This window comes from Agrobacterium sp. LY4, from assembly GCF_001526585.1.
In the GTDB taxonomy this organism is placed as follows: domain Bacteria; phylum Pseudomonadota; class Alphaproteobacteria; order Rhizobiales; family Rhizobiaceae; genus Agrobacterium; species Agrobacterium leguminum.
This window is the reverse complement of sequence record NZ_ASYA01000006.1, coordinates 52,829-109,471: the sequence shown is the minus strand read 5'-3', so window position 1 is coordinate 109,471 and position 56,643 is coordinate 52,829. Positions and strand designations below refer to the sequence as shown.

Sequence of the window (56,643 nt, the reverse complement as noted above, 5' to 3'; positions counted from 1 at the left end):
CACGCCTGGAACCTGATCACCAAGGAATTCGGCATCGATCGCAACCGTCTGCTGGTCACGGTCTATCACACCGACGACGAGGCCTTTAACCTCTGGAAGAAGATCGCCGGTTTCTCCGACGACCGCATCATCCGCATTCCGACCAGCGACAATTTCTGGGCGATGGGCGATACCGGCCCCTGCGGTCCCTGTTCGGAAATCTTCTACGATCATGGCGATCATATCTGGGGCGGCCCGCCCGGCTCGCCGGAAGAAGATGGCGACCGTTTCATCGAGATCTGGAACCTCGTCTTCATGCAATATGAGCAGTTGACGAAGGAAGAGCGCATCGACCTGCCGCGTCCGTCGATCGACACCGGCATGGGCCTTGAGCGTATTTCGGCGCTGCTGCAGGGCAAGCATGACAATTACGATACGGACCTCTTCCGTGCGCTTATTGCCGCTTCCGTGGAAGCGACCGGCGTTCCGGCCGAAGGCGAAAAGCGCGCCAGCCACCGCGTCATCGCCGACCATCTGCGTTCGTCCGCCTTCCTGATCGCTGATGGCGTTCTGCCGTCGAACGAAGGTCGCGGTTATGTTCTGCGCCGCATCATGCGCCGCGCCATGCGCCATGCCGAACTTCTCGGCGCGCGCGAGCCGCTGATCTACAAGCTGCTGCCGGCGCTGGTGCAGCAGATGGGCCGCGCCTATCCGGAACTGGTCCGTGCCGAGGCGCTGATTTCCGAGACGCTGAAGCTTGAGGAAACCCGTTTCCGCAAGACGCTGGAACGCGGGCTGTCGCTGCTCTCCGACGCCACTTCGACGCTGCACAAGGGCGACATGCTGGATGGCGAGACCGCCTTCAAGCTTTACGACACCTATGGCTTCCCGCTGGATCTGACGCAGGACGCGCTGCGCGCCCGCGAAATCGGCGTCGATATTTCCGGCTTCACCGATGCGATGGAGCGCCAGAAGGCCGAAGCCCGCTCGCACTGGGCCGGTTCCGGCGACAAGGCGACCGAAACCGTGTGGTTCGAGCTCAAGGAAAAGCTCGGCGCGAGCGAATTCCTCGGTTACGACACCGAAACCGCCGAAGGCGTCATCCAGGCAATCGTCAAGGACGGCAAGGCTGTGGAAAGCGCTGCCGATGGCGAGACGGTGCAGGTCGTCGTCAACCAGACGCCGTTTTATGGTGAGTCCGGCGGCCAGATGGGCGATACCGGCGTGATCTCCGGCGACAATGGCGCCTTTACCGTTTCCGATACCCAGAAGAAGGGCGAAGGCCTCTTCGTGCATTTGGGCACGGTCTCCAAGGGCGGCCTCAAGGTGGGCGATGCCGTGCAGCTGACGGTCGATCATGACCGCCGTTCGCGCCTGCGCGCCAACCATTCCGCCACCCACCTGTTGCACGAGGCGCTGCGCGAAGTGCTCGGCACACACGTTGCCCAGAAGGGTTCGCTGGTTGCGCCCGAGCGCCTGCGTTTCGACGTTTCGCATCCGAAGCCGATGTCGGCCGAGGAGCTGAAGGTCGTCGAAGAAATGGCGAACGAAATCGTGCTGCAGAACTCGCCGGTCGTGACCCGCCTGATGAGCGTCGACGACGCCATTGCCGAGGGCGCCATGGCGCTGTTCGGTGAAAAATACGGCGACGAAGTTCGCGTCGTCTCCATGGGCACCGGCCTGCATGGCGCAAAAGCCAACCGTCCCTATTCCGTCGAGCTTTGCGGCGGCACGCATGTGGCGGCCACCGGCCAGATCGGCCTCATCCGCATTCTTGGCGAAAGCGCCGTCGGTGCGGGCGTGCGCCGTCTCGAAGCCGTGACCGGACCGGGCGCGCTTGCCTATCTGGCCGAACAGGATGAGCGGGTGAAGGCGCTCGCTTCTTCGCTGAAGGTTCAGCCGGGCGATGTGCTGTCTCGTGTCGAAGGTCTGCTCGATGAGCGCAAGAAGCTGGAGCGCGAGCTTGCCGATGCCCGCCGGAAGCTTGCCATGGGCGGCGGTTCGGCGGATGCCGGCGCAAGCGACGTCAAGCAGGTTGCGGGCGTCAACTTCCTGGCAAAATCCATGTCCGGCATCGATGCCAAGGATCTCAAGGGTCTTGCCGATGAGGCCAAGGCCAATCTCGGCTCGGGCGTCGTGCTGTTGATCGCCGTTTCCGAGGACGGCAAGGCAAGCGCTGTCGCAGCCGTTACCGAAGATCTGACGGCCCGTTTCAGCGCTGTCGATATCGTCCGCACCGCTTCCGCCGCACTTGGCGGCAAGGGCGGCGGCGGCCGTCCCGATATGGCGCAGGCCGGCGGCCCGGATGGCGCCAGGGCGCAGGATGCCATCGAAGCGGTGGCGGCGGCGCTGGCTGCCTGATCGGCGTGAATTGAAGAGGGCGGGGTTTTACCCCGCCTTTTTTGTTTCCGCCTTCAAAGACAAGATGGTTGCGCGCCGAGGACGCGACGGAGGGAAGCGATGCGCTTTGTAAATCCTATTCCTTTCGTGCGCGATATCGGCCGTTCGAAGGCGTTTTATCGTGACAGGCTCGGCCTGAAGATTGTCGAGGATTGTGGAAACTTCGTCCTCTTTGAAACTGGCTTTGCAATTCATGAGGGGCGGTCGCTCGCGGAGACGGTCTGGGGCACATCGTCGGGCGCGGAAGAGCCCTATGGCAGACGGAATATGCTGCTTTATTTCGAACATGCGGATGTCGATGCAGCTTTTCGAAATATCGCGCCGCATGTGGAGCTTATCCATCCACTCGAGCGACAGGCCTGGGGGCAGAGGGTGTTTCGTTTTTACGATCCGGACGGGCACGCGATAGAGGTCGGGGAGCCGCTCGGCCAGTCCGGTACATAACCCGCCGCGATGATCGATAGGATATTCGATTTTCGGGCGGGCTATTGTTTATCGGTAGCGGCGTGGCTGGCCGGTCTTATCCGGTTGCCTGCAAGTCCTTCGCTGCTTCCTCGTCGAGCTGGGCGGCCCGCTTGTAGGCCGGGCGGTCGGTGAGGTGGGCCATGTAATCGAGAAAGGCCGGGCGTTTTTCGACGGTGCCGAAATGCAGGCCCCAGCCGATATGCGCGCCGACATAGACATCCGCCGCCGTGAAGAGATCGCCGGCGATGAAGCGGTTTTCGCTGACGGCCCGCTCAAGCGTATTCATCACATCCGCATAGCTGCCGCAGCCGGCCATGCGCAGCTTCTCCTTGGGCACTTCGAAACCCATCGCCTTCATGCTCGCCGCCATTTCCAGCGGGCCTGCGGCAAAGAACATCCAGCGATAATAAAGCCCGCGCGCCTTGGGTGTGGGCGCAAGGTTCGCGCCGGGAAAGGCATCGGCGAGATAGGCGCAGATCGCCGCCGCCTCGGTGACGATGGTATCGCCGTGTTTGATGGCGGGCACCTTCGCCATCGGATTTATCAGCCGGTAGGCGGGCGATTTCATCGAGGTCTCGAAGCCCAGTATTTCCGTTCGGTAAGGAACGCCCACTTCCTCAAGCATCCATCGCGCGATGCGTCCGCGCGACATGGGGTTGGTGTAGAAGATCAATTCACTCATGCTTTTGCCTCCCCAAGCAAAATCGCCGAAGCATCATGGGAAAACCGATGAGGATTTCGCGCCTGCGCTTCGCATTTTTAAAGTTCGCAACATCCTTCGCGTGTTCCCTAAGATCGCGCCGATGCTCCGATGAACGTTTGACTGTGCCGGGCAAGTTATGTGCAAGTAGATGCTGTTTAAGCTTTGTCTTATTGTTGTACTGGCCGCAGCACGCGGAATCGAAGTCTGCGCCTAGTACAACGGCTAATCAAGATACTGTGAACAAAAAAGAAAACCCGGCGCTGAGGCCGGGTTTTGAAGTCGCTGGGAAGGCCGGCTTAAGCCGCCATTGCCTTCTTGAGGTTTTCGTCGATCTTGTCGAGGAAGGCGGTGGTGGAAAGCCAGGGCTGGTCCGGTCCGATGAGGAGCGCCAGATCCTTGGTCATGTAGCCGCTTTCGACGGTGTCGACGCAGACGGTTTCGAGCGTTGCCGCGAACTTTGCCAGTTCCGCATTGTCGTCCAGCTTGGCGCGGTGGGCGAGGCCACGGGTCCAGGCGAAGATCGAAGCGATCGAGTTGGTCGAGGTTTCCTGACCCTTCTGGTGCTGGCGGTAGTGGCGCGTCACCGTACCATGTGCGGCTTCGGCTTCGACCGTGCGGCCATCGGGAGACAGGAGAACGGAGGTCATCAGGCCGAGCGAGCCGAAGCCCTGCGCAACCGTGTCGGACTGCACGTCGCCGTCATAGTTCTTGCAGGCCCAGATGTAGCCGCCGGACCACTTCAGCGCGGAAGCGACCATGTCGTCGATCAGGCGGTGCTCGTAGGTGATGCCGATTTCGTCGAACTGCTTCTTGAATTCGTTCTGGTAGACTTCTTCGAAGATATCCTTGAAGCGGCCGTCATAGGCCTTGAGGATGGTGTTCTTCGTGGAGAGGTAAACCGGCCACTTGCGCATCAGGCCATAGTTCATGGAGGCGCGGGCGAATTCGCGGATCGATTCATCGAGGTTGTACATGGCAAGTGCCACGCCGGCGCTCGGGGCGTCGAAGACGTCCTTCTCGATGACCTGGCCGTCTTCACCGACGAACTTGATGGTCAGCTTGCCCTTGCCTGGGAACTTGAAATCGGTTGCCTTGTACTGGTCGCCGAAAGCGTGACGGCCGACGACGATCGGCTTGGTCCAGCCGGGAACGAGGCGCGGAACGTTCTTGCAGATGATCGGCTCGCGGAAGATGACGCCGCCCAGAATGTTGCGGATCGTACCGTTCGGGCTCTTCCACATCTGCTTCAGGCCGAATTCCTCGACGCGGGCTTCATCCGGGGTGATGGTTGCGCACTTGATGCCGACGCCATGCTTCTTGATGGCGTGCGCCGCATCGACCGTGACCTGGTCGTTGGTGGCATCGCGGTTTTCAACCGAGAGGTCGTAATATTCGATGTCGAGATCGAGGTATGGCAGGATCAGCTTGTCCTTGATGAGCTGCCAGATGATACGGGTCATTTCGTCGCCGTCGAGATCGACGACCGGATTGGCTACCTTGATCTTTGCCATGAATTCCTCACCTTCGAAGCTGTGGCGCCGGATGGCGCCGGTATCCGGAAAAATATCCGGTGCGGCTATAGCATCGCGCGCGCCTGAGGCAAAGCCATGGGGGGCGCTTTTTTGGCGCAGCGCAATAACGCTTTGCGCATTGCCAAACCATAATGCCGGAATACAGTCAGGCGAATCGCTTCGCCCGCCTGTCGGGCCTATCCCGGGATCACATCATGCGGAATATTCTGCTTCTGACTGCCGCCGTCCTCTTTTCGCATAGCGCGCTCGCCGCCGGGCCTGCCGATCCCGTCCAGAAGGTGATGGATATCACCGTCAAGAACTGGTCGGGCGAGGCGGAAAACTGGAAATACGTTTTCGACGAGGACATGCTGACCAGCCTGTTCAGCAAGGATTTCGTCGCGCAATATCGCGAAGCCTCCAAGAAGCCGGCTTATGAGGCCGAAAGCGGCGAGACCGGCGATCCCTTCGGTTACGATGTCGTGACGAACTCGCAGGATGGCTGCCCGCTGGCCGATGTTTCCGTGACGCCGGGCGCGGTGAAGGACGGCGTGACGGACGTGACCGCAAAGTTCAAGCTCTGGGCCTGCATGGACGAGGCGGAGATGAAGGCGACGGTTGACGAAGTGCATTTCGACGTCGTCGAGGAAGACGGCCGGCCAGTCATCAGCGATATTCACCGGGTCGGCGATGAGGGCAGGGATTCGCTGCGCGAAGAGATGGCGACGATCATCAAGGGCGAGCAATAAGGGGCGTCTTGCCAGCGGGGTGAAGCCAGGCTTTCTCCGCGCCGGCTTTGATTTTGGCGCCGATCTGTGCCAGTGAAGCGCGCTTTAGCGCGTCGGGCTGAAAATCGATGCGACGCTTCAACACACGGACAAAAGACGATGGCAGGCACAAACAGCGATCTCGAACTTGTGGCGGAAGGCCCCGCGATCATTCTCGTCGAACCGCAGCTCGGCGAAAATATCGGCATGGTGGCGCGGGCCATGGCCAATTTCGGCCTGGCCGAATTGCGTCTGGTCAATCCGCGTGATGGCTGGCCGAGCGAGAAGGCGCGCGCCGCGGCCTCCAAGGCCGATCACGTCATTGACGCCACGAAGGTATTCGAGACGCTGGAAGAGGCGATCAAGGACCTGAACTTCGTCTATGCCACGACCGCGCGCGAGCGTTACGGTTTCAAGCCGGTGCGTGCGCCCGTCACCGCCGCCGATACCCTCAGGGCAAAATTCAAGGCTGGCGAAAAGACCGGTATCCTCTTCGGCCGCGAGCGCTGGGGGCTGACCAATGAGGAAGTGGCGCTGGCCGACGAGATCGTGACATTTCCGGTCAATCCCGCTTTTGCCTCGCTCAATATCGCACAGGCCGTGCTTTTGATGTCCTATGAATGGATGAAATCCGGCATGGACGATCTGGGAGAGACGCTTTTCCAGTCCGTCGAGCAACGTCCTTCGACCAAGGAACAGGTTTTCGGCCTGTTCGAACATATCGAGGAAGCGCTGGATGCGCGGGGTTATTTTCATCCCGCTGAAAAAAAGCCGAAAATGGTCGACAATCTGCGCGCCGTGCTGTCGCGACGCGGGTTTTCCGAGCAGGAAATCAGCGTTTTCCGTGGCGTGATCAATTCGCTCGACCGCTTTCCACGGCAGTGGCCGAAGCAGGCGGGAAGGGCAGCGGGGCCGTCGGCCGAGGGAGCAGGGGAGAATGCTGAAGACGAGTGAGGCGGCGGCCGATGTGCTGAAACCGGTACTGGTGTTCGATTCCGGCATTGGCGGGCTGACCGTGCTGCGTGAGGCGCGGGTGCTGATGCCCGAGCGCGGCTTCATCTATGTGGCCGACGATGCGGGTTTCCCCTATGGCGGCTGGGAGGAGGAGGCGCTGAAGGCGCGCATTCTCTCGCTCTTCGACAAGCTGCTGGACGAATATAGCCCGGAAGTCTGCATCATCGCCTGCAACACCGCCTTCACGCTCGCTGGCGCAGATCTTCGCGCCCGCTTTCCGCAGATGACCTTCGTTGGCACTGTGCCCGCCATCAAGCCGGCGGCGGAGCGCACCCGCTCGGGCCTCGTTTCGGTGCTGGCGACACCGGGCACCGTCAAGCGCGCCTATACGCGCGATCTCATCCAGTCCTTCGCCAGCCAATGCCATGTCCGCCTCGTCGGCTCTGAAAACCTGGCGCGCATGGCGGAAAGCTGGATCAGGGGCGAGCCGGTTTCGGATGAGGCTGTGCTTGCCGAAATCGAACCCTGCTTCATCGACAGCGAGGGAAAACGCACGGATATCGTCGTTCTTGCCTGCACCCATTACCCCTTCATGGCCAATCTGTTTCGCAGGCTGGCGCCATGGCCGGTGGATTGGCTCGACCCCGCCGAGGCGATTGCGCGGCGCGCGCGCCACCTCGTGCCGCTGCCGCAGGATGCGGAGCATCCGGATGGTTTCGATTTTGCCGTCTTCACCTCCGGCAAGCCGGATTTCGCCACCCGGCGGCTGATGCAGGGTTTCGGTCTCAGCGTTTCGGCGGCCTGAGCGCCTGTTGTATTTTTGCATCTGTTTTATCCGTCTTTTGCAATTCGAGATTGCGACCACTTGTCGCGCCGGATTTCTTGTGTAAGATGCCTCTTGTCTGTAACCGCTATAAATGGAGGCGTGGAATGACCAATGACATCAATATGCGCCTTAACGGCATGTCGGGCCTTTCCGGCATGATTATCGGCGGTTATGTGACCCGAGGCATCTCCCTCCGATAAGGCTTAAAGCCTGATTTTCCTGCCGTTTGGCATTTTCACTTCGTTCGACATGTGATCGTGCGTCCGCGTGGCCCTGCTGCTGCGTCCGCGCTTCCGGCATGTCGTTTTCCATCGATAAAGGACCTGGCCGCTTTGCCGCGCCGGGATGGATTTCCCATGCAGAAAAATCAACCATTGGTAGCATATGCGCTGCCGGATGCGGTCGATCGCTTGTTCGTCACATTCGGTGTCTGGAAAACCCTGAAGGCGGTTCTCATTGCCGCAGTGGTGCCGCGCGCACCGCCGACCGATCCTGCCGATCTGCCAGAGCGCCTTCTGGTCGATATCGGCCTTGAGCCGTCGCGGGTGAAGCGGCGACGGGATTGGGAGGTTCCTTACTGGGCGCCCCGGTTTTGATTGGCAAAGGCCTCTCCGGCGAAAACGTCGGGGCGGCCGCCGCATCTCTGCCGTTACGTATTGTATAGCGATGCGATACGGGATACGGTGTTCCTATGATCGTCAGTTTCCGACACAAAGGGCTAGAAGCTTTTTATCGTTCCGGGACGACGAAGGGTATTCAGCCTGCCCATGCCGCCAAGCTTGGCCGAATACTAACCTTGCTTGAGGTTGCGGCAGGCGCTCCCGATCTTAATCTTCCTGGTCTCAAACTTCATCCGTTAAAGGGTGATATGAGGGGCCACTGGTCCATATGGGTGAATGGAAACTGGCGTGTGACGTTTCGATTTCTGGATAGCGACGTCGAACTTGTCGACTATCAGGACTATCACTGAAGGGAATTGTTCCAATGATGAAATTTCCTGTTCATCCCGGTGAATTGTTGCGGGAGGAGGTTATTGCCGCACTTCAGCTTTCCGTAACAGACGCTGCTGAAAGGCTTGGAATGTCGCGCGTGGCGCTTTCGCGGGTCTTGAACGGACGGGCAGGAGTCAGCCCAGACCTTGCCTTACGGTTGGAGCGGGCAGGGGTCAGCACCGCGCGGGCATGGCTTGCCATGCAGTCGAATTACGATCTCGCACAGGCGATGAAACGTGAGCAGCCGCCCGTTCGTCCGTTGGATGACAGGGCGGCATAATCTTCGAAGATTTGGCTTGATACCTTCTGGTTTTGGTGGCTTGCTCCTAAAAATCAGATAGGGAGATTCATCATGCCGCTGGAGAACTGGCTGGCCTTCGTGGCCGCATCCGCCATCATGCTTGCCATTCCGGGACCGACGATCCTGCTGGTGATTTCTTATGCGCTCGGCCATGGCCGCAAGGCCAGCACGGCGACGGTGACGGGCGTGGCGCTTGGTGATTTCACCGCGATGACGGCTTCCATGCTGGGGCTCGGCGCGCTGCTTGCCACATCGGCGGCGCTTTTCACCGGGCTTAAATGGATCGGTGCGGCTTACCTCATCTATCTCGGTATCAAGCTGTGGCGTTCGCCGGTCGGCGGCGAGGGTGCGGAAGGGACGGGCGTGACCGGCCGCGAAAGGCCGCTCAAAATCTTCCTGCATGCCTATATCGTCACCGCGCTGAACCCGAAGAGCATCGTGTTCTTCGTGGCCTTCCTGCCGCAGTTTCTGGTGCCGACATTGCCCTTCTGGCCGCAGGTGCTGATTTTCGAAGTCACATTCCTGGTGCTTGCCACGGTGAATGCGGCGCTTTATGGACTTCTGGCAAGTGCCGCCCGCAATACGATCCGCAAACCGAAGGTTCAGCGCATCGTCAACCGCACGGGCGGCGGTCTCCTGATCGGCGCCGGTCTCGTTGCCTTCGGCTGGAAGAGGGCGGTTTCGGCGTAAAGCCCCTCAAACATCTGAGGTGTCGATCGCCTGAAATTCGGACATAACAAAATGGCATTGCCGCATATTCTTCTCGCCCTGATCACCGTGTTTTTGTGGGGCTTCAACTTCGTTGCCATCAAGATCGGGGTCGCGGACATGCCGCCCCTGTTTCTGACGGCGCTGCGTTATCTCTGTGCGGCCGTGCCTCTGGTATTCTTCCTGCCGAAACCGAATGTGCCGTGGCGGCATATGATCGTTTACGGCATGGCCATGGGTTTCGTGCAGTTCGGCCTGCTTTATCCGGCCATCAAGCTCGGTCTGCCCGCCGGGCTTGCGTCGCTGGTCATGCAGTCTCAGGCCTTTTTCACGCTGGCGCTTGCCGTGCTGTTTCTCGGCGAGCGGCCTTTGCCTTCGCAGGTCGTCGGCGCGGTCATCGCTTTCAGCGGGCTTGCGGTGATCGGCGTGGAGCGCATGACGGCTGCGGCTCTCGTACCGCTTCTGATGGGTATCGGCTCGGCGATTGCCTGGGCCTGCGGCAATATCGTCAACAGGCGTATCGGCCAGGTGAACGCCGTTTCCTTTGTTGCCTGGACTAGCTTGGTGCCGGTCCTGCCGCTGGCGGCGCTTTCGCTGGTGGTGGAAGGGCCGGGTGCGATTGCCGAAGGACTTGCCAACGCAACGGCAATGACGGCTTTCGTGGTGGTCTATATGGCCTATGGCGCTACCATTGTGGGCGCGGGCATCTGGAGTTATCTGCTTCTGCGTTATCCGGCCGGAACCGTGGCGCCCTTTTCGCTGCTGGTGCCGGTGGTCGGTTTCGTCAGTGCCTATTTCGCTTTTGCGGAGCACATCACCGTCTTCGAGGTGGTGGGCGCGGCGCTGGTGATTCTGGGGTTGATGCTCAACGTCTTCGGGCGGCGTATCGCCTTTTCCTGGTTTCGGGGTCGGCCCGCATAGGCGGAATATTGAATTGCCTGTGCATTATCGGGATGCGGCAGACGCAACCGGCGATTTTTTGGTAAAGAGCATGTTCGGCCGCCGCCACGGGAATCGGCCGGATGACATGCAGCACGAGGAACGAAACATTGCAGGTCGGCATCGACATGGGAACCCTATCGGGCGGGCAGCAGGCCAAGCTCGATATCGAGGAATTGCTTGCAACGCGTTTGCTGGTGCAGGGCAATTCCGGTTCCGGCAAGTCGCATTTGCTGCGTCGGCTGCTCGAGCAATCGGCGCAATGGGTGCAGCAGGTCATCATCGATCCCGAAGGCGATTTCGTCACGCTTTCCGACAAGTTCGGTCATGTGGTGGTGGATGGCGAGCGTACCGAAGCGGAGCTTGCCGGCATTGCCAACCGCATTCGCCAGCACCGCGTCTCCTGTGTGCTGACGCTTGAAGGCCTCGATATCGAACAGCAGATGCGGGCCGCCGCCGCGTTCCTCAACGGCATGTTCGATGCGGATCGTGAATTCTGGTATCCGGTGCTTGTCGTGGTGGATGAGGCGCAGATGTTTGCGCCCTCCGTCGGCGGCGAGGTGACCGAGGATGCCCGCAAGGCCTCGCTCGGCGCCATGACCAATCTGATGTGCCGTGGGCGTAAGCGCGGGCTGGCCGGCGTCATCGCACGCAGCGTCTTGCGAAGCTTGCCAAGAATGTCGCGGCGGAAGCCTCGAACTTCCTGATGGGCCGCACCTTCCTCGATATCGACATGGCGCGCGCGGCCGACCTGCTCGGCATGGACCGGCGGCAGGCGGAAATGTTCCGCGATCTGCAGCGCGGCAATTTCGTGGCGCTCGGCCCGGCGCTGTCGCGCCGGCCGCTTCCCATCGTCATCGGCCCGGTGGAAACCTCGGCGCGTTCCTCTTCGCCGAAGCTGATGCCGCTGCCGGATGCACTGCCAGATGTCGAAGACCTTATTTTCACGCCGGATCCGGAAGAGTTTACACGGCCTGCCGTGCGCCGCACACCGCCAGCACCACGCCCGACCACGGATATTCTGGCCGAACTCTCCCGTTCCACGCCTGCTGCCGTCGGTCCTTCACCCGAGCAGCCGCGAAGCGGCCAGCCGGAGATGACGCCGGAGGAGCGTGAGGAGAAAATCGCGACGGTTCTCGTCGAAATTCTCGACGATCCGCAATCGGCCTATCGAACCGATGCCGTGCTTTATCAGGATTTTCTGGTGCGCGCCCGCATGCGCCGTATTCCCGGCACGCCGATGACGCTGCCGGAATTCCGCCGACAGGTGGCGATTGCCCGCTCAGGCGTGGATGCGGCGATGGCCGCCAGCGAAGGCTGGGAAAAGGCGCTGGAACTGTCGACGTCGGTTTCCGACGACCTGCAGGGTGTTTTCCTGCTGCTGGTCAAGGCCGCTCTTGGGGAGGAGCGTTGTCCGTCGGATGCCCGCATCGCCCGCGCCTACGGCACCCATTCCGCCCGCCGCGCGCGGCGGCTGCTCGGTTATTTCGAGGAGAAGGAGCTTGTGGTGGTGCATGCCGATTTCTCCGGCAAGCGGATCGTGGCGTTTCCCGATCTCGACGCGAAAACCGCACCGGGTGACGCGGATGCGGCAGAGGACGATGCGCGGCTCGCGGCGGAGTAATCGCTATTCCGCCAAAACCCGCACTGCGAAGCGGATCGTCGTGTAGAGGCCGACGAGGCTTAAAGCCAGCACGCAAACAATAACGGCTATGACAAGTGCCGAGGCCAATCGGTGCGGCCGTTGATAGGGGCGGGTGCTGACATCCGTTTTTACGGGAGCGACCCGGGAGAGCTGCGCCGCTGTCCATCCGCTGCGTTCGAATTCCGGCGAGGCGATAAATTCCGCCAGATGCCGTTGCCGTCTTATGGAAGAGGGCAATTGCGCCAGAAAGCGCTGCGGTTCACGCCGGTTGTTTCTCGACAGGAATATATCGATCGCTTCCCTGAAACGTTCTTTGCGCGCGCCGGAGCAGAACAACATGCGCCCCGCTTCAACGAGATCGTTCATCTCGAGCAGTACTTCGCCGTATTTTTGAAAGAGCGCCAGATCGACTTCAGGATGGCTGAGCCTGCCTTGAAGGATTTCCTTCGCTCGCCAGAGTTTCTGTTCGGAAATGGCTTGGTCAACGGGTTCAAAGGTCATTTTAAAGCAATGAATTGGAAGTCTGTTTCAAAACTTGGGAAGTATATTCTAGGGTCGTATCAATAATACGGATTATATATTTTCGTCGTCAAAAAAGAAAGAGGAGGCGATGACGCCTCCTCCTTGCTTTTCATTACTCGATGGCCTTTTCTTCTTTCCGCGTCGCGATCAGCGAACCGATGATGCCGGTTGCGAGGATGGCGACCGTGACACCCAGCGAGACGGCGGGCGGGATCTTGGCGATGCCGAGCATATCCGCGACGAAAATCTTCGAACCGACGAAAACCAGAACCGCAGCCAGCGCGTATTTCAGATAGGCGAAGCGGTGGATCAGGGCGGCAAGCGCAAAATAGAGGGCGCGCAGGCCGAGGATCGCGAAGATGTTCGAGGTGTAGACGATAAACGGATCGGTGGTGATCGCGAAGATTGCCGGGATCGAATCGACTGCGAAGATCAGGTCGGCGATTTCGACCATGATGAGCGCCAGGAAGAGCGGCGTCACGAAGGTCTTGAGTTTGCCGGTGGCCTCATCGGTTTCCTTGACGAAGAATTTCTCGCCATGCAGCCTGCTTGTCACCGGAAGGTGACTGCGCAGGAACTTCAGGATGCGGTTATTGCCGATATCCGATTCATCATGGTCGGACGAGAACAGCATCTTGAGGCCGGTGAAAACGAGGAAGGCCGCGAAGAGATAAAGCACCCAGTGGAAGTTTTCGACGATGGCCGCGCCGCCGGCGATCATGATGCCGCGCAGGACGATGACGCCGAGGATGCCCCAGAGCAGCACGCGGTGCTGATATTGGCGGGGGATGGCGAAATAGGAGAAAATCATGGCGATGATGAAGATATTATCCATCGCCAGGCTTTTTTCGACCACGAAGCCGGTGACATATTCCATCGCCGACTGTTCGCCGGACTGGTACCAGATCCAGCCGCCGAAGGCCAAGCCGATGGCGATGTAAAAGCCGGACATCAGCAGGCTTTCACGAACGCCGATTTCCTTGGAGTTCTTGTGCAGCACACCGAGATCGAGCGCGAGCAGGCCAAGGACGAGAGAAATGAAGACAGCCCACATCCATGTGGGGGTGCCGAGAAAATCGTTGAGGAGGAACTCCATCAGTCAACCTTTAGCCGGACGAGGTTGGCTTTGCGGATGGGGAACGTGTGTCAAGAATATACGTGGGCCCCAACCTAAAGAAACTCGACATCACGTGTTGTCCGGTAACACGTCAGAGGGGCCCGAGTTCTGATCACGATGGGTAAATGGGTGGCCCCTCGATGTTTTCAAGGGCAAACTCGAGAAAAAATTGGCAGGCGCTGTTTGACAAATTTGTAAAACGACTATAGAAGCCGCCCCAACGCCGGGCAGTGATGTCCGGTGTGTTTTGTTGACTGCCTTGCAGTTTAAAGGCTGACGTTCGGCGGTCAATATCACCGACATGTCCCGTGGTTTCTCCATTTGCATGTGAGAAGCCTGTCAGAGGCCCTGAAACGGGCTTCAGAGGAGGGCGTGTTTCCTTGAACCGGTTTGGCAACAAACCGGCATAACCTTTTGAGAAGGAAATACGATGAGCAAGCGCGAATCGGCTAAGTATAAAATTGACCGCCGCATGGGCGAAAACATCTGGGGCCGTCCGAAGTCCCCGGTTAACCGCCGCGAATACGGCCCGGGCCAGCACGGCCAGCGCCGCAAGGGCAAGATGAGCGACTTCGGCACGCAGCTGCGCGCCAAGCAGAAGCTCAAGGGCTACTACGGCGAGCTGCGCGAAAAGCAGTTCCGCGCCACCTTCGACGAAGCAAACCGTCGCAAGGGTGACACTTCCGAAAACCTCATCGGCCTGCTCGAGTCGCGTCTGGACGCCATCGTCTACCGCGCCAAGTTCGTTCCGACCGTTTTTGCATCGCGCCAGTTCATCAACCATGGCCACGTCACGGTTAACGGCGTTCGCGTCAACATCGGTTCCTACCGCTGCAAGCCGGGCGACGTTATCGAAGTTCGCCAGAAGTCCAAGCAGCTCGTAACCGTTCTGGAAGCCGTTCAGCTCGCTGAGCGCGACGTTCCGGACTACATCGAAGTTGACCACAACAAGATGGTTGCGACCTACGCCCGCGTTCCGGCTCTCTCCGACGTGCCGTACCCGGTCGTCATGGAACCGCATCTGGTCGTCGAATTCTACTCGCGTTAATCGACGCGTTTCAGTATTCAGGAAGCCGCCCTTCGGGGCGGCTTTTTTGTTTGTGGGGAAGGCTTTGCATGCAGGACATTCAGGCGATCGTCGATTCCATTTACGACAGCATGGCGCCGAGGCTCGGCGAGGGGAAGGTTGCGGATTACATTCCCGAACTTGCCAAGGTCGATCCCAACCAGTTCGGCATCGCCATCACCACCGTCGATGGAACCACCTATACGGCCGGCAATGCGCTCACGCCGTTTTCGATCCAGAGCATCTCCAAGGTCTTCATGTTGACGCTGGCGCTCGGCAAGGCCGGTGAAACGGTATGGAACCGGGTAGGGCGCGAGCCTTCAGGCTCTTCCTTCAATTCCATCGTCCAGCTTGAGCATGAGCACGGAATCCCGCGCAATCCCTTCGTCAATGCCGGGGCTATCGTCGTGACCGATATCGTGCTTGCCGGCCACCAGCCGCGTGAGGCAATCGGTGAGCTTCTGCGTTTCGTGCGTTATCTCGCGGATGACGATACGATCAGCATTGACGATACGGTGGCGAAATCCGAGCAGGCGACGGGGTTCCGCAATTTCGCGCTCGCCAATTTCATGCGCTCCTTCGGCAATCTGCATCATCCCGTGGAATATACGCTCGGCGTTTATTTCCACCAGTGCGCGCTTTCCATGACCTGCGCTCAGCTTTCCCGCGCCGGGCTGTTTCTTGCCAATCGCGGCCGCAATCCGCTGACGGGGCATACGGTTGTGTCGGACCGTCGGGCGCGGCGCATCAATGCGCTGATGCTGACCTGCGGCCATTATGACGGATCGGGCGATTTCGCCTATCATGTCGGCCTGCCGGGCAAGAGCGGCGTTGGCGGCGGCATCATGGCGGTGGCGCCCGGCAACGCGTCGATTGCGGTCTGGTCGCCGGGGCTCAACAAGGTCGGAAACTCGGCGCTCGGGTCACAGGCGCTGGAAATGCTGGCGACGAAAACAGGCTGGTCGGTATTCGGGGCTTGATATTGCCGGCGGATGGGGGCATTGCCTGCATGAAGAACGGCAGTCGTGCCGGAGCGAGCTGATGATGAACATTCTCACCAAGATTGATGATTTTGTAGATCAGGCTGGGGCCGACCGGATCGGGGCGGATCAGGACGCGTCCGAAGAAAACGGCAGCTCGCATCCCCTGTTCGACAATGCACCACGCTCGGTTTCCTTCAACAAGCTGCGCAAGCGGCTGTTGCGCAACGTTCGCCAGGCCTTCGAGGATTTCGGCATGCTGAAGGGCCAGAAGCGCTGGCTGGTCGGCCTTTCCGGCGGCAAGGACAGCTATGGGCTGCTGGCGCTGCTGCTCGATCTGAAGTGGCGTGGCCTTTTGCCGGTGGAACTGGTGGCCTGCAATCTCGATCAGGGCCAGCCGAATTTTCCCAAACACGTACTGCCGGAGTATCTGGCGAAGATCGGTGTGCCCCACCGCATCGAATATCGCGATACCTATTCCGTGGTGAAAGAAAAGGTGCCTTCCGGCGGCACTTACTGTTCGCTCTGTTCGCGGCTTCGGCGCGGCAATCTCTACCGCATCGCGCGGGAGGAGGGTTGCGACGCGCTGCTGCTCGGCCATCATCGCGAGGATATTCTCGAAACCTTCTTCATGAACTTCTTCCACGGCGGCCGGCTGGCCGGAATGCCGGCGAAGCTTTTGAACGACGAGGGCGACCTGATGGTCATGCGCCCGCTTGCCTATTGCGCCGAAGAGGATATGGCGAAATTTGCGGCGGCGATGGAATTCCCGATCATTCCCTGCGACCTCTGCGGCTCGCAGGACGGGCTTCAGCGCAATGCCATGAAGGAGATGCTGGCGGATATCGAGCGGCGTATGCCCGGCCGCAAGGACGTGATGCTGAGGGCGCTTGCCCATGTCAATCCGTCGCATCTGCTCGATCCCAAGCTTTTTGATTTTTCGGCGCTTTCTGTCACCGGGGCGTCACCTGAAGAGCGTAGGGAGGCCAACTCCCCCTTATGAAGAAGTGCCCCGCCCGATGACCCTTTCCGACAAAGATATCGACTTCCTCGTTTCCACCGTTGCCGCTGCCGGCGCGAATGAAATTCTTCCCCGCTTCCGAAACCTGAGCGCCGGTGCGATCTCCGAAAAGACCTCGGCCGTCGATCTCGTCACCGAGGCCGATGTTCTGGCGGAAAAGGCGATCACCGCTGCTCTCCTTCAGCGATTTCCGAAGGCCCATATCGTCGGCGAAGAGGCCTATGAGGCGGACCAATCCGTCATTCCCGCACTTGCCGATGCGCCGCTTGCCTTCGTGATCGACCCCATCGACGGCACTTTCAATTATGCTTCCGGTTTTCCCGCTTTCGGCACGCTGCTTGCGGTCACCGTCAAGGGCGAGACGGTGGCGGGCATCATCCACGATCCGGTGATGGGCGATACCATCGTTGCCCTGAAAGGCGAGGGTGCGTTTCTCAACCGCAGGAACGGTTCGCAGGCGAAGCTAAGGGTTGCCGATCCCGCGCCATTGTCCGACATGGTCGGCATCTTTTCCTGGGGCCACAGCCATCAGGATCGCCGGCCGGTGATTGCCGCCAATATGGCGAAGATCAAGATGGCGCTGTCGCTCAACTGCTCGGCACATGAATATTGGCTCGCCTCGGCCGGCAAGCTGCATTTCATCGGCCATGAAAAGCTGATGCCGTGGGATCATCTCGCCGGCGTGCTCATTCATCAGGAGGCGGGCGGTTACACGGCTCGTTTCGACAATACGCCCTATCGGCCGGGGCAAACGGAGGGCGGCATCCTGTCCGCTCCCGACAAGGAAAGCTGGAAGATGCTGCGACGGGAAATCGTCGCCTTATAAGATCGCGCTCAAATAGAAGGATATCGCCCATGGCTCTCGAACTCGACATCGCCTCTCTCGCCAATGCGCTTCAGGAGGCGGCGGCAGTGGAAATCCTGCCGCGGTTCCGCAATCTGGGCGAAGGCGATGTGCGGATCAAGAGCGAGGCGATCGATCTCGTCACCGAGGCTGACGAGGCCGCCGAGCGGCTGATCCGTGCGCGTGTGCAGGACATCATGCCTGATGCGCTGTTCATCGGCGAAGAGGCGGTGGCGGCGGATGCGTCGCTGCTCGGCAAGCTTGCCGATGCCGATCTTGCCGTGGTGGTCGATCCGATCGACGGCACCTATAATTTCGCTTCCGGCCTGCCGCTCTTCGGCGTGATGATGAGCGTCATCTCCAAGGGCGAGACCGTTGCCGGCCTCATCTTCGATCCCATGGGCAATGACTGGGCGATTGCCGAAAAGGGTTCCGGCGCGTGGCTTTGCAGCGCCGACGGTTCGCAGACCGAGATGTCGGTCGTGCCGGCGCCGGAATTGTCGCAGATGGTCGGCATCGCCAATACCGGCTATTTCGACGTGGAGACACGGCGCAAAATCCTGACGAACCTCGCCGATGTGCGGCTCTTCACCAGCTATCGCTGCGCGGCGCATGAATACCGCCTGTTCTGCGGCGGCCACATGCATTTCCTGATGTATAACAAGCTGATGCCCTGGGACCATCTGGCCGGCACGCTGCTGTCGCAGGAAGCGGGCGCCTATGCGGCGCGCCTCGACGGCTCGCCCTATCTGCCGAGCCATTTGGATGGCGGGCTGCTGCTCGCGCCGGATCAGGAGACGTGGGAACTGCTGCGGGAGAAGATTTTTACGGTTTGAGTCCGGAGTGACATTGGATAAATTGAACCGTCAATCAATAAAAAGGGCGCGGAACAGAATTCCGCGCCCTTTCATTTTTCTATCGCCCCTCAGCGGGTCGGCTTGTTATGCGCCTGAAACAGCACGCCCTTTTCACCGATCAGCACGAAGATGAGGCCGACGATGGAGACGGCGAAGAAGCCCGCCACCATGGGCAGCGCCGTGCCGTCGAAAGACTGGCCGATGGCCGCGCCGATCAGCGAGCCGCCGACGGTTCCCATGAAGCCCATGACGGAGGATGCCGTGCCGGCGACGTGGCCGAGCGGCTCCATGGCGAGCGAGTTGAAGTTCGAGCCGATCCAGCCGAACTGGAACATGGCGAGCGCAAAGAACACGATGAAGATGGCGAAAGGCATCGGTTCCGGCCCCAGCACCTGCACCAGCAGCCAGACGAAGGTGATGGCGATGAAGCCAAGTAGCGAGCCATGCGACAGCTTGCGCATGCCGAACCGGCCGACCAGCCTTGCATTGACGAAGGAGGAGAAGGCCATGAACAGCGCCACGCCCGCAAAGGCCGCCGCAAACCATGCGCCGAGCCCGTAAATGCCCTTATAGACCTGTTCGACCGAGTTGATGAAGCCGAACAGCGCCCCGAAGATGAAGGTGCTGGAGAGCGTATAGCAGAGCGCGATACGGTTGGTGAGCACGATCTTGAAACCGCCGAGGATCGAGCTTGCGGTCAGGGGGCGGATATCGTCCGGATGCAGGGTTTCCGGCAGGCGGAAATACATCCAGGCCGTCACCACGGCGGCAATGGCCGCCATGAAAGCGAAGATCAGGTGCCAGTCACCGAAAAACAGCACGATCTGGCCGGTGCCGGGCGCAATGACCGGCACGACCATGAAGACCATCATGATCAGCGACATGACTTCCGCCATCTGCCGTCCGCCATAGATATCGCGCACGATGGAGACCGTGATGACACGCGTGGCCGCCGAACCGATGCCCTGAATGAAGCGCAGCATCAGAAGCCCGGAGAAGGACGGTACGAAGACCACGGCGATGGCTGAAACGATGTAGATGGCAAGCCCGACGAACATCGGCTTGCGGCGTCCGAAACGGTCCGAAATCGGTCCGTACAGAAGCTGGGCGATGCCGAAGCCGAGAAGATAGCTGGAAATCACATATTGGCGGTGGTTTTCGTTCTCGACGCCGAGCGAAGCGCCGATTTCCTGAAGACCGGGCAGCATGATGTCGATAGCAAGCGCGTTCAGCGCCATCAGCATCGCGGCAAGCGCGATGAATTCCGTGCGCCCCATCGAGCCTGCGCGCGAAGCGGTGGATTGTGAAAGATTTGTCACAGGATTGCCCCAAAAAGAACGGCAAAGGCGTTGCATGAAGCAACGCCTGGCATAAATTTCTGACAATCAGGGTGGGCCGGATGAACCGGCCGAAATCAGGCCGCGCCGCGGACGCTGATACCCTGTTCTTGGAAGTGGTTTTGAAGTTCGCCGGACTGGAACATCTCTCTTACGATGTCACAGCCGCCGACGAATTCGCCCTTGACGTAGAGCTGCGGGATGGTCGGCCAGTTGGAGTAGTCCTTGATGCCCTGGCGGATATCTGCATCGGCAAGCACGTTGATGCCCTTGTAGTCGACGCCGAGATAATCGAGGATCTGTACCACCTGGCCGGAAAAACCGCACTGCGGAAATTGCGGGGTGCCCTTCATGAAAAGAACGATGTCGTTGCTCTTCACTTCGCTGTCGATCATGTCGTGAATGCCGCTCATAGGCCTATTCCTTTCACATGCGGTTCAAGGCCGCTGCTTTCTGTTTGTTCCTAAATAACATGTCGCGGCGCGATTTCCACCCGGGAAGCGTAAAAAATGCACGGGCGTGGCATCGCTGATTGCGGGTCGAAACTCCGGCTACCAGCGCATCGTTCTCTTCGGGTAAGAAAAGTCGAGAACGATTTTTCCTATCCGCTCCCACCGTCTGAAGACTGATTGTATCAATACACCTGTTTCGCCTTCCCAAATATCGAATTCGCGAGTGTTATCGAACGTTATGGCTCGCCTGCCGCTCGGCAACGAGCAATCGTCCTCACAGTCAATCTCCATTTCGCTATAGAAACTGTTCACTTCAATATCGAGAATTAACTTTGGACTTTTCTGGTCCACCAGGCGGCAGGTGTTGCCGGTTTTGCAGAAGGCTGTGCCGGATATCCGATCAGCACCATCAAGCTCCACGACGAAGCCGATCTTGATCTCTTTGCTGCTCTTAACCTCTGCGGCACCTTGTAACGGCCCCGAAATCGCCAGTAGTAAAAAGGCGGGAAGCAGGGGGAGGCGATACATCATCGATATCGTTGTCTGCTGCGGGCAGCGGCTGTGCGCCTTTTGCTCACCTGCTTCTTGGCCGGCTTGGGTTTGACTGCGGCATTGATCGCGGCTTCCAGAACCGAGCCGACGATGCCGCCGGCCAGCGAGCCGGTGCTTTTCGTCCGGCGCGCGCGGCGGGTCTTGCGGATGCCGGTCTTGGTGAGGATTTCAGACAGTGCGCCCTTGACGACGCCGTTGAGCACTTGATCGACGATGCCAGACAAATTTCCATCACCGATAAATAAATCACATTTCCGTCGCGATTTTTACTATACGTGCATCGCCCGCTGTATCAAGCGATCCTTTCGGGTGTCTCTAGCGCGGTTTTGCTTTTCTCCGAAACGCAAAAGCGCACTATCTCTTTGTTTTTACGCATTGTCTTAACGTAAAAGCGATTGCGCTTTTACTGGAAATGCTCCGGCCGAAGGTTCATGCATGCCAGCCGTCAAGTCACGACTTGTTCTTTATTTCCCCGGTTTCGATCCGCTCGATGCGGCCGCCCATCATCTGCGTTACCAGCGGGCGGCGGCGCTGGCCGGCAAGACATGGGATGTCGATTATGCCGTGGGGCCGCTGGAGAATGCGCCCGGGGGCGAAACATTCACGGTGGAGGCTTCGGCGGGCGACTGGCGGACGCGCTCCGACATTTTCGTTTACGACCATAATGCGGTGATATCGCAATTGCGGGATGCGCCCGTCTGGCGGCAGATCTGGCTCGGTTTCAAGGCCGGAGCCGGTATCATCGCCGAGGGCGGTGCGGCGCGTTACTTCCGTCACGCCTGGCGTTTTGGGCTGTTCTTCATCTTTCCGTTCCTGCTGATGCTTGTCGGCGGTGCGCTTGCGGCGGCTATTGCCCTGTCGCCCTTAATTTTCGCTCTACCTCTCTGGCTCTTGGCGATCAGCTTTCCCGTCGCCGCCCTGTTTTTCGTGAAGGCTTTCCTGCCGTTTGCGGAGCGGTTTCACACCCTGCATCTTTATGCGGACTGGCGGTTCGCGCTCGCGGTCGGCCGCGATGAGCCGATTGCCCGCGACTGGATCGAAGAGAGGGCAGCGCTCGTTCTGACGGCGCTGGAGCAGCCCGCGGATGAGGTTCTGGTGGTGTCGCACAGCATGGGCGCCAGCCTTGCGCTCGCCGTGATCGGCCGCGTGCTGGAGCTGAAGCCGGATGCGCTGGATGGCCGGAAACTGTCCTTTGCGACCTTGGGCGGGGCGGCGCTGCAATGTGCGTTCCTGACGAGTGCGGACAGGCTTCGCCAAAGCGTCGGCTCGATCGCTCGTCACCCGGAGGTGACATGGTTCGATATCCAGTGCCTGACCGATCCGATTCATCTCTACCGGTGCAATACCGTGGGCCTGACCGGTCACAGGGATGCGCCGCAGCCGAAGATCGTGCCGATCCGTTTCAAGCATTCGCTCTCGCCGGACCGCTATAAGAAGAACAAGCGCAACTTCCTGCGCATGCACCGGCAATATGTTCTGGGGCCGGACCGCAGATCCGGTTACGATTTTACCCTGCTGACGGCAGGACCCTTGCCTGCCGCCTCCTTCGCCGCTCTGGATTCGCAGACGCCGCCCGCCTTGTAAGCGGCACCAACCCATTCGGCCGGACATGAAAAAGGCCCGCGTGAGAGTATCACGCGGGCCTTGATTTATTCCGCAGGTTTCACGCTCTGCCGCAGGCGGGACAGAGACGGTCTGTTGCCGGAACCGCTTTCACGGGTGCAATCATTCGGGAGCCGAGGTCTGCAGGGCAAGCGCATGCAGAACGCCGCCCATATTGCCCTTCAGCGCGTCATAGACCATCTGGTGCTGCTGCACGCGGGTCTTGCCCTTGAATGCTTCCGCAACGACTTCCGCCGCGTAATGATCGCCATCACCGGCCAGATCGCGGATCGTGACCTTTGCCCCGGGAATTCCCGCCTTAATCATGTCTTCAATGTCGCCGGGTTTCATGGGCATGGTGTTTCTCCTTAATTCATTCTGCGGCGAGCAAAGTTTCGCCGTCCATGAATTGAGGGAACCACGATTCATAGGCCAAGTGCAATTCTTTAATCTCGACAGCCCGCGCCGTGCCCAGCTTTACGGTGGAACCGCCGGTAACGCCGATGACCGGGCAGGAAACGCCCGCCGCCTTCGCCGCTGTCTGCACCTCGTCGAGATCGGCCTTTTTGACCGTCAGAACGTAACGGCCCTGATCTTCGCCGTAGAAGGTGAGGACCGGGTTGTGGCCTTCGACCGCGTCGATGGTCGCGCCGATGCCCGACGAAATCGCCATTTCGGCAACCGCAAGCGCGAGACCGCCCGAGGAGCAATCGTGAACGGCGGTGGCAAGACCGTCGGTGATGAGGCTGCGGACGAAATCGCCGTTGTTCTTTTCGGCAGTGAGATCGACATGCGGCGCGGGACCATCGATGCGGCCATGAATGTCACGCATGTAAACCGACTGGGCGATATGCGTGCCGAGACCGGCAGGTGCGCCGACGAGCAGCACCACTTCGTCAGCGGCGGCGAAACGGATGCGCGCCATGCGGCCCCAATCCTTCAGGAGGCCGACGCCGCCGATGGTGGGGGTGGGCAGGATCGCCTGACCGTTGGTCTCGTTATAAAGCGAGACGTTGCCGGAAACGATGGGGAATTCCAGCACGCGGCAGGCTTCGCCGATGCCCTTGATGGCATGGACCAGCTGGCTCATGATCTCGGGCTTTTCCGGATTGCCGAAATTGAGGTTGTCGGTTGCGGCAAGCGGCAAAGCGCCGGTTGCGGTGATGTTGCGCCAGCATTCGGCTACGGCCTGCTTGCCGCCTTCGAAGGGATCGGCCTCGACATAACGCGGTGTGACGTCGGAGGAGAAGGCGAGCGCCTTCTTGTCATGGCCTTCGACGCGAACCACGCCGGCATCGCCGCCGGGAAGCTGCAGCGAATTGCCCTGGATCAGCGTGTCATACTGTTCGTAGACCCAGCGGCGCGAGGAGTTGTTGGCCGAACCGACCAGCGACACCAGCGCATCGGCGATATCGGCGGCGGGGACGTCGTTTTCCGCCAGCGGCGCGGGCACCTTGGCGGATGTCCACGGGCGGTCATATTCCGGAGCCTGATCGCCCAGTTCCTTGATCGGCAGGTTGGCGACTTCCTCGCCATTGTGCAGCACGCGGAAGCGCAGATCATCGGTGGTCTTGCCGACGATGGCGAAGTCCAGACCCCACTTGACGAAGATCGCCTTGGCGACTTCTTCCTTGGAGGGCTCGAGAACCATGAGCATGCGCTCCTGGCTTTCCGACAGCATCATTTCGTAAGCCGTCATGCGCTCTTCGCGCACCGGTACGGCGTTCAAGTCAAGCTCGATGCCGAGATCGCCCTTGGCGCCCATTTCAACGGCCGAGCAGGTGAGGCCGGCCGCACCCATGTCCTGAATGGCGATGACCGCGCCGGTCTTCATCAGCTCAAGGCAGGCTTCCAGCAGGCACTTTTCGGTGAAGGGGTCGCCGACCTGAACGGTCGGGCGCTTTTCTTCGATGGATTCGTCGAATTCGGCGGATGCCATGGTCGCGCCGCCGACGCCATCGCGGCCGGTCTTCGCACCGAGATAAACGACCGGCAGGCCGACGCCCTTGGCTTCCGAGAGGAAGATCGCGTTGGACTTGGCAAGACCGGCGGCAAAGGCGTTGACGAGGATGTTGCCGTTATAACGGGGATCGAATTCCACTTCGCCGCCGACAGTCGGCACGCCGAAGGAATTGCCGTAACCGCCGACACCGGCGACGACGCCGGCCACGAGGTGGCGGGTCTTCGGGTGGTCAGGCGCACCGAAACGCAGGGCGTTCATGGCCGCGATCGGGCGTGCGCCCATGGTGAAGACGTCACGCAGGATGCCGCCGACGCCCGTTGCCGCACCCTGATAGGGCTCGATATAGGACGGGTGGTTGTGGCTCTCCATCTTGAAGACGACGCAGTCGCCGTCGTCGATATCGACCACGCCGGCGTTCTCGCCGGGGCCCTGAATGACGCGCGGACCCTTGGTCGGCAGGGTCTTCAGCCACTTCTTGGAGGATTTGTAGGAGCAGTGCTCGTTCCACATGGCCGAGAAAATGCCAAGCTCGGTAAAGCTCGGCTCCCGTCCGATCAGGTCGAGGATACGCTGGTATTCGTCGGGCTTCAGCCCGTGGGATGCAACGAGTTCCGGGGTGATCTTGATGGAGTTTGGAATCGACATAGGTCTCACGCGGTTCGAGCCGAGGAAAGTTTCCGGTTCTTTAGCGCAAGAGGCTCCATGGCGCGACAGGAAAATGCGCCGCTTTGCCGGCTAATTGGCGGTTTATGCGGTTATTCACCCGTTGCGACCCGTATCACGCCACGCTTTCATAGCCGGCGGAGCCGTTATCCAGCAGGTGGCGGAGGATGCCGAAGGCATGGGTCAGCTCCTCGCGGGTGGAAGGCCCGGAAAAGCTGATGCGGACGCGGTGGAAAACCTTGTCCGTCCGTCCGGCCTTGAACTCGTCCTCGTCGTCGATCAACACGCCTTCCTTCATCGCCGCATTGCGGAAGGTGCCGGAAAGCCATGGTTCGGGCAGTCTCAGCCACAGGAAGGCGATGTCGGGCAGCGAATTGAAGTCCAGCCCGGTAAAGACGCGCCGGGCAATCGCCTCGCGCTCATTCAGTTCGGCGATGCAATCCTTGCGGATATCGTGGGCGTCGCCGCTATTGACGAGGCGCGCATTCAGTTCGGCCAGCATGAAGGGCAGGCCGCCCGTCATCATCGAGTGGGAAATACGGATGCGCGAGGAATATTGCGCGGGGCAGGCGACCCAGCCGCCGCGCACGCCGGCGGCGACGGATTTCGACAGGCCGCCGACGACGAAGGTAATGTCGGGCGCAAATTCGGCGATCAGCGGGATCGCATCGCGCGTCATCGCGCCATAAAGATTGTCCTCGACGATCCACACGCCGTAACGGCGGGCGATATCGGCAATCGCGCGGCGGCGCTCTTCCGGCAGGGTGGCGCAGGTCGGGTTCTGGCCGGCCGACATCAGGAAGATCATCTTGGGGTGCTGCTGGGCGCAGACGCGTTCGAAATCGTCAGGGACAATGCCGTTCTCATCCGCTTCCACCAGCGTCACCCGCCGGCCGGCAAGGGCGGCGCTGCGGCTGATGTGGGAATAGGTGACGGGTTCGAAGACGATGCGGTCGCCCGGCGCGGTCATCGCGGACATCACGCTCATCACCGCCGCATGGGCGCCAAGCGTCGAAACGATGTTTTCCGGCTTCGGCGACCAGCCGTTCTGGGAAAGCCAGCGAACGCCCGCCATGCACCAGTTGTCGGGAAAAGAGCGGGCATAGTTGGTAATGTCCTGCGGATGCTCTCTGGTCACCGCCTCGATGTGCCTGGCGATCAGCACGCTCTGGCCGACATCCGGCGCAGCGGTGGTGTTCAACCGGAATTCGGCGCTGGTGTCGACGGCATGGCGCGTGCTGCCGAAGGCGGCCGTTGCCGGCTCCATGGGCAATGACGGGGCAGGGGTCTTGCGCTCATTGACATAGGTTCCGCGTCCGACCTCACCGCTGACGAGGCCGCGCTCATGGATGAGCGCATAGGCCCGGCTGATTGTGCCGATTGTCACACCGAGATCGTAAGCAAGATTGCGCTGCGGCGGCAATTTCGAGCCGGCCTGCAGGATGCCGTCGGAAATCGCGCCTTCGATACTGTCGGCGAGGCGCAGGTAAATCGGGCCGTCGCCCTCGGTAATGTCAGGAAGCCAATTTGTCATGGTGACAATTTATGCATTGTATCCATCCCCAAGTCAATTGTATTTATTGTCTGCATTGAATGAGGCTAAACGCACGGAGACAATAGGTGCAATATGCGCAAGATGGATCAATACCTTTCGACAGCGGATACACTCTATCCTGATGGCTACGAACGGGAACGCGTGTTCCGCGATGCCGGCGACATGGTCGCACCGGCGCCCTTTCCGGCCAAGATCGCCCGCACGCTTATTGGTCGCCTGATTGCGGGCGTATCCTCATGGCAGCGGAAACGCCAGGGACGTTTCGCCCTGCGGGAACTTTCGGACGATCTGCTGGACGATATCGGCGTTACGCGGGATGAAGCCTTGAAGGAGGCGGCGAAATCCCGGCTGTTTTCCTGGCCGCCGCGGCCGCTTTGATTTTTTGTCGGAGAGCGGCGCCTTCTTTCCCCGGCGCCAAGCAGCCATTCGGCAACCCGCCACGCCAATCCCAACCGGCGCTGGCGGGTTTTTTTATGCCGACCGCGTTCTCACGGGTGCCGGTGCCTGTCGATCAGCAGCCCTTGCCGCCATTCGCCCAGCGTTTGACATCCGTTGCGATGCGGCCTGAAAGGGTTTCGTTCATCACGGGGCCGAAAGCATCGAGCTTTGCCGGGTTGCCTTCGGCCTGAACCACCAGCATGGGGCGCGATTCCGGGCTGTTGCGCGGCACGAGCAGGATGCGCGGACGGCCGGAGAAGGAGTTGAGTTCTGGCGCCAGACGATAGGCCTTGAACGCCGCGTCGCCCGATTTGAACCAGCAGGCATTCGCGCCAAGCGCGATCCGTTCCATGGTCGGCAGGGCCGCGCGGGAGACGGAGGAGGAAGGCTGCGGTTTCGGCTGGCAGGCGGCAAGCGCCGCGGCCGCAAGGATCAGTCCGGCGGCCTTGTAGGCATTGTGTCGAAGAAGACGGGGCATCAGGTCATCCAGAAGAGAGGCCAAAACGGCGCCGAAAGCCGGCATCAAAAAAGGCGGGCTCGAGGCCCGCCCGGTCTATCAGGCTGCGACGACGCCGAGCGCCGAAGCGAAGAGGCCACGACCGTCATTGCCGCCATGGGCGGCTTCGATCAGGTTTTCCGGATGCGGCATCATGCCGAGGACATTGCCCCTGGCGTTGATGACGCCAGCGATGTCGTTCAGCGAACCGTTGGGGTTGGTGCCGCCGGCATAGCGGAACACCACCTGGCCGTTGTCTTCCATCGCCTTCAGCTCGTCGGCTTCGACGAAGTAGTTGCCGTCGTGATGGGCGACGGGGCAGCGCAGAATCTGGCCCTTGTCGTAAGCGCGGGTGAAGTCCGTGTCGTTGTTGGCGACTTCGAGCTTCACTTCGCGGCAGACGAATTTCAGCGAGGCGTTGCGCATCAGCGCGCCTGGCAGCATGCCCGCCTCGACCAGAATCTGGAAGCCGTTGCAGACGCCGAGAACCTTGACGCCCTTTTCGGCCTTTTCGCGAATGGCCTGCATGACCGGCATGCGGGCAGCGATGGCGCCGCAACGCAGATAGTCACCATAGGAGAAGCCGCCCGGGATGACGATCAGGTCGACGTCGGGAATATCCGTTTCCGTCTGCCAGATGGTGACGGGCGCGCTTCCGGAGATTTTCGTCAGCGCCGCGATCATGTCGCGGTCACGGTTGAGGCCGGGAAGTTGGACGACAGCGGATTTCATCGGAGCGGCTCCTGGGCTTCAGAGGATGGCGATGGCGTAGTTTTCGATGACCGTATTGGCCAGAAGCTTTTCGCACATTGCCTTCAGGTCGGTCTCGGCCTTGGCCTTGTCGGCGCCTTCCAGCTCCAGGTCGAAGACCTTGCCCTGACGGACATGGCCGACGCCACCGAAACCGAGGCTGCTGAGCGCGCCTTCGATTGCCTTGCCCTGCGGATCGAGAACGCCGTTCTTCAGCGTAACAGTCACCCGTGCCTTGATCACCTGATCTTCTCCTGATTTTACCTTGTTAGGCCAATATTACTTCACGAGGCCGATATTACTTTACCAGGACTGGACCGGTGCCGCGGATCGGTTCGTTTTCATTGATGATGCCGAGACGGCGCGCGACTTCGGAATAGGCTTCGAGAAGCCCGCCCATGTCGCGGCGGAACAGGTCCTTGTCCATCTTTTTCTGGGTCTCGATGTCCCACAGGCGGCAGCTATCGGGCGAAATCTCGTCGGCGAGGATGATGCGCATCATGTCGCCTTCGAAAAGACGGCCGCATTCGATCTTGAAATCGACGAGCTGGATGCCGACGCCGAGGAACAGGCCGGAGAGGAAGTCGTTGACGCGGATGGCGAGCGCCATGATGTCGTCGAGCTCGGCGGGGTTGGCCCAGCCGAAAGCCGTGATATGCTCTTCGGAGACCATCGGGTCTTCGAGCTCGTCGGACTTGTAATAGAACTCGATGATGGAGCGCGGCAGAACCACGCCTTCCTCGATGCCGAGGCGCTTCGACAGCGAGCCGGCAGCGACATTGCGCACGACGACTTCGAGCGGGATCATCTCCACTTCCTTGATCAACTGCTCGCGCATGTTGAGGCGGCGGATGAAGTGCGTGGGAATGCCGATCTTGTTCAGATGCGTGAAGACGTATTCGCAGATACGGTTGTTCAGCACGCCCTTGCCGTCAATGACTTCATGCTTCTTCTTGTTGAAGGCGGTCGCATCGTCCTTGAAGAACTGGATAAGCGTGCCTGGCTCCGGACCCTCGTAGAGGATCTTGGCCTTGCCTTCGTAAATACGGCGGCGACGGTTCATAATTGCAGGTCTCTTGGTTGACGCCGATTCTGGTGGCGTTGCGTTTGGTCTTTGAAGCGGTCCCATAAAGGAAAAGAGTGCATTCTACAATGCGGCTCGCATATTTCCCTTCAATTCTTGTGACAGGCCGGGGAAACCGCTGCGCCTTGAAATGAGGCTTCCGGGGCTGATCGAAGGGGAGGCGGTCCGCCGGGCCGGCGCCGTCAGGGCTCGACAGCCTTCAGCCGGCTCAAAAACTGCGCGAAGACCATACCGCCTTCCGGCCACGGACCATGGCCTGACTCGGTGTTGATATGGCCGGACATGCCGGCGTCGATCAAAAGCGAGCCCCAGGCGGCGGCGATGTCATCGGCATGTTCATAGGAGCCGAAAGGATCGTTGCGGCTGGCGATGGTGATCGCCGGGAAAGGCAGCGGATCGCGCGGGTAAGGCCCGAAGGTCATCAGGTGCTTCGGCCGGATATCGGGATTGGCGACATCGGGCGGCGCGACGAACAGCGCGCCGGACACCTTCTTGCCGATTTCCGGCAAGGCATGGATGACGGTCGGCACACCGAGCGAATGGGCGACGAGGACGATGGGTCTGGTGGAGGCATTGACCTCTTCCACCAGCCGGGCGACCCAGTCTTCCTTCACGGGTTTGGACCATTCGGCCTGCTCGACGCGGCGGGCGGTGGAAAGCTTGCGCTCCCAGCGGCTCTGCCAGTGGTCGGGGCCGGAATTGGTATAACCGGGGACGATCAGGATATCTGCTTCTGAAACTTTCATGCGCCCATATCTGTGTTGTGATGCCGCCGCGATCAAGGCCGCGGCGGCATTAACTTCAAGGTCTCAAACTCAGCTCAAGTCTCAGGCGTTGCCGAAGACGCGGGTGAAGATCGTGTCGACATGCTTGGTGTGGTAGCCGAGATCGAACTTTTCGCGGATCACCTCTTCGGGAAGTGCGGCGCGCACTTCCTCGTCGCCCAGCAGTTCCTCAAGGAAGTCAGCGCCCTGTTCCCAGACCTTCATGGCGTTGCGCTGTACCAGACGGTAAGCGTCTTCACGCGATACGCCGGCCTGCGTCAGCGCCAGGAGAACGCGCTGAGAATGCACGAGGCCGCGGAACTTGTTCATGTTCTTCAGCATGTTGTCCGGATAGATCACCAGCTTCTCGATGACGCCGGCCAGGCGGTTCAGCGCAAAATCGAGAGTGACAGTGGTATCGGGACCGATGGCGCGCTCGACGGAGGAGTGGCTGATATCGCGCTCGTGCCAGAGCGCAACGTTTTCCATGGCCGGAACCACCGACATGCGCACCAGACGGGCAAGGCCGGTCAGGTTTTCGGTCAGAACCGGGTTGCGCTTGTGCGGCATGGCGGACGAGCCCTTCTGGCCCGGCGAGAAGAATTCTTCCGCTTCCAGAACCTCGGTGCGCTGCATGTGGCGGATTTCGATGGCGACGTTTTCAATCGACGAGGCGATGACGCCGAGGGTTGCGAAGAACATGGCGTGGCGGTCACGCGGGATGACCTGCGTGGAGACCGGCTCGGGGATGAGGCCGAGCTTGGCGCAGACATGCTCTTCGACGCGCGGGTCGATATTGGCGAAGGTGCCGACGGCGCCGGAGATCGCGCCCGTGGCGATTTCCGCACGGGCATTGACGAGGCGCTCGCGGTTGCGGTGCATCTCGGCATAGAAGCGGGCGAAGGTCAGGCCCATGGTGGTCGGCTCGGCATGAATGCCGTGGCTGCGGCCGATGCGCACCGTGTTCTTGTGTTCGAAGGCGCGGGTCTTCAGCGCGGCGAGCACCCGGTCCATATCGGCGAGCAGCAGATCGGCGGCGCGCACGAGCTGGATGTTGAGCGTGGTATCGAGCACGTCCGACGAGGTCATGCCCTGATGCACGAAACGGCTGTCGGGACCGACAAATTCGGCAAGATGGGTGAGGAAGGCGATGACGTCATGCTTGGTGACGGCCTCGATCTCATCGATGCGGGCGACGTCGAAGGTGGCGCTGCCGCCCTTTTCCCAGATGGTCTGGGCAGCGGACTTCGGGATAACGCCGAGTTCGGCAAGTGCGTCACAGGCATATGCCTCGATCTCGAACCAGATGCGGAACTTTGTTTCCGGCGACCAGATGGCGACCATTTCCGGCCGGGAGTAACGAGGGATCATGGCAATGACTTTCTTTGTGGAGGAATTTTGCTGCCCGTTTAGCAAAGTGTTCCGGTAATCTCAATCTATCAAGCTACATGCCTCTGTTGCTCGTTGCGCACGTCGGCAGAGGATTGCGCCCGCAGGCAGGAGCGGAACGATGGCAAAGGGAAAATATAAGCCAGGGCCGAGAATGCAGAACTGGTAAATCGCGCCGAGCGATGTGAAGAGCTGCTGGAAAAACCAGATGCGGGAGAATGCCGGCGCGTGCCATTGCGCATAGAAAATACGGTACTCGAAAGCGAAAAACGCCGCCGCAACTGCCAGCGTGAAAGAAGCGATGGCAAGACAGGCCGCCGCAAAACGCAGCGGCAGGGCGGTGGAAGCAGGGAGGAAGTGCAGCGCCGCCATGGCCAGCAGCCAGCCGAAGAGGCCGCCCGCGAAGAAAAGCATGATGATGTCGACGGCATGGTCGGTTTCCAGCCGGTTCCTGACATAGAGGCCGATGGCGGCGGCGGCGCTGGAACAGACGGCCCAGACAAGCGCGCCGAGCAGCGGAAACAGCGCTGCCGAAGCCGTGTCACGGAAACCCCGCCTGTCGCTTTCCATGCCGATCCCCCAACGCCTTGCCGTGCCCCCTTCGGCGGCGGCGATTATGTCCGCGCGGCTTCCGCTGCGTGGCGCAGTTGCGCGACCGTTTTGCGGTAGTCGGCAACGCCGTCGCCCTTGAAGATGGCCGAGCCGGCCACCAGCGCATTCGCACCGGCGGCAACGATCGCGCCTGCGGTTTCCGCCGTCACGCCGCCATCCACTTCGAGTTCTATCGGCCGGTCGCCGATCATGGCCTTTGCCGCGCGGATCTTGTCCAGCATGGCCGGAATGAACTTCTGCCCGCCAAAGCCGGGATTGACGCTCATGATCAGGACCAGATCGACATCGTCAAGCACGTTTTCGATGACCGAAAGCGGTGTTGCGGGGTTGAGCGTCACGCCGGCCTTTCTGCCGAGCCCGCGGATCGTCTGCAGCGAGCGGTGCAGGTGAGGCCCGGCTTCGGCATGCACGGTGATGCTGTCGCAGCCCGCCTTGGCGAAGGCTTCGAGGTACGGGTCGACGGGTGCGATCATCAGATGGCAGTCGAAGAAGGCCATGCTGTGCGGCCGCAGCGCCTTGATGACATCCGGCCCGAAGGAGATGTTGGGGACGAAATGGCCATCCATCACATCGAGATGAATCCAGTCCGCGCCCGCTTCCGTGACATCGGCGACTTCCTGTCCGAGCTTGGCGAAATCGGCAGCCAGAATGGACGGGGCTATGCGGATGGGCAGGGACATGGGGCAAACTCCTCTCGACGCGTTGCGTAAGCTGCCTTTAACACCAAGTATCGGGGTTTGAAACGGCTGGCGGCGCGGTTGCGGACGGTTTTCAGCTGCGTTTCCTCGAATTTTCGGCGGCGCGGGTTTCGCCTATTGTCTTTCGGCCTTGTCCGCCGGTTCGAAGCGCTGGCCGTTCCACCGCTGCAGGCGATAGGGATTGTCCGAAAGGTCATGCGTCGGGCTGAAGCCGAGGTCGCCGAGCACGGTTTTGAAAACGGTGCCGCCCGCCAGTATCTCCGGCGCGGGTTTCGACTGCGCCTGCGTGGCTTCCGCAAGGGCGGCGGTAAGTTCCGCCGCCGCATAGGCCGGCAGGACGTAACCTTCCGGCTCGATGCCGGCGCCGCGCAGTTCGCCAGCAACCGCCTGGGCCGATGGCAGGGTATCATAGGCCGGGCGGGTGACCGCCAGCACATTCGCGGCCAAAGGGACCGGATTGTTGGCCGCATTCATGGCATCGCCGCCCATGACGGTGAGGGGAATGTTCTCCGACCCGGCATCTCTGGCGATGATGGCGACGTCATTACGCTCCGCGCCGACGAAAACATGGGAAATGCCGGTGCGCGCCAGCCGGCGCACCAGCGCCACCTGCTGTTCCTGGTTGGGACGCATCGTATCGGCAAGGGTGGGCTTCAGACCGTTTTCCTCGAGCGACGAGCGGATGCGGTCGACCAGTTCGCGGCTGTAGATCGTGCCGTCATCCACAAGTCCGATGGAATGTCCCTTCCAGTCGCGCAGGATGATCTCCGCAATCCTGTCCGATTCGGCCCTGTCGGACGGGGCGAGGCGAAAGAGCGGCCAGCCGTATTTCAGGGCGTCTTCCATCAGGATCGGCGCGCGGCTGGAAAGCGTGATGGCGGGAATGGCGGCCGCTTTCAGCGGCGGCAGAACATCTTGAAGCGTTTCGGTGCACAAGAAACCGATTGCGGCGCTGACCTTGGCGGCCACGAGGCCATCGGCAATGGCACCGCCGCTGCCATCTTCGCAGCTTTCATGGATTTCGACGACATCCAGCCCGAGCTTTGCCGCCGCCGCCTTCGCACCCTGCCGTACCTGCTGCCCCAGAAGTTCGTAAGGGCCGCTCTGGGGCGCAACGATGCCAATCGATGCCGCGCTTGCTGAGCCCGCAAGGGCAAAACCGGCGATGATCGTTAGCAGGCGAAGTGAAAGCATGACGTGATAGAAATCCTGTTGTCCCGGCTTGATGTTTATCGGCAACAACCGGTTTTCCAAAGGAAAAATCGCCGATGTTCCATCATATTCGCATATCGCCAGCCGCGGGACGGCGGATTTGCTCTGAAGTTGTCCGATTCGAGAGGGCGGGTCGTCGTCGCAGCTTGTAGTTGTTGCTGTTCGATATAATTGCGCACCATGTTTTTATTGAAGGATTATTTTTGCCGACGAGCAATTCGCTCCTGCGCCGGATGGGTGGGGAAGTATTTCACATCATTGTCGCGGCGGGCGTTACTTCATAAATCCATTACATGTGGCGCGTATAAGCACAGTTTAGAAAAAGCCGGTCTGCGATTCTGCTTTTTAAAGTGCAGCACAAAAAGATGCACATTTTATTTTCATATTTGTAATTTATTGATATATAACGTAAATATATAAACCTTCCCATCGTTCACCTCTTTTCCGCCATGTTTTTTTCGCATTTGCGAGAAGATTTGCTTGACGGAAAGTAAATGATTAGCTTAGATGTAACTGTTTCAGGGGACGACTGAAATTGGCTGTAACAGGCCTCGGAAAGTGTTCCGGTTATAAGCACTGCCAGACTATATTGCATTTCATATTCTATTTTTTTCATTACGTATAAACCGCTTCGGGAAACTGGGGCGGTTTTTTACATGAAGCTAATTTAAGCAATTTAAAATTGAATTAGAAAAGTCCTGCGCAAAGACGTTCTTTCATTTTCGAATTTATGGAAAAGATATCGCGCGGAGGGGGTGAACCCGGCTCCGACGTACAGATCAACATAACTGCTTGAAAATGCCCGTTGACGGCCATTATCGCCCGCGAGCGAGTTCGGTCGGGCGCCTGTGCGGCTTTATTTCAGGGCGGCCAGAGCGTCCCTGGCAAAGGCGGAGATGGGTTCGGGAAGCTTATCCGGATCGAACCAGCCGATGGCGGAAAGCTTGTCGGGTTCGGTCAGTGCCGGCTCACCCTGCGCATCGCGGGTGACGAAGATCAGCGAAACCCAATGGTGGCGATCTTCCGTATCGATGAATTCGCTATGGCAGAGAAATTCGACGGTGCCGATCTTGAGCCCGGTTTCCTCTTCGGCCTCGCGGCGTGCTGCGGCGAGGGAAGTTTCAAGGTGATCGACCTTGCCGCCTGGAATGCTCCAGTATCCGGCTTCCGGCGCCTTCAAGCGCCGGCATAAAAGCACGCGGCCATCACGCATGATGGCGAGGCCGACGCCGACACCCGGAAAATCGAGACCTGGCCTGGCGGTCGGCGTCATGCTGTCCATTCCCGCGGTCAGGCCTTGGCGTTGGCCACGATCAGCATGAAAGCGGGGATGTCGTCGCCGAAACCAACCGGTGTCGGGCCATCGTCGTGGTCGCGATAATGGCGGCGGCGGTCGCGGTTGTCGTCATTGGCGTGCAGCGGGTTGCGGCTGTTGCGGTCGGAATTGCGCGGGGTCTTTTCCTGCTTGCGTTCTGCTTTCACCTTGTCGTCTCCATGAGCCGCGATGTCCGTATCCGCAGCGGATTGTGCACCCTGATTGATGTTTTCGACCGGCGCTGCGTCGCGACGGTTGCGGTCGCGGCCCCTGCCGCCCCGTTCCTTGCCCCGGCGGCCGGAATTGCTTTCAAAGCTTTCCATCGGCGCGGGAAGGGTGGAGAGGTCACCGTTCTGCCACTCGATCTTTTCGCCGATCAGCTTTTCGATCGCGTCGAGATACTTCGTGTCGCTCCTGGTGACGATGGTGAAGGCCTTGCCCGAGCGGCCGGCACGACCGGTACGGCCGATGCGGTGGACATAGTCTTCCGAATGAATGGGAATATCGAAGTTGAAGACGTGGCTGACATCGGGGATGTCCAGGCCGCGTGCGGCAACGTCGGAGGCGACGAGCAGCTTCAGATTGCCGTCCTTGAAGTTCTGCAGCATCGTGGTGCGCGAACGCTGGTCCATGTCGCCATGCAACGCGCCAACGGAAAAACCGTGACGGTCGAGCGAGCGGAACAGGTCGGCCACATCCTTCTTGCGGTTGCAGAAGATGATGGCGTTCTTCAGTTCGGCTTCTTCGGCGCGGACGAGATCGCGCAGCACGGCGCGCTTTTCATAGTCCTTGTTGTGCGCAGCGACGATGCGCTGGGCAACGGTCTTTGCCGTGGAGGAGGGCTTGGCGACCTCGACACGGACGGGGTTCTGCAGGAACCGGTCGGCCAGCTTCTGGATTTCCGGCGGCATGGTGGCCGAGAAGAACAGCGTCTGCCGGGTAAACGGGATCATCTTGGCGATGCGCTCGATATCGGGAATGAAGCCCATATCCAGCATACGGTCGGCTTCGTCGATGACGAGGATTTCCACGCCGGTCATCAAAAGCTTGCCGCGCTCGCAATGGTCGAGAAGGCGGCCGGGGGTGCAGATCAGCACATCGGCGCCGCGCTCAAGCTTGCGGTCCTGGTCTTCGAAGGAAACGCCGCCGATGAGGAGCGCGACGTTCAGCTTGTGATTCTTGCCGTATTTCTCGAAGTTCTCCGCCACCTGCGCTGCCAGCTCACGGGTCGGCTCGAGGATCAGCGTGCGCGGCATTCTGGCGCGGGCGCGGCCCTTCTCGAGCAGGGTGAGCATCGGCAGAACGAAGGACGCGGTTTTGCCCGTGCCGGTCTGTGCGATACCGCAGATATCACGCTTTTCCAGCGCCGGCGGAATGGCGCCAGCCTGAATGGGTGTCGGCGTCGTGTAGCCGGCATCTGCAATAGCGGAAAGAACTTTTTGGCTCAGGCCAAGATCAGAGAATGTTGTCAAAGGAAGAACTTTTTCCGTTCTGGTTCGGTAAGAACACCTGCGTGCCGCGACGGCACTTGCAAAGACTTGGCGCGGGGATATGCCCAAATTGCCGGAAAGTCAAGGAAACAACGGGAAAAGCGCGCGAAACAGCGGGGTTCGGGCGGGGCTTCTGGGCCTTTGGTGCAGATTTCAGCGATTTATCGTAAAAAGCGCAAAAAAAGCATTAAAATCGGGCTGCTATTTTAAATAGGTTTTGAGTTCCGTTCCGGCGATCAGGAACCGCATGGGATCGACCGGCGTATCGTTGCGGCGCACCTCATAATGCACGTGCGGACCGGTGGAGCGACCGGTGCTGCCGGCGCGGCCGATGATGTCGCCGGCCTCGACCCTGTCGCCGGCTTTCACCAGAATGGCGGAGAGATGGCCGAATCGCGTCGAGACGCCCTGGCCGTGATCGATCTCGACCATATTGCCGTAGCCGCCGGAATTTTCCGCGACCGTCACCTTGCCCGCGCCGGTGGATTTGACGTCAGCCCCGGTTTCGGCGCGAAAATCGATACCGGTATGCAGCGCCGGGCGGCCGAGAAACGGATCCATCCGGTTGCCGAATCGGCTGGTGATCGCCCGGCCGGGGGCCGGGTTGCCGAAGGGCAGGTTGGTCGCGGTTTCCTTGACGATGTCGAGCCGGTTCAGCGCATTGTCGAGATTGGTGAGCGACAGGTTGAAAGGATCGGTGTCACCGCGCTGGGGATCGGCATAGGGGCCGCCTATGTCGTCATTGCCATTCTCTTCGATTTTCAGGCCCGCCTGCCGGATGATGTCCTGCATCGCATTCGCCTTGTCCTCGGCGTCGCTGGTCAGTCTGGCGATGCGCGATATCTGCTGGCGTTCGATATCCTTCAGCGACAGGGTCACCTTGGAAAACACCCGGTCGGCGCGGTCGGATGGCGTTTCGCCGGCTTCGGGTACATAGGCGGCGCGTCTGTCCGATGCGGCGGGCTTTTCCGCCTGCGGTTTGCGTGGCGTCATCAGCTTTTCAATGGCCGAAAGGCCGCCGGAAAGGTCGGCGCGTTTTTCCGGCGCCATGGCGTTCGAAAGAGACGAGGGCGCGGCCGGGGAGGCGGCGATGCCGGAGTTCTCGGCGCGTTCCAGCAATTCGCTCATGCGGCCGTGCCGCGAGGTCAGCGCCGCCTGCTGTTCCAGCAGCTTTTCCACTTTCTTTTCAACGACCTGCTGATCGAGCAACTGCCGGGAGGTGACGCGGTCCACCTGGGCTCTCAGCGCTGCGATGCGGTCTTCATAGTCGTTCTGCATGCGGGTCTGCCGCGCCATGGTCGCGCCGATCAGGTCGTCACGCAAAATGAGATAGCCTGTGGCTCCGAGATAACCGAGCGAGAAAAGGCCGATCGTGCAGCCGGCAAGCGCCGCCATCCACGGACGGATGGTCATATGCCGCACCCTGTCGCCGCGCGCGAGAATGAGCACGTGCGGCTCACGCTTTTTGCCGAATACCCGGTTTTCCGCCGTATCAGTCACAATCTCTCTCCGGACTGGCCGATTTCTTAAGGGAAATCATAATTCGTTAAGGTTAACGAAGTTTTGCCGGAGAGGTCGGCTATTGGCTGACGGATGTGAGCGAGCGATAAAAGGAGGGCGTCAGGCCGGCTTCGGCGCGGGCAATGTCGTTGAAGGGCGGTTTCAAAGGGCCGCGGAAATTGGCGCGCACCAGCTGCCTGAAGGTCGCGGCCGGGTCCTTCTTTTCACGCGCGCACAGGAACCGGAACCATTTCGCGCCGATGGCGACATGGCCCTTTTCGTCATTATAGATGACATCGAGAACGGCAGCGCTTTCAAGATCGCCTGTCTCGCGCATCTTCGCCTGCAGGGAAGGGGTGACGTCCAGCCCGCGCGCTTCCAGGATGAGCGGGACGACGGCGAGCCGTGCGGTGAGATCGTTGCGGGTGGAATGCGCGGCCTGCCAGAGCCCGTCATGGGCCGGCAGGTCGCCATAGTCTGCGCCGAGGCTTCTCAGCCTGTCCCGCACCAGCCGGAAATGTTTCGCCTCCTCGAAGGCGACCTGCATCCAACCGTCGAAAAAGGAATGCGGCACCGGCTCGCTGGCATAACGGGCGACGATATCGAGCGCGAGATCGACGGCGTTGAGTTCGATATGGGCTATGGCGTGCAGCAGCGCGATGCGGCCCTTGATGCTGTGAAGGGAGCGGCGTTCCACGGCGGTTGGCGGCACGAGTTCCGGCTTCTCGGGCCTGCCCGGCCGCTCAGGCAGCGGCGGGTCGAGCGGCGAGCGCAGCGACAGGCGGCGCTCGAACCAGCGTGTCGCCGTTTCCTGCGCGAGCGCGGTCTTTCTGTCGAGATCGGCGCTCACGATGGCATCCGTCGCGCCACCTCGCAGCGAGATGATTTTGAACGGGGGCGTCACGACGGGTTGGTCCCTCAGAGCTTCTTCACAGCCTCGAGAACGGCCTGGGCGTGGCCCGCGACTTTCACCTTGTTCCAGATTTCCGCGATTTTTCCATCCGGGGCAACGAGGACGGTCGTGCGTTCGACGCCCATGTATTTTTTCCCATACATGCTTTTTTCCTTCCAGACGCCATAGGCTTCCAGAACCTTCCTCTCCTCGTCGGAAGCGAGCATGACGGAAAGGGAATGTTTTGCCGCAAACTTGTCGTGGCTTTTGACGCTGTCGGGCGAAATGCCGATGACGACGGCGTTGGCTGCCTCGAATTCGCCGCCCAGCGCGCTGAAGTCGATGGCTTCTGCGGTGCAGCCGGAAGTATCGTCCTTCGGGTAGAAATAGAGGATGACGGCCTTGCCTTGCAGTTTGGACAATGTCACCGTCCCTTCACCGTTGCGGGGCAAAGTAAAATCGGGAGCCGGGCCGCCAATCGTCAAGTCTGTCATAATCTACCTTTCTTTCGCCGGGATGTTGAGGGAAAGTCGCCACATTCGATATATAGCGAAACCGCGCGTCGTCCAGATCACTATTTAGATTTCAGGTCGAAACGATCTTAAATCTCAATCGTTATCTGGGCTAAAGAATTAAAGCGGGATTCCGGACGAAAACCGCTTACACTTTTCGCCATCCCACTTCGGTGTTGCGGCGAAACAAAGCTATTCAAGGGCAAACACGGGCGTATGGCTGAAGTAAGGGGTGAAAAGGTCAAGTTCGGCAGACGCGATATCATTGCGCTGCACGATCTTCCTTCGGCGCAGGCCGAGGATCCCATCATCGTGCATTGCCCGGCGCCGCGCTCCATGGTGCGCGCCTTCATCAAGATTTTCGCAGCGCTTTTCGTGCTGGCCTTCCTGTCCATCGGCGGCATCATTCTTTCCGTCGAGACGGGATCGATCGATGCGACGCTTTCCAGCCAGGCGCAACAGGCGCTGGAAAGGGCGCTCGGCCCCCATTACAGCGCGCGGATCGGCTCCTCGGCGATCAGGTTTTCCACCGGGCTGCGCCTTGCGCTGGTGGCGGAGGACGTGGATATCATCGAGAAGGAATCCGGCCAGCATATGAGCCGGGCGCGGGCAATCGGCATGGCGCTCGATCCGCTTGCGCTTCTTACCGGCCGCGTCTCGGTGGAGAGCCTCGAGGCCGACGGGATGGAGCTCGATACGGCGCTTTTGCCCAAGGGTAACGGGTTCGATCTCGCCAGCGTCAAGCTCGACGCCGTGCCGCAGCAATTGCAGGAGGCCTTTGGGCAGCTCGACAAGCTCGCTCAGGCTTTTCTGAGCAGCGGCACCGAGGAAATCGATATTTCCAGCGTTTCGGTTCACCTGCCGCCCGGAGAGTTGGGCAAGCCGCGCACCGTCGAAGTGCGCGAATTGTCGCTGACGCCCGATCAGCAGGGCGGATATTCGCTCGATGGAGAAACGCTGTTTAACGGTGAAATTGCCAGCGTGTCGCTGCAGACTTCGGGATCGGGTGGCCGGATAGACGGTTTTGAAGCCCGCATCGACGGTTTCGATATCGGCCCGTTTCTTGAGAAATACGATCCCGACGGGAATCTCCATGAAGGCCTGAACGTCAAGACGGGTATCAATATTGTCGCTCGGCGCGCCATGGAAGGGCAGGAGCCACGGCTGGAGATTTCGCTCGGCCTCGGCAATGGAACGCTGATGATCGGCGGTGAGTCCCAGACCTTTACGGCTGGCAATGTCCATGCGCGTTATGACTTTGCCAAAAGCACCCTTGTCATCGATAATTCGCGGCTGGAGCTCGGGCGGACAATTCTTCCGGTCGCCGGTGAAATCAGCGATACGGAAGACGGTTTCGGCCTTTCGCTGCGGATCGACAACGCCGTTGCTTCGTCCGAAGCTTCGGGCGAGGCGCCGGTTCCTTTCAGCCTGAAGGCGGACGGGCATTTTACGGCGGCGACGAAGCAGCTCGACGTTCCCTCGCTTTACGTGACAGGCCCGCTCGGAGACATGGCGGGATCGCTGAAAATCCGGTTCGGCCAGGGGTCGCCGGAAATCAGTTTCGGCGGGCAGATTCCGAAGATGGAGGCCACGGCGGTCAAGCAGCTCTGGCCGTTCTGGATGGCGCACAAGCCGCGTGACTGGGTGGTGTCCAATCTCTACGGCGGCACCGTCACCAATGGCTCAATCGCGATCTTCATCCCGCAGGGACGGATGTGCGGCCCCGGCTGCCCGCTGGTGCTCGGCGAAAGCGAAATGCAGATCCGTTTCGATATCGACGATACGCGTCTCAACACCACCGGCGACATTCCGCCGTTGCGCGATGTCGATGCGCATTTCGATCTCGTCGGCGGCAAGATGGCCGTCGATATCAAGCGGGGGACATCCTATTTCCCGTCGAACCGGTCGCTTGCGCTGGAAAACAGCCGTTTTCTCATTTCCGCTGTTTACGACAAGCCGCTGCTCGGAAATCTCGAACTGAACGTTTCGGGCTCGGCCGATGCCGTGGCCGAGCTTGCGGCGCTCAAACCCATCAATGCGCTCAAGGATACGCAGTTCAAGCCCGAGGATTTCACCGGCGATGTCAAGGCCCATGCTAACCTGACCGTTGGCCTGCTTTCCAGCCATAATCCGCCTCCGCCGGTGTGGACGGCCGATCTCGATCTGAAGAACCTGTCGCTGACCAAACCCTTTGCGGGCCACAAGGTGACTGCGCTCGACGGTTTCATGACGCTGGACGACCGCCAGCTCAAACTGGAGGGCAGGGGCCGCGTGGACGACGTGCCGATGGATATCGTGATGACGGAGCCGGTGCGCAAGAACAGCGATATCGCGCCGACGCTGTCGCTGAAGGCAAGCCTGAACGAAACGCAGGTTGCCAAGCTCGCTCCGGAACTTTCCACGGTCCTCGGCGGCACGACGGCGATTGAAATCGACGGCGCCGACCCGAAACGCCAGGATATCCGGCTCGATCTGACCAAGGCGTCGATCATTCTGCCGGGGCTCGGCTGGAGCAAGGGCATCGGCATTCCCGCCAGCGCCACCTTCACCATGGAAATGGGAGACGGGCGCACGACGATCAGCGACTTCTCGCTCGACGGCGACGGCTTCGGCGCTGCCGGCGATATCGCCTTCAGCAAGAACGGGCTGATTTCAGCCGATCTCAGTCGCGTGCAGCTTTCGCCCTCCGATAATTACGCCGTTTCGGTCGCCGCTTCGAAGAACGGCTATATCATCAACGCATCGGGGAAATCCGCCGATGTCAGGCCTTTCCTCTCGAAGCTTCGCAGCTCTTCCGGCAGCGGTGACGGGACGTCGCGTTCGCAGCCATCCCTTGCCATCAAGACGCAATTCGACAAGGTCTATGGGTTCAACGATGAAATCCTTGCCAATGTCAGTTCCGATGTCAGCGTGCGGGACGGCAAGGTCCGCTCCATCGATTTCCGTGGCGTCACGGGCAACGGCCAGGCGGTGGTGGCGCAGACCGTCAATCGCGGGGCGACGGGAACCGTGACGCTGACCAGCAGCGATGCGGGGTCGCTCGCCCGTTTCGCCAATATCTACAGCCGCATTCGCGGCGGCCTTCTCAACCTTGCGCTGACGACCTCCAATGGCAGCGACTGGAGCGGATCGCTCGACCTGCGCAATTTCGCCGTCGTCAACGAAGCCAAGCTGCAGGATATCGTCGCCACGCCGACGGGCGAGGACGGCAGGAGCCTCAACAATGCGGTGCGCCGCAATATCGATGTCAGCTCGGAAAAATTCCAGCGCGGCTTTGCCCGGCTGGTTTATGTCAACGGTTCGGTGGCGGTGGAAAACGGCGTCGTGCGCGGCGAGCAGATCGGCGCGACCTTCCAGGGGCTGCTGAAGGACCAGAGCGGCCGCATGGACATGACCGGCACCTTCATGCCCGCCTATGGGTTGAACCGGCTGTTCGGCGAGCTACCCTTCATCGGCATCTTCCTCGGCAATGGCCGCGACCGGGGGTTGCTCGGCATCACCTTCAAGCTCTCCGGCCAGACGGACCAGCCGAAGCTGACGATCAATCCGCTGTCGCTGATCGCGCCGGGCGTCTTCCGGCAGATTTTCGAATTTCAGTGAATGGAGCGTCGCAAAGCCTGGCGCAAGCGGCTGTTTGGCGAGAACGGGTGCACCCGCACTCCGTCACCCCGGACCTGATCCGGGGTCCAGTGCGATCAAGTCCTTGATCGCGCGAGAGCCCTTTCACGGCGCAGACGCGCCGTGGCTGGATGCCGGATCTAGTCCGGCATGACGGAAGTGGGGGTATAGGCGCATCGAGGACCGCTTTCGCAGTCCTCGACACGATGTTTTTGTAAGTCTTACGCCGGGCGAACCAGAACGTGCTTCTTCTTGCCGACCGACAGCTTGATGACGCCGTCGCCGGTGATTTCACCGGAACCGACCGTCTGGCGCTCATCCGAAACGCCGATGTCGTTGATCTTCACCGCACCGCCCTGAACGTGGCGGCGGGCCTCGCCGTTCGAGCCGGCGAGACCGGCACGGACGATGAGCGAGAGAACGCCGAGGCCGGCATCGAGTTCGGATGTCGGAACCTCGATGAGGGCAGGTTTTCGGCGAGCGCACCTTCTTCGAAAGTCTTTCGCGCCGTCTCCGCTGCTTCTTCCGCAGCAGCGCGGCCATGCAGGATGGCCGTCACTTCGGTCGCGAGGATTTTCTTCGCCTCGTTGATCTCCGATCCGCCAAGGGCGGCGATACGGGCGATCTCATCCATCGGCAGCGTGGTGAAGAGTTTCGAAAAGCGAACCACGTCCGCATCTTCCGTGTTGCGCCAGTATTGCCAGAAATCATAGACCGGCAGCAGGTCCTTGTTCAGCCATACCGCGCCGGAAGCGGACTTGCCCATTTTCGCACCGGAAGAGGTGGTCAGAAGCGGCGAAGTCAGCGCGTAAAGTTGCGGTGTCCCCATGCGGTGACCGAGATCGATGCCGTTGATGATGTTGCCCCACTGGTCCGAGCCGCCCATCTGCAGGCGGCAGCCGGTGCGCTGGTTCAGCTCCACGAAATCGTAGGCCTGCAGGATCATGTAGTTGAATTCGAGGAAGGACAGCGATTGTTCGCGGTCGAGGCGCGTCTTCACGCTGTCGAAGGACAGCATGCGGTTGACCGAGAAATGGCGGCCGACATCGCGCAGGAATTCGAGATAGTTCAGACCACGCAGCCAGTCGGCATTGTTGATCATCAGCGCCGGATTGTTGGCGCGGTCATAATCGAGGTAATTGGCGAAGACATGCTTGAGCGAGGTGATGTTGTCCTCGATCATGTCGATCGTCATCAGCTTGCGGGCCTCTTCCTTGAAGGAGGGATCGCCGACCATGCCGGTGCCGCCACCCATCAGCGAGATCGGCTGGTGGCCGGTCTTCTGCATCCAGTGCAGCATCATGATCTGGGTGAGGTGGCCGACATGCAAACTCGAAGCCGTCGGGTCATAGCCGATATAGGCGGTCACGGTTTCCTTGGCGAACAGTTCGTCGAGACCTGCCTCATCGGAGATCTGGTGAATGAAGCCGCGCTCATCGAGCGTGCGGAGGAAATCGGACTTGAACCTGGACATAACCTTTTACTTTCTGGTTTGATCTTTGCGGCCATCGAAAACCAATGACCGTCGCGGCTTTATCATTGTTTTTTGAAATGTGCACCCGTTTCGGCCATGAATGTCGGGATTCACTCCATGATGATTCGTGATTGCAGGGGAGCGGCAGGTGGGCGAGGTCAAAACGGCAATCGGGCTGATGAGCGGCACATCGATGGACGGCATCGATATCGCCCTTTTGCGCACGGATGGCGAGAGCGTGGTTCGGCATGGGCCGAGTGGGTATTTCCCCTACGATCCGGGCCTGCGCGCCATCTGGCAGAAGGCATTGGTCACGGCCAAAGCTATTCGTGAACGACGCGAACGTCCCGGCGACCTAGTGGAGGCCGAGCGCAAGCTGACGCTTGCCCATGCGGCGGCGGTCAAATCCTTCCTCCATCGTCACCGGCTCCAGCCCGGCGATATCGATGTGATCGGTTTTCACGGCCAGACGGTGCTGCACCGGCCGGATGAGGCGTTGACCGTGCAGATCGGCGACGGCGCGCTTCTGGCCTCCGAAACCGGCATCGATGTGGTTTACGACATGCGGGCCAATGATATGGTGCATGGCGGGCAGGGTGCGCCGCTGATCCCGGCCTATCACATGGCGCTTTCCGCCAATCTGCCCGATGGGTTCGAAACGCCGACCGTCTTCGTCAATATCGGCGGTATCTCCAATCTCACCTATATCGGTGAGGCGGGGCGGCTTGCCGCTTTCGACAGTGGCCCCGGCAATATGCTGATCGACCAGTGGATCGAGGCGCATACGGGGAAAGCCTTCGACAAGGGCGGGAAGACGGCGGCGGGCGGCAGCGTCGTCGCGTCGCTGGTGGCGCGTTATATGGAAAGCCCGTTTTTTTCAGCCAATATCCGCCGGTCGCTGGACCGTAGCGATTTTGTGCCGCCGAAAAAGGGGGAGGTCTCGCTGGCGGATGGGGCGCGGACGCTGGCGCATCTGACGGGGGCGGCGATTCTGAAGTCGGCGAGCTATCTGCCGGAGGCGGCGAAGACCTATGTCGTTTGTGGCGGCGGGCGGCTCAATCCGGTGATCATGGCGGAGTTTGCAGACCTTGCCGCAAAGTCCGGAGCGCGGGTGATCGCGGCGGAAGAGGCGGGTTTCGATGGCGGGGCGATGGAGGCGGAGGCCTGGGCCTATCTGGCGGTGCGTTCGCTGAAGGGTTTGCCGCTGACCTATCCCGGGACGACGGGGGTGAAGGAGCCGGTGACGGGTGGGGTTTTGGTGCGATCACGTTAGACGGCGGAGGGTGCGGTTTACCCCCCTCTGCCCTGCCGGGCATCTCCCCCTCAAGGGGGGAGATCGAATCGGGGCGACCTATCGGCCACCTTGAACGTAGCAGCTCGGGCGAGGAGCAGGCGTCTAGCTGATCTCCCCCCTTGAGGGGGAGATGCCCGGCAGGGCAGAGGGGGGTAAACCGCACCCTCCGGCGATCATTTTAGAAAAATCGAGCCGCCCGCCAAGAGGCGCAGCCAATCACCGAATGCGCTTCGCCGCCGGTTCCGGCACCAGTTCGCCATTGAGGCGGCGGTCGAGATAGTCCTCGCATTCGCCCATCAGGTCGTCCACCTTGCCGTTGAAGAAGTGGTTGGCGCCGGGAACGGTGCGGTGGGTGATGAGGATGCCCTTCTGGGTCTTCAGCTTCTCCACCAGGCCGTTCACATCCTTCTCAGGCGCGACCTTGTCGGAATCGCCGTTGATGATGAGGCCCGACGACGGGCAGGGGGCGAGGAAGGAGAAGTCGTAGGTATTGGGCTGCGGCGCAATCGACATGAAGCCTTCGATTTCCGGGCGGCGCATCAGGAGCTGCATGCCGATCCAGGCGCCGAAGGAGTAACCCGCGACCCAGCAGCTTTTCGAATCGGGATGCAGGCTCTGCACCCAGTCGAGCGCGGAGGCGGCGTCGGAAAGCTCGCCCGCGCCATGGTCGAATTCGCCCTGGCTGCGGCCGATGGAGCGGAAATTGAACCGGAGCGTCGTGAAGCCGCGCTTCTGGAAAAGATAGAAGAGCTGATAAACGATCTGGTTGTTCATCGTGCCGCCAAACTGCGGGTGCGGATGAAGGATGATCGCTATCGGCGCGCTCTTTTCCTTGGAGGGTTGATAACGGCCTTCGAGGCGACCCGCAGGGCCGTTAAAGATGACTTCGGGCATTGGTACTCCGGTCGTGTTTTTTCATTCTCCAACCGCATTCTTCCGATGAGAAGACTTGACGAACTGTGTCATCTTTTCTAGAACGCAGTTTAGAATAATTCGAAACTTTGCGTGTGCTAAAGCACTCGGGTGGTGTCATAAGGCAAGCGCAACTGTAATTTCAAGAAAAATGCGTTTTGGCGCATTGAAGATTGGATGAAGCCTCATCGTCATGACGGTTTTGACGCGGACATATATGGACTGGAACGCGACGGCGCCGCTTTTGCCCGCCGTGCGCGATGTTCTCGTCTCCGCGCTCGATCTTGCCGGCAATCCGTCTTCCGTCCACCGGGAAGGGCGTGCCGCCCGCGCCGCCGTTGAGGGCGCCCGCCGCGAGGTTGCGGCACTTGTTAGCGCGCAGGCTGCCCACGTCACCTTCACCAGCGGCGCGACGGAAGCCGCCAATCTGGTGCTGACGCCTGAATTCAAGATGGGGCGCGCTCCAGTGCGCTATGGCCGTCTTTACGTCTCCGCTATCGAGCACCCCGCCTTTCGCGAAGGCGGCCGGTTCGGCAAGGCTGACGTTACGGAAATTCCCGTTACGTCAGCGGGTGTCATCGATCTTGCCGCACTTGAGGCGCTTCTGTCTTCGCATGATGCTTCCACCGGCCTGCCGATGGTTGCCTGCATGCTGGTGAACAATGAGACCGGCATCCTCCAACCGGTGGCGGAAACGGCGCGGCTGGTGCATGCGGCGGGTGGATTGATGGTGGTTGATGCCGTTCAGGCGGCAGGCCGGGTTCCGCTCGATATCAATGCGCTCGATGCCGATTTCCTTGTTGTCTCGTCCCACAAGCTCGGTGGCCCCAAGGGGGCTGGTGCTCTCATCTCGCGCGGCGAGGTGATGATGCCGAAGCCGCTGATCCATGGCGGCGGGCAGGAGAAGGGGCATCGTTCCGGCACGGAAAATACCCTGTCGGTCATTGGTTTTGGTGCCGCTGCCGCTGTGGCGGCCCGGAATCTCGAGATTGAAGTGGCGCGTCTTGCCGCTCTGCGGGCGCGGCTGGAAGACGGCATGCGGGTGAGCGCGCCTGACGTGATCATCCACGGCGAGGACGTTGCCCGCGTTGGCAATACCACGTTTTTCACCCTGCCGGGCCTGAAGGCGGAAACGGGGCAGATCGCTTTCGATATTGAAGGCATTGCGCTCTCTGCCGGTTCGGCCTGCTCATCCGGCAAGGTGGGGGAAAGCCATGTGCTGACGGCCATGGGGCGTGATCCCAAGCTTGGCGCACTGAGGATTTCCCTTGGCCATGCGACTGATGAGGCCGATATAGAACGGACGCTTGCGGCGTTTGCGAAAATTGCCGGGCGGCGCAGGCTTTCCGGTCAGGCCGCTTAAAATGCGGCAAAGAATTGCGGAATAGCAATTTTCCGCTTGCCGGGATGTGTGAAAAGCGCCATCCCGCACTTACATGGGTATAAGCTCCGCCCCGCTTAACGGCGCGGTGACATTGCCCGAAGATGGATAAGGCGGCTTTCCGCCTTGATACGTTGACAAGCCACCGGACCTTGGCTCCGGCGAGATTGGAGAACGACATGGCAGCGGTTCAGGAAACGATCGATCAGGTCCGCCAGATCGATGTGGACCAGTATAAATACGGCTTCGAAACCAATATCGAAGTCGACAAGGCCCCGAAGGGCCTTTCGGAAGAGGTGATCCGTTTCATCTCGGCCAAGAAGCAGGAGCCGGAATGGATGCTGGAATGGCGTCTTGAGGCTTACAAGCGCTGGCTGACGATGGAAGAGCCGACCTGGGCGCGCGTCAGCTACCCCAAGATCGACTTCAACGATCTCTATTATTATGCCGCGCCGAAGACCGCGCCCGGCCCGAAGTCGCTCGATGAAGTCGACCCGGAGCTTTTGAAGGTCTATGAGAAGCTCGGCATTCCGCTGAAGGAACAGGAAATCCTCGCCGGCGTCGAAAAGCGCCCGGTTGCGGTGGATGCCGTGTTCGACAGCGTCTCGGTTGTCACCACCTTCAAGGCGGAACTGGCGAAAGCCGGCGTCATCTTCATGTCGATTTCGGAAGCCGTGCGCGAGCATCCGGAACTGGTGAAGAAATATCTGGGCTCTGTCGTTCCGACGACGGACAATTTCTACGCGACGCTGAACTCGGCCGTCTTCACCGACGGTTCCTTCGTCTTCGTGCCGAAGGGCGTTCGGTGCCCGATGGAGCTTTCCACCTATTTCCGCATCAACGAGAAGAACACCGGCCAGTTCGAGCGCACGCTGATCATCGCCGAAGAGGGCGCCTACGTCTCCTATCTGGAAGGCTGCACGGCGCCGCAGCGCGACGAGAACCAGCTTCACGCCGCAGTGGTCGAGCTTGTGGCGCTCGACGATGCCGAAATCAAATATTCCACCGTCCAGAACTGGTATCCGGGCGACAAGGAAGGCAAGGGCGGTATCTACAACTTCGTGACCAAGCGTGGCGATTGCCGCGGCGACCGTTCGAAGATTTCGTGGACGCAGGTGGAAACCGGCTCGGCCATCACCTGGAAATACCCGTCCTGCATCCTGCGCGGCGATGACAGCCGTGGCGAGTTCTATTCGATCGCGGTTTCCAACGGCCATCAGCAGATCGATAGCGGCACCAAGATGATCCATCTCGGCAAGAACACGTCGAGCCGCATCATCGCCAAGGGCATCGCCGCCGGTTTCTCGGAAAACGTCTATCGCGGCCAGGTCTCGGCCCACCGCAAGGCGACCAACACGCGCAACTTCACGCAGTGCGACTCGCTCCTGATCGGCGACAAGTGCGGCGCGCATACGGTGCCCTATATCGAGGCGAAGAACTCGTCGGCGCATTTCGAGCACGAGGCAACGACGTCGAAGATTTCCGAAGACCAGCTGTTCTATTGCCTGCAGCGCGGCATTCCCGAAGAAGCGGCGATCGCGCTGATCGTCAACGGCTTCGTCAAGGAAGTCATTCAGGAACTGCCGATGGAGTTTGCCGTGGAAGCGCAGAAGCTGATCGGCATTTCGCTGGAAGGTTCGGTCGGCTGATCGTCACCCAGACACGCACTTGAGTGCGCGATGTTCGCGCACCTTCGCTCACACAATTCTTAGGATACATCCATGCTTGAAATCATCGACCTGCACGCAAAGATCGCCGATACCGAAACCGAGATCATCAAGGGCCTCAACCTGAAGGTTGCCGCTGGTGAAGTCGCCGCCATCATGGGCCCGAACGGTTCCGGCAAGTCGACGCTGTCCTACATCCTGTCGGGCCGCGAAGATTATGAAGTCACCTCTGGTGACATTCTCTATAACGGCGAAAGCATTCTGGAACTGGACGCCGCCGAGCGCGCCGCCAAGGGCATTTTCCTTGCCTTCCAGTATCCGGTTGAAATTCCCGGCGTCGCCACCATGCAGTTTCTGAAGGTTGCGATGAACGAGCAGCGCAAGGCGCGCGGCGAGTCCGAATTGACGACGCCGGACTTCATCCGTCGCGTCAAGGAAGCCGCCGGCGATCTGAAGATCGACATGGAGATGCTGAAGCGTCCGCTGAACGTCGGCTTTTCCGGCGGTGAGAAGAAGCGCGCTGAAATCCTGCAGATGGCGCTCTTGGAGCCGAAGCTCTGCGTTCTCGACGAAACCGATAGCGGTCTCGACATCGACGCGCTGAAGATCGTGGCTGACGGCGTCAACGCGCTGAAGTCGCCGGATCGCGCCACCGTCGTCATCACCCACTATCAGCGTCTGCTCGACTATATCGTGCCTGACAGCGTTCACGTTCTCTACAAGGGCAAGATCATCCGCTCGGGTGACAAGGCTTTGGCGCTGGAACTGGAAAACAACGGTTACGCCGACATCATCGGTGAAGCGGCCTAAGTCAAAGGCCAGGAGGTGATGTCCATGAACATTCAAGCTACCAACCGGCTGACGCCAGCGGAAACCGCGCTGGTCGACGCTTACACCGCCAAGTTCAGCGAATTGCCGGGCGACGGCGCTGTTGTTGCCGCGCGTGACGTGCTGTTCGACGATCTGAAGACCGGCGGTCTTCCGACCCGCCGCATCGAGGCGTGGCACTATACCGATCTGAAGAGCCTGCTGCGCGCCGTTCCGGAAGACCGGCCCGCGCCTGTTATCGAGAAGCTGGCGCCGACGGTTGCCGGCTCGCTGGTTGCCTATCTGCAGCATGGCACGGCCGATATCGGCAAGATCGAGGACGTCCGTGTTTCGCGTTTTGCCGAAAGCCTGCTCGACGGCTCCGCCGCCGCCGGCCTTGCTGAAGCCAGCAAGGATGACGCGATTGGCCGCATCAATGGTAGCTTCGTGCGCGATGGTCTGGTGCTCGAGATCCCGGCCGATGCCGAGATTGAGAAGCCGATCGAATTGCAGGCGGTCCATGGCGCAGGCCAGGTTCACAGCCGCTTCCCGATCCGTTTCGGCAAGGGCTCCAAGGCAACCGTCATCGAGCGTCACCTCTCGGTGACCCCTGATGCAGCCTTCGTTTCCTCCGTTACTGACATCGTCGTTGAAGACGGCGCGGAAGTGACCTGGATCATCCTGCAGCAACAAGGTGCGGCCGATATCCATCTTGGCCAGCTGCGCATGAAAATCGGTGCGAATGCCAAGATTCGCCTGTTCATTGTCAATGCCGGCGGCAAGCTGGTGCGGCAGGAACTGCGCATCGACGTGGAAGGCGAGGGCACGGACCTCATCGTTCGCGGCGTCAACCTGTTGGGTGGCGAAACCCATACCGACGTGACGATGGTTCTCGGCCACAACGTGCCGAACACGACCTCGACGGAAGTGTTCCGCAACGTGGTGTTCGACCGTGCAAAGGGCATTTTCCAGGGCATGATCCGGGTGGCGCCCGATGCCCAGAAGACCGACGCGAAGATGGCGTGCAATACGCTTCTGATGTCCGACGATGGCGAGTTCTCGGCTAAGCCGGAACTGGAAATCTTCGCTGACGACGTTCAGTGCGGCCATGGTGCGACGGTTGCCGATATCAGCGACAACCATCTCTATTACCTGATGGCGCGCGGCGTGCCGCGGGCAAAGGCGCGGGCGATGCTCGTCAACGCCTTCGTCGCCGAGATCGTTGAGGAACTGGAAGAAGAAAATCTGGTAGAGGCGCTGGAGACGATCATCTCCGGCTGGCTGGAACATCATGCCTGAGAGCGAACGCGCCGCAGTGGCGGCCCCTTATGACATCGAAGCCGTGCGGAAGGATTTTCCGATCCTGTCGCGCGAGGTCTATGGCAAGCCGCTGGTCTATCTCGACAACGGCGCGTCCGCTCAAAAACCGCAGGTGGTGATCGACGCCGTTTCGCATGCTTATGCCAATGAGTATGCGAATGTGCATCGCGGCCTGCATTTCCTCTCCAATGCCGCAACCGACGCCTATGAGGCGGCGCGCGAAAAGGTGCGCCGTTTCCTCAATGCCGGTTCGGTGGACGAGATCGTCTTCACCAAATCCTCAACGGAAGCGATCAATACGGTCGCTTACGGTTACGGCATGCCGAAGATCGGCGAGGGCGACGAGATCGTCATTTCGATCATGGAGCATCATTCCAACATCGTGCCGTGGCACTTCATTCGCGAACGGCAGGGTGCGAAGCTCGTCTGGGTGCCTGTGGACGATGACGGCGCGTTTCATATCGAGGCTTTCGAAAAAAGCCTGACGGAGCGCACCAAGCTCGTTGCCATCACCCATATGTCGAATGCGCTCGGCACCATCGTGCCGGTCAAGGAAATCTGCCGCATTGCCCATGAGCGTGGCATTCCGGTGTTGATCGACGGTTCGCAGGGCGCGGTTCACATGCCGGTCGATGTGCGCGATATCGATTGCGATTGGTATGTGATGACCGGCCACAAGCTTTACGGTCCCTCGGGCATCGGCGTGCTTTATGGCAAGGCTGACCGCTTGCGCGAGATGCGGCCGTTCCAGGGCGGTGGGGAGATGATCCTCGACGTTACCGAAGACAATGTGACCTATAACGAGCCGCCGCACCGTTTCGAAGCCGGCACGCCGCCCATCGTGCAGGCCATCGGCCTCGGTTACGCGCTGGATTACATGGACAATCTCGGCCGCGCCGCGATTGCAGCACACGAGGCCGATCTTGCGGCTTACGCTGCCGAGCGGTTGCGAGAGATCAATTCGCTGCGCATCATCGGCAATGCGCCTGACAAGGGCGGCATCTTCTCCTTCGAGCTTGAGGGCATTCACGCCCATGATGTCTCGATGGTAATCGACCGGCGCGGCGTTGCGGTACGTGCGGGCACCCATTGCGCCATGCCGCTCTTGAAACGCTTCGGCGTCACCTCCACATGCCGGGCATCGTTCGGCCTTTACAATACCCGCGCCGAAGTAGACTCTCTTGTTGAAGCGCTGGAATATGCGCGCAAATTTTTCGCCTGATATCGGGATTCTAGAGATCAGGATTGAGGTTTAAGACCATGACTGCCGAAGCCACTGCAAAGACCCAGGATGCGACCGAAGCTCAGGAAAAGGTTTCGACCATTCCGCCGGATGAGCTGGCACGCCTCAGCGACGACGTGATTGCGGCGCTGAAGACCGTCTACGACCCGGAAATTCCGGCCGATATCTTCGAACTCGGTCTCGTCTACAAGATCGACATCGAGGACGACCGGATGGTCAAGATCGTCATGACGCTGACGGCGCCCGGTTGCCCGGTGGCCGGTGAAATGCCGGGCTGGGTGGAAAATGCTGTCGGTGCCGTCGAGGGTGTTTCCGGTGTCGTGGTCGAAATGACCTTCGACCCGCCGTGGACGCCGGACCGCATGTCGGAAGAAGCACAGGTCGCTGTCGGCTGGTATTGACCTGATTTTGACGGGTGTCATCCCTTGATGACACTCTCAGGCGCTATTAGATTGAAATCCATAAGCATCGAGCCTTGAACTCGGTTGTCGAAGGAGAAATGAGCCCATGGGCTTTGCGATCATGACCATGACCGGGGCTGCTGCCTCGCGCGTTAAAGCAATCGTCGAAAATTCCGGACCGGATGCCAGGGGCGTGCGCGTCGGCATCAAGAAGGGTGGCTGCGCGGGCATGGAATATACCATCGACCTCGTGACCGAACCGGATGCGAAGGACGATCTGGTCGAATTCGAAGGGGCGAAGGTCTGGGTTCAGCCTTCCGCCGTGCTTTATCTGCTCGGCACCCAGATGGATTTCGAAGTGACCAAGATGCGCTCCGGTTTCACCTTCAACAATCCGAACCAGACATCCGCCTGCGGCTGCGGTGAATCGGTAGAGTTGAAGCCCGCCGATCTGGCGGCGCTGGCAAAGCAGCGTGAGGCAGAGGCCAACGTTTGATTGGTTACGCTATCTCTGCGATGGAGAGACAGACCTTTCTGATGCACACAGCGCTCCCACAAACGCGACGTCATCCTCGGGCTTGACCCGAGGATCCATCCCCGTCAAATCCCTTGAGACCTTTGTAGATCCTCGGGTCAAGCCCGAGGATGACAGATGAGAGGTTTCAGATTCATTTTCCGCAAACTGCGTCCCGCGCAAATCAGCTTTCGAAGGATCATGATTGCTGTTTCAGCGTATCGATAAAATCCGCCAGCGGATGAATCGATGGTGTCGCTGTCAATAGAGGCTCCAGAGCCGCGGCGATCGTCCCGCAATCCTCCTCGGCAAGTGATCGCAGGCTCGAGCTGACCTTGTTGTAGTCGGGCGTTCCGCGTGATGCGAGGGAGCGATTGATCACAAACACCTCCGTCTGTCCGTCAATTCGTTCCACGAAGAGCGCGAGCGAACCGCCGTCTGCGGCAGCGGCGCTGTCCGATACCGATTTGAACATCCAAACTCCATCCGGTAAACTCGAGGGCGAGCCTATCCGATTGACGCCCTGACGCAAGATCAGCGAGGATATCGGATATTCCGCGAGGTTTGGCGGGAGGGGCGGAACCGCCTGTCGTCCATGCTGGAAGGCGTTTTGGACCGCCGGCGGGATTGATCGTGGGGAGTGAAGCGGGATGGACATCAGCAGCGCCTCGATTGATATCTGGACGATAGGGCTGATCGTCGCCAGCGTCGTGGCTGGCCTGACGCTGATTGCCGGTATTGTTTGCCTTGCGTTTTACTGGGAGGAGATAAAGGGATCTGCGGCATCCAGGGGTGACGCGTTGAATAGTCCCGCGCTCGAACGGACCGAGGGTGGAGACTGGCCGACAGTGCATGGTGACGGGAGTGGGGGAGCGCATCATTGAACAGGCAGACGATTTGATGAGGTCGCAACCCGATAATATCGCGAATGCGAAAGCCGCGGTGCGAGAGGCATTTGCGGGTGTTACGCTGGGTGGCGGCGTCGGCCTTTCCGAGGCACAGGCGCTTGACGACTATGCGAGCCATGAGGTTCGCGCCGCATGTCGCGCTGGCGATGAGAAGAGTGACTGGGCCGCGATCCCGCTGAAGGACCTCAACAGACATTCCGGCAGCCCCGCCTTCCTTGATGCTGAAGGAATGCGATTTCATTTGCCCGCCTATATGATCGCCGATCTCGATGGCGACTACAGGCACGAATTCGCCACCTATCTGCGCGGGTGCCATGAGACGTTTTCCTTACTGACCCCTTTGCAACGGAATGCCGTGGAAATGTATCTCCGCGCCATCAGCGAGAAGGAAAACCTGCCGTCCTATCAGGACGACATAGAGCGCGCGCTCGAAGAGTGGGTGGATAGTGCACGCTCCCCGGTGAGCGACTGAAGCGGATCGGGTCAATCCCCGGGAAGAGGTTGTTACATAACGCCAGTTGCGGTTTGAACGCCGGCTTTCATTCATGCCGCAAGGCTTCTATCGGGCTCAGGCTCGCCGCCCGTCGTGCCGGGAAATAGCCGAAAATCACCCCGATGGCCGCCGAAAAGGCGAAGGCGAGGAAGATGATCGACGGGCTGGTGACGAAGGGCACGTTGAGATAACCGACGACGGCATAAGCAAGGCCGAGGCCGGTGAGGATGCCGACAAGGCCGCCGAAGGCCGACAGCATGACGGCTTCCACCAGAAACTGGGTCAGTACCTGTTTTTCCAGTGCGCCGATGGCAAGGCGAATGCCGATCTCGCGGGTGCGTTCCGTCACCGAAACCAGCATAATGTTCATGATGCCGATGCCGCCGACCAGAAGGCTGACGGCCGCGACCGCGCCGAGAAGCCCGGTCAGCAGCGTCGTCGTGCCGGTCATGGCCGAGGCGATCTGCGTCATGTCGTTGACGGTGAAATCATCCTCACGGCCGATGCCGATGCGGCGGCGCTCGCGCAGCAGGTTCTGCAGGTCGCTCTGCACCTTGGCAGTCGATACGCCATCCTGTGCAGAGACCATGATCGAGGAAATGGTGGTGGTGCCGCCGATGCGCCGCTGATGGATTTTCAGCGGCATGATGACCGTGTCATCCTGATCGTCGCCGAGGCCGGACTGGCCTTTCCTGCCCAGCACACCGATGACGGGGCAGGAGATGTTGCTGACGCGGA

General features: G+C 60.2%; 56 protein-coding genes and 2 pseudogenes (2 of these 58 only partly in view). 29 read left to right on the top strand and 29 right to left on the bottom strand.

From position 1 onward, the window contains the following. A protein-coding gene (gene alaS, locus L904_RS08510) for an alanine--tRNA ligase (protein ID WP_059762499.1) crosses the window boundary here: on the top strand, positions 1 to 2,340 show its 3' portion. It extends 324 nt beyond the left edge of the window; 2,340 of the gene's 2,664 nt are visible here — the last part of the coding sequence; the start codon falls outside the window, past its left edge; the stop codon is at positions 2,338 to 2,340. Between the two features lie 99 nt (positions 2,341 to 2,439). Next, entirely contained in the window at positions 2,440 to 2,823 is a 384-nt protein-coding gene (locus tag L904_RS08505; protein ID WP_020811593.1) for a VOC family protein, read from the top strand. 76 nt (positions 2,824 to 2,899) lie between these two features. Here L904_RS08505 and L904_RS08500 read toward each other — a convergent pair whose 3' ends face one another. Together L904_RS08500 and L904_RS08495 are read right to left on the bottom strand one after the other, a co-directional pair. Further along, positions 2,900 to 3,526 (bottom strand): glutathione S-transferase family protein, encoded by a 627-nt coding sequence (locus L904_RS08500; protein ID WP_020811594.1) that lies wholly within the window; start codon positions 3,524 to 3,526, stop codon positions 2,900 to 2,902. Between the two features lie 317 nt (positions 3,527 to 3,843). After that, positions 3,844 to 5,058: an NADP-dependent isocitrate dehydrogenase gene (locus L904_RS08495; protein ID WP_003520411.1), complete on the bottom strand. Its 1,215-nt coding sequence runs from the start codon at positions 5,056 to 5,058 to the stop codon at positions 3,844 to 3,846. Positions 5,059 to 5,273: 215 nt separating this feature from the next. Here L904_RS08495 and L904_RS08490 point away from each other — a divergent pair, with 215 nt between their 5' ends. The 9 genes and pseudogenes from L904_RS08490 (at position 5,274) to L904_RS08450 (ending at position 12,169) form a co-directional block, all read left to right on the top strand. Continuing rightward, positions 5,274 to 5,807: a hypothetical protein gene (locus L904_RS08490; protein ID WP_003520412.1), complete on the top strand. Its 534-nt coding sequence runs from the start codon at positions 5,274 to 5,276 to the stop codon at positions 5,805 to 5,807. Positions 5,808 to 5,945: 138 nt separating this feature from the next. After that, on the top strand, positions 5,946 to 6,779 hold the full coding sequence (locus tag L904_RS08485; protein WP_003520414.1) for an RNA methyltransferase: 834 nt from the start codon (positions 5,946 to 5,948) through the stop codon (positions 6,777 to 6,779). Further along, entirely contained in the window at positions 6,763 to 7,584 is an 822-nt protein-coding gene (gene murI / locus L904_RS08480) for a glutamate racemase (RefSeq protein ID WP_020810462.1), read from the top strand. The genes L904_RS08485 and murI overlap by 17 nt, the downstream gene beginning before the upstream one ends. Before the next feature lie 377 nt (positions 7,585 to 7,961). Continuing rightward, positions 7,962 to 8,201 carry a hypothetical protein gene (locus L904_RS08475; protein WP_020810460.1) on the top strand — a complete coding sequence of 80 codons (240 nt, stop codon included), beginning with the start codon at positions 7,962 to 7,964 and terminating at the stop codon, positions 8,199 to 8,201. Positions 8,202 to 8,296: 95 nt separating this feature from the next. Then, positions 8,297 to 8,575 (top strand): type II toxin-antitoxin system RelE/ParE family toxin, encoded by a 279-nt coding sequence (locus tag L904_RS08470; protein ID WP_020810459.1) that lies wholly within the window; start codon positions 8,297 to 8,299, stop codon positions 8,573 to 8,575. A 14-nt stretch (positions 8,576 to 8,589) separates the two neighbouring features. Further along, positions 8,590 to 8,877: a HigA family addiction module antitoxin gene (locus L904_RS08465; protein ID WP_020810458.1), complete on the top strand. Its 288-nt coding sequence runs from the start codon at positions 8,590 to 8,592 to the stop codon at positions 8,875 to 8,877. A gap of 72 nt (positions 8,878 to 8,949) precedes the next feature. Then, on the top strand, positions 8,950 to 9,588 hold the full coding sequence (locus tag L904_RS08460) for a LysE family translocator (RefSeq protein ID WP_020810457.1): 639 nt from the start codon (positions 8,950 to 8,952) through the stop codon (positions 9,586 to 9,588). 51 nt (positions 9,589 to 9,639) lie between these two features. After that, entirely contained in the window at positions 9,640 to 10,527 is an 888-nt protein-coding gene (locus tag L904_RS08455; protein ID WP_020810456.1) for an EamA family transporter, read from the top strand. A gap of 128 nt (positions 10,528 to 10,655) precedes the next feature. Next, a pseudogene (locus L904_RS08450) lies at positions 10,656 to 12,169 on the top strand (helicase HerA domain-containing protein). Positions 12,170 to 12,172: 3 nt separating this feature from the next. Here L904_RS08450 and L904_RS08445 read toward each other — a convergent pair. Further along, entirely contained in the window at positions 12,173 to 12,691 is a 519-nt protein-coding gene (locus L904_RS08445; protein ID WP_020810454.1) for a DUF6584 family protein, read from the bottom strand. Positions 12,692 to 12,824: 133 nt separating this feature from the next. Further along, a complete protein-coding gene (locus L904_RS08440) occupies positions 12,825 to 13,808 on the bottom strand; it encodes a TerC family protein (protein WP_020810453.1) in 984 nt (327 codons plus the stop codon). A 451-nt stretch (positions 13,809 to 14,259) separates the two neighbouring features. Between L904_RS08440 and rpsD the strand changes: the two genes are divergently transcribed. The 5 genes from rpsD (at position 14,260) to L904_RS08415 (ending at position 18,576) form a co-directional block, all read left to right on the top strand. Further along, positions 14,260 to 14,877, top strand: coding sequence for a 30S ribosomal protein S4 (rpsD, locus tag L904_RS08435; protein ID WP_003520423.1), 618 nt, complete (start codon positions 14,260 to 14,262; stop codon positions 14,875 to 14,877). Between the two features lie 68 nt (positions 14,878 to 14,945). Next, positions 14,946 to 15,875, top strand: coding sequence for a glutaminase (locus L904_RS08430; protein WP_003520424.1), 930 nt, complete (start codon positions 14,946 to 14,948; stop codon positions 15,873 to 15,875). A 61-nt stretch (positions 15,876 to 15,936) separates the two neighbouring features. Further along, a complete protein-coding gene (ttcA, locus tag L904_RS08425) occupies positions 15,937 to 16,878 on the top strand; it encodes a tRNA 2-thiocytidine(32) synthetase TtcA (protein WP_035263084.1) in 942 nt (313 codons plus the stop codon). Between the two features lie 16 nt (positions 16,879 to 16,894). Beyond that, complete coding sequence (locus tag L904_RS08420; protein ID WP_035263086.1) at positions 16,895 to 17,722, top strand: inositol monophosphatase family protein; 828 nt, start codon at positions 16,895 to 16,897, stop codon at positions 17,720 to 17,722. A 29-nt stretch (positions 17,723 to 17,751) separates the two neighbouring features. Further along, positions 17,752 to 18,576, top strand: coding sequence for an inositol monophosphatase family protein (locus L904_RS08415; protein ID WP_035263088.1), 825 nt, complete (start codon positions 17,752 to 17,754; stop codon positions 18,574 to 18,576). Positions 18,577 to 18,665: 89 nt separating this feature from the next. Here the strand turns inward: L904_RS08415 and L904_RS08410 are convergent, their stop codons facing one another. The 4 genes from L904_RS08410 to L904_RS08395 form a co-directional block, all read right to left on the bottom strand. Further along, on the bottom strand, positions 18,666 to 19,874 hold the full coding sequence (locus L904_RS08410; protein ID WP_035263090.1) for a multidrug effflux MFS transporter: 1,209 nt from the start codon (positions 19,872 to 19,874) through the stop codon (positions 18,666 to 18,668). Positions 19,875 to 20,011: 137 nt separating this feature from the next. Further along, positions 20,012 to 20,347 carry a Grx4 family monothiol glutaredoxin gene (gene grxD, locus L904_RS08405; protein WP_003520429.1) on the bottom strand — a complete coding sequence of 112 codons (336 nt, stop codon included), beginning with the start codon at positions 20,345 to 20,347 and terminating at the stop codon, positions 20,012 to 20,014. Between the two features lie 138 nt (positions 20,348 to 20,485). After that, positions 20,486 to 20,917, bottom strand: coding sequence for a hypothetical protein (locus tag L904_RS08400; protein ID WP_020810373.1), 432 nt, complete (start codon positions 20,915 to 20,917; stop codon positions 20,486 to 20,488). Continuing rightward, positions 20,914 to 21,162, bottom strand: coding sequence for a hypothetical protein (locus L904_RS08395; RefSeq protein ID WP_003520431.1), 249 nt, complete (start codon positions 21,160 to 21,162; stop codon positions 20,914 to 20,916). Before L904_RS08395 ends, L904_RS08400 begins: the two co-directional genes overlap by 4 nt. A gap of 211 nt (positions 21,163 to 21,373) precedes the next feature. On the opposite strand from L904_RS08395, the gene L904_RS08390 reads away from it, so the two are divergent. Continuing rightward, positions 21,374 to 22,522, top strand: a complete 1,149-nt coding sequence (locus L904_RS08390) for a hypothetical protein (protein ID WP_020810372.1) — start codon at positions 21,374 to 21,376, stop codon at positions 22,520 to 22,522. Between the two features lie 141 nt (positions 22,523 to 22,663). Here the strand turns inward: L904_RS08390 and L904_RS08385 are convergent, their stop codons facing one another. The 3 genes from L904_RS08385 to L904_RS08375 all read right to left on the bottom strand — a co-directional run bounded on the left by L904_RS08385 (position 22,664) and on the right by L904_RS08375 (position 26,700). After that, positions 22,664 to 22,897, bottom strand: coding sequence for a BolA/IbaG family iron-sulfur metabolism protein (locus L904_RS08385; RefSeq protein ID WP_003507909.1), 234 nt, complete (start codon positions 22,895 to 22,897; stop codon positions 22,664 to 22,666). A gap of 16 nt (positions 22,898 to 22,913) precedes the next feature. Beyond that, on the bottom strand, positions 22,914 to 25,148 hold the full coding sequence (gene purL, locus L904_RS08380; RefSeq protein WP_020810371.1) for a phosphoribosylformylglycinamidine synthase subunit PurL: 2,235 nt from the start codon (positions 25,146 to 25,148) through the stop codon (positions 22,914 to 22,916). 133 nt (positions 25,149 to 25,281) lie between these two features. Beyond that, positions 25,282 to 26,700, bottom strand: a complete 1,419-nt coding sequence (locus L904_RS08375; RefSeq protein WP_020810370.1) for a PLP-dependent aminotransferase family protein — start codon at positions 26,698 to 26,700, stop codon at positions 25,282 to 25,284. 93 nt (positions 26,701 to 26,793) lie between these two features. Here L904_RS08375 and L904_RS08370 point away from each other — a divergent pair, with 93 nt between their 5' ends. Further along, positions 26,794 to 27,099: a DUF1127 domain-containing protein gene (locus tag L904_RS08370; protein WP_020810369.1), complete on the top strand. Its 306-nt coding sequence runs from the start codon at positions 26,794 to 26,796 to the stop codon at positions 27,097 to 27,099. 133 nt (positions 27,100 to 27,232) lie between these two features. On the opposite strand, the gene L904_RS08365 is transcribed toward L904_RS08370, so the two are convergent. From L904_RS08365 to L904_RS08300, 14 genes are all read right to left on the bottom strand, one after another. Further along, complete coding sequence (locus L904_RS08365) at positions 27,233 to 27,682, bottom strand: hypothetical protein (RefSeq protein WP_020810368.1); 450 nt, start codon at positions 27,680 to 27,682, stop codon at positions 27,233 to 27,235. Between the two features lie 33 nt (positions 27,683 to 27,715). Beyond that, on the bottom strand, positions 27,716 to 28,387 hold the full coding sequence (gene purQ / locus L904_RS08360) for a phosphoribosylformylglycinamidine synthase subunit PurQ (protein ID WP_020810367.1): 672 nt from the start codon (positions 28,385 to 28,387) through the stop codon (positions 27,716 to 27,718). Positions 28,388 to 28,405: 18 nt separating this feature from the next. Next, complete coding sequence (gene purS / locus L904_RS08355) at positions 28,406 to 28,648, bottom strand: phosphoribosylformylglycinamidine synthase subunit PurS (protein WP_035260491.1); 243 nt, start codon at positions 28,646 to 28,648, stop codon at positions 28,406 to 28,408. A gap of 55 nt (positions 28,649 to 28,703) precedes the next feature. Next, positions 28,704 to 29,468 (bottom strand): phosphoribosylaminoimidazolesuccinocarboxamide synthase, encoded by a 765-nt coding sequence (purC, locus tag L904_RS08350; protein ID WP_003520440.1) that lies wholly within the window; start codon positions 29,466 to 29,468, stop codon positions 28,704 to 28,706. A gap of 203 nt (positions 29,469 to 29,671) precedes the next feature. After that, positions 29,672 to 30,235 (bottom strand): alpha/beta hydrolase, encoded by a 564-nt coding sequence (locus L904_RS08345; RefSeq protein WP_003520442.1) that lies wholly within the window; start codon positions 30,233 to 30,235, stop codon positions 29,672 to 29,674. 81 nt (positions 30,236 to 30,316) lie between these two features. Beyond that, positions 30,317 to 31,624 carry an adenylosuccinate lyase gene (gene purB / locus L904_RS08340; RefSeq protein WP_020810926.1) on the bottom strand — a complete coding sequence of 436 codons (1,308 nt, stop codon included), beginning with the start codon at positions 31,622 to 31,624 and terminating at the stop codon, positions 30,317 to 30,319. A 60-nt stretch (positions 31,625 to 31,684) separates the two neighbouring features. After that, positions 31,685 to 32,212: a hypothetical protein gene (locus tag L904_RS08335; protein WP_020810925.1), complete on the bottom strand. Its 528-nt coding sequence runs from the start codon at positions 32,210 to 32,212 to the stop codon at positions 31,685 to 31,687. 44 nt (positions 32,213 to 32,256) lie between these two features. Next, entirely contained in the window at positions 32,257 to 32,934 is a 678-nt protein-coding gene (gene rpe / locus L904_RS08330) for a ribulose-phosphate 3-epimerase (protein WP_003520447.1), read from the bottom strand. Positions 32,935 to 33,066: 132 nt separating this feature from the next. Further along, entirely contained in the window at positions 33,067 to 34,146 is a 1,080-nt protein-coding gene (locus L904_RS08325) for an ABC transporter substrate-binding protein (protein ID WP_080657561.1), read from the bottom strand. Between the two features lie 874 nt (positions 34,147 to 35,020). Beyond that, the gene (locus L904_RS08320) at positions 35,021 to 35,446 is read right to left on the bottom strand and encodes an NUDIX domain-containing protein (protein WP_020810923.1); all 426 of its coding nucleotides are present in this window, start codon (positions 35,444 to 35,446) and stop codon (positions 35,021 to 35,023) included. Between the two features lie 8 nt (positions 35,447 to 35,454). Further along, complete coding sequence (locus tag L904_RS08315) at positions 35,455 to 36,951, bottom strand: DEAD/DEAH box helicase (protein WP_003520451.1); 1,497 nt, start codon at positions 36,949 to 36,951, stop codon at positions 35,455 to 35,457. Between the two features lie 219 nt (positions 36,952 to 37,170). Beyond that, positions 37,171 to 38,469 (bottom strand): M23 family metallopeptidase, encoded by a 1,299-nt coding sequence (locus tag L904_RS08310; RefSeq protein ID WP_020810867.1) that lies wholly within the window; start codon positions 38,467 to 38,469, stop codon positions 37,171 to 37,173. A 79-nt stretch (positions 38,470 to 38,548) separates the two neighbouring features. Continuing rightward, on the bottom strand, positions 38,549 to 39,373 hold the full coding sequence (locus L904_RS08305) for a ferritin-like domain-containing protein (RefSeq protein ID WP_003522668.1): 825 nt from the start codon (positions 39,371 to 39,373) through the stop codon (positions 38,549 to 38,551). 14 nt (positions 39,374 to 39,387) lie between these two features. After that, positions 39,388 to 39,855, bottom strand: coding sequence for a peroxiredoxin (locus tag L904_RS08300; protein ID WP_020810868.1), 468 nt, complete (start codon positions 39,853 to 39,855; stop codon positions 39,388 to 39,390). 234 nt (positions 39,856 to 40,089) lie between these two features. Between L904_RS08300 and L904_RS08295 the strand changes: the two genes are divergently transcribed. Next, positions 40,090 to 43,473, top strand: coding sequence for a DUF3971 domain-containing protein (locus tag L904_RS08295; protein ID WP_020810869.1), 3,384 nt, complete (start codon positions 40,090 to 40,092; stop codon positions 43,471 to 43,473). A 239-nt stretch (positions 43,474 to 43,712) separates the two neighbouring features. Here the strand turns inward: L904_RS08295 and tyrS are convergent. After that, positions 43,713 to 44,965: pseudogene (tyrS, locus tag L904_RS08290) on the bottom strand (tyrosine--tRNA ligase). Positions 44,966 to 45,113: 148 nt separating this feature from the next. On the opposite strand from tyrS, the gene L904_RS08285 reads away from it, so the two are divergent. Next, positions 45,114 to 46,238, top strand: coding sequence for an anhydro-N-acetylmuramic acid kinase (locus tag L904_RS08285; protein ID WP_020812158.1), 1,125 nt, complete (start codon positions 45,114 to 45,116; stop codon positions 46,236 to 46,238). A gap of 237 nt (positions 46,239 to 46,475) precedes the next feature. Here L904_RS08285 and L904_RS08280 read toward each other — a convergent pair whose 3' ends face one another. Beyond that, positions 46,476 to 47,153 (bottom strand): alpha/beta hydrolase, encoded by a 678-nt coding sequence (locus L904_RS08280; protein ID WP_035263309.1) that lies wholly within the window; start codon positions 47,151 to 47,153, stop codon positions 46,476 to 46,478. A gap of 211 nt (positions 47,154 to 47,364) precedes the next feature. Between L904_RS08280 and L904_RS08275 the strand changes: the two genes are divergently transcribed. The 7 genes from L904_RS08275 to sufA all read left to right on the top strand — a co-directional run bounded on the left by L904_RS08275 (position 47,365) and on the right by sufA (position 54,486). Next, positions 47,365 to 48,534 carry a cysteine desulfurase family protein gene (locus L904_RS08275; RefSeq protein ID WP_031233785.1) on the top strand — a complete coding sequence of 390 codons (1,170 nt, stop codon included), beginning with the start codon at positions 47,365 to 47,367 and terminating at the stop codon, positions 48,532 to 48,534. A 197-nt stretch (positions 48,535 to 48,731) separates the two neighbouring features. Continuing rightward, the gene (gene sufB, locus L904_RS08270; RefSeq protein WP_020809911.1) at positions 48,732 to 50,201 is read left to right on the top strand and encodes a Fe-S cluster assembly protein SufB; all 1,470 of its coding nucleotides are present in this window, start codon (positions 48,732 to 48,734) and stop codon (positions 50,199 to 50,201) included. A gap of 72 nt (positions 50,202 to 50,273) precedes the next feature. Beyond that, positions 50,274 to 51,029, top strand: a complete 756-nt coding sequence (sufC, locus tag L904_RS08265) for a Fe-S cluster assembly ATPase SufC (protein WP_003522658.1) — start codon at positions 50,274 to 50,276, stop codon at positions 51,027 to 51,029. 24 nt (positions 51,030 to 51,053) lie between these two features. Then, positions 51,054 to 52,325 carry a Fe-S cluster assembly protein SufD gene (sufD, locus tag L904_RS08260; RefSeq protein WP_020809910.1) on the top strand — a complete coding sequence of 424 codons (1,272 nt, stop codon included), beginning with the start codon at positions 51,054 to 51,056 and terminating at the stop codon, positions 52,323 to 52,325. Next, entirely contained in the window at positions 52,318 to 53,568 is a 1,251-nt protein-coding gene (locus L904_RS08255) for a cysteine desulfurase (protein WP_020809909.1), read from the top strand. The genes sufD and L904_RS08255 overlap by 8 nt, the downstream gene beginning before the upstream one ends. A gap of 38 nt (positions 53,569 to 53,606) precedes the next feature. After that, positions 53,607 to 53,990: an SUF system Fe-S cluster assembly protein gene (locus L904_RS08250; protein WP_003522655.1), complete on the top strand. Its 384-nt coding sequence runs from the start codon at positions 53,607 to 53,609 to the stop codon at positions 53,988 to 53,990. Between the two features lie 106 nt (positions 53,991 to 54,096). Beyond that, positions 54,097 to 54,486, top strand: a complete 390-nt coding sequence (gene sufA / locus L904_RS08245) for a Fe-S cluster assembly scaffold SufA (RefSeq protein ID WP_003495415.1) — start codon at positions 54,097 to 54,099, stop codon at positions 54,484 to 54,486. A 217-nt stretch (positions 54,487 to 54,703) separates the two neighbouring features. Here the strand turns inward: sufA and L904_RS08240 are convergent, their stop codons facing one another. Next, positions 54,704 to 54,979, bottom strand: a complete 276-nt coding sequence (locus L904_RS08240) for a hypothetical protein (RefSeq protein ID WP_020809908.1) — start codon at positions 54,977 to 54,979, stop codon at positions 54,704 to 54,706. 175 nt (positions 54,980 to 55,154) lie between these two features. Here L904_RS08240 and L904_RS08235 point away from each other — a divergent pair, with 175 nt between their 5' ends. After that, entirely contained in the window at positions 55,155 to 55,388 is a 234-nt protein-coding gene (locus L904_RS08235) for a hypothetical protein (RefSeq protein WP_020809907.1), read from the top strand. 16 nt (positions 55,389 to 55,404) lie between these two features. After that, positions 55,405 to 55,884, top strand: coding sequence for a DUF6714 family protein (locus L904_RS08230; RefSeq protein WP_196248066.1), 480 nt, complete (start codon positions 55,405 to 55,407; stop codon positions 55,882 to 55,884). Between the two features lie 67 nt (positions 55,885 to 55,951). Here the strand turns inward: L904_RS08230 and L904_RS08225 are convergent, their stop codons facing one another. After that, on the bottom strand, positions 55,952 to 56,643 hold the 3' portion of the coding sequence (locus L904_RS08225; RefSeq protein WP_020809905.1) for an ABC transporter permease. Its footprint extends 517 nt past the window's final position; 692 of the gene's 1,209 nt are visible here — the last part of the coding sequence; its start codon lies beyond the right edge, outside the window; it ends in the stop codon at positions 55,952 to 55,954.

Coding starts and splice junctions, on each gene's coding strand:
- L904_RS08505 (WP_020811593.1), top strand. CDS start 2,440: ATGCGCTTTGTAAATCCTATTCCTTTCGTGCGCGATATCGGCCGTTCG.
- L904_RS08500 (WP_020811594.1), bottom strand. CDS start 3,526: ATGAGTGAATTGATCTTCTACACCAACCCCATGTCGCGCGGACGCATC.
- L904_RS08495 (WP_003520411.1), bottom strand. CDS start 5,058: ATGGCAAAGATCAAGGTAGCCAATCCGGTCGTCGATCTCGACGGCGAC.
- L904_RS08490 (WP_003520412.1), top strand. CDS start 5,274: ATGCGGAATATTCTGCTTCTGACTGCCGCCGTCCTCTTTTCGCATAGC.
- L904_RS08485 (WP_003520414.1), top strand. CDS start 5,946: ATGGCAGGCACAAACAGCGATCTCGAACTTGTGGCGGAAGGCCCCGCG.
- murI (WP_020810462.1), top strand. CDS start 6,763: ATGCTGAAGACGAGTGAGGCGGCGGCCGATGTGCTGAAACCGGTACTG.
- L904_RS08475 (WP_020810460.1), top strand. CDS start 7,962: ATGCAGAAAAATCAACCATTGGTAGCATATGCGCTGCCGGATGCGGTC.
- L904_RS08470 (WP_020810459.1), top strand. CDS start 8,297: ATGATCGTCAGTTTCCGACACAAAGGGCTAGAAGCTTTTTATCGTTCC.
- L904_RS08465 (WP_020810458.1), top strand. CDS start 8,590: ATGATGAAATTTCCTGTTCATCCCGGTGAATTGTTGCGGGAGGAGGTT.
- L904_RS08460 (WP_020810457.1), top strand. CDS start 8,950: ATGCCGCTGGAGAACTGGCTGGCCTTCGTGGCCGCATCCGCCATCATG.
- L904_RS08455 (WP_020810456.1), top strand. CDS start 9,640: ATGGCATTGCCGCATATTCTTCTCGCCCTGATCACCGTGTTTTTGTGG.
- L904_RS08445 (WP_020810454.1), bottom strand. CDS start 12,691: ATGACCTTTGAACCCGTTGACCAAGCCATTTCCGAACAGAAACTCTGG.
- L904_RS08440 (WP_020810453.1), bottom strand. CDS start 13,808: ATGGAGTTCCTCCTCAACGATTTTCTCGGCACCCCCACATGGATGTGG.
- rpsD (WP_003520423.1), top strand. CDS start 14,260: ATGAGCAAGCGCGAATCGGCTAAGTATAAAATTGACCGCCGCATGGGC.
- L904_RS08430 (WP_003520424.1), top strand. CDS start 14,946: ATGCAGGACATTCAGGCGATCGTCGATTCCATTTACGACAGCATGGCG.
- ttcA (WP_035263084.1), top strand. CDS start 15,937: ATGATGAACATTCTCACCAAGATTGATGATTTTGTAGATCAGGCTGGG.
- L904_RS08420 (WP_035263086.1), top strand. CDS start 16,895: ATGACCCTTTCCGACAAAGATATCGACTTCCTCGTTTCCACCGTTGCC.
- L904_RS08415 (WP_035263088.1), top strand. CDS start 17,752: ATGGCTCTCGAACTCGACATCGCCTCTCTCGCCAATGCGCTTCAGGAG.
- L904_RS08410 (WP_035263090.1), bottom strand. CDS start 19,874: ATGGGGCGCACGGAATTCATCGCGCTTGCCGCGATGCTGATGGCGCTG.
- grxD (WP_003520429.1), bottom strand. CDS start 20,347: ATGAGCGGCATTCACGACATGATCGACAGCGAAGTGAAGAGCAACGAC.
- L904_RS08400 (WP_020810373.1), bottom strand. CDS start 20,917: ATGATGTATCGCCTCCCCCTGCTTCCCGCCTTTTTACTACTGGCGATT.
- L904_RS08390 (WP_020810372.1), top strand. CDS start 21,374: ATGCCAGCCGTCAAGTCACGACTTGTTCTTTATTTCCCCGGTTTCGAT.
- L904_RS08385 (WP_003507909.1), bottom strand. CDS start 22,897: ATGCCCATGAAACCCGGCGACATTGAAGACATGATTAAGGCGGGAATT.
- purL (WP_020810371.1), bottom strand. CDS start 25,148: ATGTCGATTCCAAACTCCATCAAGATCACCCCGGAACTCGTTGCATCC.
- L904_RS08375 (WP_020810370.1), bottom strand. CDS start 26,700: ATGACAAATTGGCTTCCTGACATTACCGAGGGCGACGGCCCGATTTAC.
- L904_RS08370 (WP_020810369.1), top strand. CDS start 26,794: ATGCGCAAGATGGATCAATACCTTTCGACAGCGGATACACTCTATCCT.
- L904_RS08365 (WP_020810368.1), bottom strand. CDS start 27,682: ATGCCGGCTTTCGGCGCCGTTTTGGCCTCTCTTCTGGATGACCTGATG.
- purQ (WP_020810367.1), bottom strand. CDS start 28,387: ATGAAATCCGCTGTCGTCCAACTTCCCGGCCTCAACCGTGACCGCGAC.
- purC (WP_003520440.1), bottom strand. CDS start 29,468: ATGAACCGTCGCCGCCGTATTTACGAAGGCAAGGCCAAGATCCTCTAC.
- L904_RS08345 (WP_003520442.1), bottom strand. CDS start 30,235: ATGAAAGTTTCAGAAGCAGATATCCTGATCGTCCCCGGTTATACCAAT.
- purB (WP_020810926.1), bottom strand. CDS start 31,624: ATGATCCCTCGTTACTCCCGGCCGGAAATGGTCGCCATCTGGTCGCCG.
- L904_RS08335 (WP_020810925.1), bottom strand. CDS start 32,212: ATGGAAAGCGACAGGCGGGGTTTCCGTGACACGGCTTCGGCAGCGCTG.
- rpe (WP_003520447.1), bottom strand. CDS start 32,934: ATGTCCCTGCCCATCCGCATAGCCCCGTCCATTCTGGCTGCCGATTTC.
- L904_RS08325 (WP_080657561.1), bottom strand. CDS start 34,146: ATGCTTTCACTTCGCCTGCTAACGATCATCGCCGGTTTTGCCCTTGCG.
- L904_RS08320 (WP_020810923.1), bottom strand. CDS start 35,446: ATGGACAGCATGACGCCGACCGCCAGGCCAGGTCTCGATTTTCCGGGT.
- L904_RS08300 (WP_020810868.1), bottom strand. CDS start 39,855: ATGACAGACTTGACGATTGGCGGCCCGGCTCCCGATTTTACTTTGCCC.
- L904_RS08295 (WP_020810869.1), top strand. CDS start 40,090: ATGGCTGAAGTAAGGGGTGAAAAGGTCAAGTTCGGCAGACGCGATATC.
- L904_RS08280 (WP_035263309.1), bottom strand. CDS start 47,153: ATGCCCGAAGTCATCTTTAACGGCCCTGCGGGTCGCCTCGAAGGCCGT.
- L904_RS08275 (WP_031233785.1), top strand. CDS start 47,365: ATGACGGTTTTGACGCGGACATATATGGACTGGAACGCGACGGCGCCG.
- sufB (WP_020809911.1), top strand. CDS start 48,732: ATGGCAGCGGTTCAGGAAACGATCGATCAGGTCCGCCAGATCGATGTG.
- sufC (WP_003522658.1), top strand. CDS start 50,274: ATGCTTGAAATCATCGACCTGCACGCAAAGATCGCCGATACCGAAACC.
- sufD (WP_020809910.1), top strand. CDS start 51,054: ATGAACATTCAAGCTACCAACCGGCTGACGCCAGCGGAAACCGCGCTG.
- L904_RS08255 (WP_020809909.1), top strand. CDS start 52,318: ATGCCTGAGAGCGAACGCGCCGCAGTGGCGGCCCCTTATGACATCGAA.
- L904_RS08250 (WP_003522655.1), top strand. CDS start 53,607: ATGACTGCCGAAGCCACTGCAAAGACCCAGGATGCGACCGAAGCTCAG.
- sufA (WP_003495415.1), top strand. CDS start 54,097: ATGGGCTTTGCGATCATGACCATGACCGGGGCTGCTGCCTCGCGCGTT.
- L904_RS08240 (WP_020809908.1), bottom strand. CDS start 54,979: ATGTTCAAATCGGTATCGGACAGCGCCGCTGCCGCAGACGGCGGTTCG.
- L904_RS08235 (WP_020809907.1), top strand. CDS start 55,155: ATGGACATCAGCAGCGCCTCGATTGATATCTGGACGATAGGGCTGATC.
- L904_RS08230 (WP_196248066.1), top strand. CDS start 55,405: ATGAGGTCGCAACCCGATAATATCGCGAATGCGAAAGCCGCGGTGCGA.